Annotated in this window: 50 protein-coding genes (2 of these 50 cut by a window edge); 25 read left to right on the forward strand and 25 right to left on the reverse strand. The window is 62.6% G+C overall.

Annotation, left to right across the window (positions count from 1 at the left end; genetic code table 11):
• Window positions 1-2,707 carry the 3' portion of an ATP-dependent helicase gene (locus AUR04nite_RS09150; RefSeq protein ID WP_141364199.1) on the forward strand. The gene continues 1,961 nt to the left of window position 1, outside the view, so only the last 2,707 of its 4,668 coding nucleotides appear in the window; its start codon lies beyond the left edge, outside the window; it ends in the stop codon at window positions 2,705-2,707.
• Window positions 2,708-2,737: 30 nt separating this feature from the next.
• Window positions 2,738-3,556, forward strand: a complete 819-nt coding sequence (locus AUR04nite_RS09155) for a DNA-formamidopyrimidine glycosylase family protein (RefSeq protein WP_141364201.1) — start codon at window positions 2,738-2,740, stop codon at window positions 3,554-3,556.
• Here the strand turns inward: AUR04nite_RS09155 and AUR04nite_RS09160 are convergent.
• Window positions 3,553-4,041: a peroxiredoxin gene (locus AUR04nite_RS09160; RefSeq protein ID WP_141364203.1), complete on the reverse strand. Its 489-nt coding sequence runs from the start codon at window positions 4,039-4,041 to the stop codon at window positions 3,553-3,555. The genes AUR04nite_RS09155 and AUR04nite_RS09160 overlap by 4 nt on opposite strands.
• Before the next feature lie 131 nt (window positions 4,042-4,172).
• Here AUR04nite_RS09160 and AUR04nite_RS09165 point away from each other — a divergent pair, with 131 nt between their 5' ends.
• Both AUR04nite_RS09165 and AUR04nite_RS09170 read left to right on the forward strand, forming a co-directional pair.
• A complete protein-coding gene (locus tag AUR04nite_RS09165) occupies window positions 4,173-5,186 on the forward strand; it encodes a pseudouridine synthase (protein WP_141364205.1) in 1,014 nt (337 codons plus the stop codon).
• Window positions 5,187-5,263: 77 nt separating this feature from the next.
• Window positions 5,264-6,163: a hypothetical protein gene (locus AUR04nite_RS09170; protein WP_141364207.1), complete on the forward strand. Its 900-nt coding sequence runs from the start codon at window positions 5,264-5,266 to the stop codon at window positions 6,161-6,163.
• Between the two features lie 28 nt (window positions 6,164-6,191).
• Here AUR04nite_RS09170 and AUR04nite_RS09175 read toward each other — a convergent pair whose 3' ends face one another.
• Together AUR04nite_RS09175 and AUR04nite_RS09180 are read right to left on the reverse strand one after the other, a co-directional pair.
• Window positions 6,192-6,968: an SDR family NAD(P)-dependent oxidoreductase gene (locus tag AUR04nite_RS09175; protein ID WP_141364318.1), complete on the reverse strand. Its 777-nt coding sequence runs from the start codon at window positions 6,966-6,968 to the stop codon at window positions 6,192-6,194.
• Between the two features lie 160 nt (window positions 6,969-7,128).
• Window positions 7,129-8,580 (reverse strand): MDR family MFS transporter, encoded by a 1,452-nt coding sequence (locus AUR04nite_RS09180; protein ID WP_141364209.1) that lies wholly within the window; start codon window positions 8,578-8,580, stop codon window positions 7,129-7,131.
• Between the two features lie 198 nt (window positions 8,581-8,778).
• Between AUR04nite_RS09180 and AUR04nite_RS09185 the strand changes: the two genes are divergently transcribed.
• Complete coding sequence (locus AUR04nite_RS09185; protein ID WP_141364211.1) at window positions 8,779-9,318, forward strand: NUDIX hydrolase family protein; 540 nt, start codon at window positions 8,779-8,781, stop codon at window positions 9,316-9,318.
• Here the strand turns inward: AUR04nite_RS09185 and AUR04nite_RS09190 are convergent.
• Entirely contained in the window at window positions 9,315-10,415 is a 1,101-nt protein-coding gene (locus tag AUR04nite_RS09190; protein ID WP_246055464.1) for an FUSC family protein, read from the reverse strand. The genes AUR04nite_RS09185 and AUR04nite_RS09190 overlap by 4 nt on opposite strands.
• Window positions 10,416-10,549: 134 nt before the next feature.
• On the opposite strand from AUR04nite_RS09190, the gene tgt reads away from it, so the two are divergent.
• On the forward strand, window positions 10,550-11,845 hold the full coding sequence (gene tgt / locus AUR04nite_RS09195) for a tRNA guanosine(34) transglycosylase Tgt (RefSeq protein ID WP_141364214.1): 1,296 nt from the start codon (window positions 10,550-10,552) through the stop codon (window positions 11,843-11,845).
• 60 nt (window positions 11,846-11,905) lie between these two features.
• On the opposite strand, the gene AUR04nite_RS09200 is transcribed toward tgt, so the two are convergent.
• From AUR04nite_RS09200 to AUR04nite_RS09210, 3 genes are read right to left on the reverse strand one after another with little or no spacing between them, the layout of a single operon-like run.
• Window positions 11,906-13,453, reverse strand: a complete 1,548-nt coding sequence (locus tag AUR04nite_RS09200) for a hypothetical protein (RefSeq protein ID WP_141364216.1) — start codon at window positions 13,451-13,453, stop codon at window positions 11,906-11,908.
• Window positions 13,443-14,138, reverse strand: a complete 696-nt coding sequence (locus AUR04nite_RS09205; RefSeq protein WP_141364218.1) for an ABC transporter ATP-binding protein — start codon at window positions 14,136-14,138, stop codon at window positions 13,443-13,445. The genes AUR04nite_RS09200 and AUR04nite_RS09205 overlap by 11 nt, the downstream gene beginning before the upstream one ends.
• Window positions 14,139-14,197: 59 nt before the next feature.
• Entirely contained in the window at window positions 14,198-14,911 is a 714-nt protein-coding gene (locus AUR04nite_RS09210; RefSeq protein WP_141364220.1) for a queuosine precursor transporter, read from the reverse strand.
• 357 nt (window positions 14,912-15,268) lie between these two features.
• Between AUR04nite_RS09210 and AUR04nite_RS09215 the strand changes: the two genes are divergently transcribed.
• The 5 genes from AUR04nite_RS09215 to AUR04nite_RS09235 all read left to right on the forward strand — a co-directional run bounded on the left by AUR04nite_RS09215 (window position 15,269) and on the right by AUR04nite_RS09235 (window position 22,086).
• Window positions 15,269-15,973 carry a TetR/AcrR family transcriptional regulator gene (locus AUR04nite_RS09215; protein WP_141364221.1) on the forward strand — a complete coding sequence of 235 codons (705 nt, stop codon included), beginning with the start codon at window positions 15,269-15,271 and terminating at the stop codon, window positions 15,971-15,973.
• 144 nt (window positions 15,974-16,117) lie between these two features.
• The gene (locus AUR04nite_RS09220) at window positions 16,118-16,732 is read left to right on the forward strand and encodes a hypothetical protein (protein WP_141364223.1); all 615 of its coding nucleotides are present in this window, start codon (window positions 16,118-16,120) and stop codon (window positions 16,730-16,732) included.
• Window positions 16,733-16,765: 33 nt separating this feature from the next.
• Window positions 16,766-17,590, forward strand: a complete 825-nt coding sequence (locus AUR04nite_RS09225; protein ID WP_141364225.1) for a hydroxymethylpyrimidine/phosphomethylpyrimidine kinase — start codon at window positions 16,766-16,768, stop codon at window positions 17,588-17,590.
• 385 nt (window positions 17,591-17,975) lie between these two features.
• On the forward strand, window positions 17,976-18,464 hold the full coding sequence (locus tag AUR04nite_RS09230) for an FBP domain-containing protein (protein ID WP_141364227.1): 489 nt from the start codon (window positions 17,976-17,978) through the stop codon (window positions 18,462-18,464).
• Window positions 18,465-18,825: 361 nt separating this feature from the next.
• Window positions 18,826-22,086 (forward strand): S8 family peptidase, encoded by a 3,261-nt coding sequence (locus tag AUR04nite_RS09235; RefSeq protein ID WP_141364229.1) that lies wholly within the window; start codon window positions 18,826-18,828, stop codon window positions 22,084-22,086.
• Window positions 22,087-22,199: 113 nt separating this feature from the next.
• Here AUR04nite_RS09235 and AUR04nite_RS09240 read toward each other — a convergent pair whose 3' ends face one another.
• The 6 genes from AUR04nite_RS09240 to AUR04nite_RS18300 all read right to left on the reverse strand — a co-directional run bounded on the left by AUR04nite_RS09240 (window position 22,200) and on the right by AUR04nite_RS18300 (window position 26,944).
• A complete protein-coding gene (locus AUR04nite_RS09240) occupies window positions 22,200-23,495 on the reverse strand; it encodes a glycoside hydrolase family 3 N-terminal domain-containing protein (protein WP_141364231.1) in 1,296 nt (431 codons plus the stop codon).
• 99 nt (window positions 23,496-23,594) lie between these two features.
• Entirely contained in the window at window positions 23,595-24,887 is a 1,293-nt protein-coding gene (locus AUR04nite_RS09245; RefSeq protein WP_141364233.1) for a Y-family DNA polymerase, read from the reverse strand.
• Window positions 24,877-25,293: a LexA family protein gene (locus AUR04nite_RS09250; RefSeq protein WP_141364235.1), complete on the reverse strand. Its 417-nt coding sequence runs from the start codon at window positions 25,291-25,293 to the stop codon at window positions 24,877-24,879. Before AUR04nite_RS09250 ends, AUR04nite_RS09245 begins: the two co-directional genes overlap by 11 nt.
• A 108-nt stretch (window positions 25,294-25,401) precedes the next feature.
• Window positions 25,402-26,136 carry a tyrosine-protein phosphatase gene (locus tag AUR04nite_RS09255; RefSeq protein WP_141364237.1) on the reverse strand — a complete coding sequence of 245 codons (735 nt, stop codon included), beginning with the start codon at window positions 26,134-26,136 and terminating at the stop codon, window positions 25,402-25,404.
• A gap of 111 nt (window positions 26,137-26,247) precedes the next feature.
• Window positions 26,248-26,442: a nucleoside/nucleotide kinase family protein gene (locus tag AUR04nite_RS18295; protein ID WP_246055465.1), complete on the reverse strand. Its 195-nt coding sequence runs from the start codon at window positions 26,440-26,442 to the stop codon at window positions 26,248-26,250.
• A 64-nt stretch (window positions 26,443-26,506) separates the two neighbouring features.
• A complete protein-coding gene (locus AUR04nite_RS18300; protein WP_246055466.1) occupies window positions 26,507-26,944 on the reverse strand; it encodes a nucleoside/nucleotide kinase family protein in 438 nt (145 codons plus the stop codon).
• Window positions 26,945-27,079: 135 nt separating this feature from the next.
• Between AUR04nite_RS18300 and AUR04nite_RS09265 the strand changes: the two genes are divergently transcribed.
• Window positions 27,080-27,934, forward strand: coding sequence for an NAD-dependent epimerase/dehydratase family protein (locus AUR04nite_RS09265; RefSeq protein ID WP_141364239.1), 855 nt, complete (start codon window positions 27,080-27,082; stop codon window positions 27,932-27,934).
• An 84-nt stretch (window positions 27,935-28,018) separates the two neighbouring features.
• Here the strand turns inward: AUR04nite_RS09265 and AUR04nite_RS09270 are convergent, their stop codons facing one another.
• A complete protein-coding gene (locus AUR04nite_RS09270) occupies window positions 28,019-29,293 on the reverse strand; it encodes an NAD(P)/FAD-dependent oxidoreductase (RefSeq protein WP_141364241.1) in 1,275 nt (424 codons plus the stop codon).
• A gap of 443 nt (window positions 29,294-29,736) precedes the next feature.
• Between AUR04nite_RS09270 and AUR04nite_RS09275 the strand changes: the two genes are divergently transcribed.
• Together AUR04nite_RS09275 and AUR04nite_RS09280 are read left to right on the forward strand one after the other, a co-directional pair.
• Window positions 29,737-30,993 (forward strand): S1 family peptidase, encoded by a 1,257-nt coding sequence (locus AUR04nite_RS09275; protein WP_170184155.1) that lies wholly within the window; start codon window positions 29,737-29,739, stop codon window positions 30,991-30,993.
• Between the two features lie 80 nt (window positions 30,994-31,073).
• Window positions 31,074-32,288 (forward strand): hypothetical protein, encoded by a 1,215-nt coding sequence (locus AUR04nite_RS09280; protein WP_141364246.1) that lies wholly within the window; start codon window positions 31,074-31,076, stop codon window positions 32,286-32,288.
• An 84-nt stretch (window positions 32,289-32,372) separates the two neighbouring features.
• Here the strand turns inward: AUR04nite_RS09280 and AUR04nite_RS09285 are convergent, their stop codons facing one another.
• The 3 genes from AUR04nite_RS09285 to AUR04nite_RS09295 form a co-directional block, all read right to left on the reverse strand.
• A complete protein-coding gene (locus AUR04nite_RS09285; protein ID WP_141364248.1) occupies window positions 32,373-32,993 on the reverse strand; it encodes a malonic semialdehyde reductase in 621 nt (206 codons plus the stop codon).
• Between the two features lie 334 nt (window positions 32,994-33,327).
• The gene (locus tag AUR04nite_RS09290; protein WP_141364250.1) at window positions 33,328-34,512 is read right to left on the reverse strand and encodes a sensor histidine kinase; all 1,185 of its coding nucleotides are present in this window, start codon (window positions 34,510-34,512) and stop codon (window positions 33,328-33,330) included.
• A 46-nt stretch (window positions 34,513-34,558) separates the two neighbouring features.
• Window positions 34,559-34,744: a hypothetical protein gene (locus AUR04nite_RS09295; protein WP_141364252.1), complete on the reverse strand. Its 186-nt coding sequence runs from the start codon at window positions 34,742-34,744 to the stop codon at window positions 34,559-34,561.
• A 101-nt stretch (window positions 34,745-34,845) separates the two neighbouring features.
• On the opposite strand from AUR04nite_RS09295, the gene AUR04nite_RS09300 reads away from it, so the two are divergent.
• The 5 genes from AUR04nite_RS09300 to AUR04nite_RS09320 all read left to right on the forward strand — a co-directional run bounded on the left by AUR04nite_RS09300 (window position 34,846) and on the right by AUR04nite_RS09320 (window position 39,701).
• The gene (locus AUR04nite_RS09300) at window positions 34,846-35,523 is read left to right on the forward strand and encodes a response regulator (protein ID WP_141364254.1); all 678 of its coding nucleotides are present in this window, start codon (window positions 34,846-34,848) and stop codon (window positions 35,521-35,523) included.
• A 120-nt stretch (window positions 35,524-35,643) separates the two neighbouring features.
• A complete protein-coding gene (locus AUR04nite_RS09305; RefSeq protein WP_141364266.1) occupies window positions 35,644-38,202 on the forward strand; it encodes an ATP-dependent Clp protease ATP-binding subunit in 2,559 nt (852 codons plus the stop codon).
• Window positions 38,203-38,334: 132 nt separating this feature from the next.
• Window positions 38,335-38,676, forward strand: coding sequence for a VOC family protein (locus AUR04nite_RS09310; protein WP_218024669.1), 342 nt, complete (start codon window positions 38,335-38,337; stop codon window positions 38,674-38,676).
• A 4-nt stretch (window positions 38,677-38,680) separates the two neighbouring features.
• Window positions 38,681-39,262: a hypothetical protein gene (locus tag AUR04nite_RS09315; RefSeq protein ID WP_141364270.1), complete on the forward strand. Its 582-nt coding sequence runs from the start codon at window positions 38,681-38,683 to the stop codon at window positions 39,260-39,262.
• An 82-nt stretch (window positions 39,263-39,344) separates the two neighbouring features.
• Complete coding sequence (locus AUR04nite_RS09320) at window positions 39,345-39,701, forward strand: GNAT family N-acetyltransferase (protein WP_343883973.1); 357 nt, start codon at window positions 39,345-39,347, stop codon at window positions 39,699-39,701.
• A 71-nt stretch (window positions 39,702-39,772) separates the two neighbouring features.
• Here AUR04nite_RS09320 and AUR04nite_RS09325 read toward each other — a convergent pair whose 3' ends face one another.
• Genes AUR04nite_RS09325 through AUR04nite_RS09340 form a run of 4 tightly spaced genes read right to left on the reverse strand, consistent with a single transcriptional unit; the run spans window position 39,773 to window position 46,180 of the window.
• The gene (locus AUR04nite_RS09325) at window positions 39,773-42,346 is read right to left on the reverse strand and encodes an AMP-binding protein (protein WP_246055467.1); all 2,574 of its coding nucleotides are present in this window, start codon (window positions 42,344-42,346) and stop codon (window positions 39,773-39,775) included.
• Window positions 42,347-42,357: 11 nt separating this feature from the next.
• Window positions 42,358-43,497, reverse strand: coding sequence for an ABC transporter ATP-binding protein (locus AUR04nite_RS09330; protein ID WP_141364274.1), 1,140 nt, complete (start codon window positions 43,495-43,497; stop codon window positions 42,358-42,360).
• Window positions 43,494-45,182, reverse strand: coding sequence for an ABC transporter permease (locus tag AUR04nite_RS09335; RefSeq protein WP_141364276.1), 1,689 nt, complete (start codon window positions 45,180-45,182; stop codon window positions 43,494-43,496). The genes AUR04nite_RS09330 and AUR04nite_RS09335 overlap by 4 nt, the downstream gene beginning before the upstream one ends.
• The gene (locus AUR04nite_RS09340; RefSeq protein WP_246055468.1) at window positions 45,179-46,180 is read right to left on the reverse strand and encodes an extracellular solute-binding protein; all 1,002 of its coding nucleotides are present in this window, start codon (window positions 46,178-46,180) and stop codon (window positions 45,179-45,181) included. Before AUR04nite_RS09340 ends, AUR04nite_RS09335 begins: the two co-directional genes overlap by 4 nt.
• A 478-nt stretch (window positions 46,181-46,658) precedes the next feature.
• On the opposite strand from AUR04nite_RS09340, the gene AUR04nite_RS09345 reads away from it, so the two are divergent.
• On the forward strand, window positions 46,659-47,318 hold the full coding sequence (locus tag AUR04nite_RS09345) for an alpha/beta hydrolase family protein (RefSeq protein ID WP_141364278.1): 660 nt from the start codon (window positions 46,659-46,661) through the stop codon (window positions 47,316-47,318).
• On the opposite strand, the gene AUR04nite_RS09350 is transcribed toward AUR04nite_RS09345, so the two are convergent.
• Together AUR04nite_RS09350 and AUR04nite_RS09355 are read right to left on the reverse strand one after the other, a co-directional pair.
• A complete protein-coding gene (locus tag AUR04nite_RS09350) occupies window positions 47,315-48,031 on the reverse strand; it encodes an AAA family ATPase (protein ID WP_407646679.1) in 717 nt (238 codons plus the stop codon). The genes AUR04nite_RS09345 and AUR04nite_RS09350 overlap by 4 nt on opposite strands.
• Window positions 48,032-48,041: 10 nt before the next feature.
• Window positions 48,042-49,532, reverse strand: coding sequence for a helix-turn-helix transcriptional regulator (locus tag AUR04nite_RS09355; protein WP_141364282.1), 1,491 nt, complete (start codon window positions 49,530-49,532; stop codon window positions 48,042-48,044).
• A 184-nt stretch (window positions 49,533-49,716) separates the two neighbouring features.
• On the opposite strand from AUR04nite_RS09355, the gene AUR04nite_RS09360 reads away from it, so the two are divergent.
• Together AUR04nite_RS09360 and AUR04nite_RS09365 are read left to right on the forward strand one after the other, a co-directional pair.
• On the forward strand, window positions 49,717-50,397 hold the full coding sequence (locus tag AUR04nite_RS09360; RefSeq protein WP_170184156.1) for a nucleoside/nucleotide kinase family protein: 681 nt from the start codon (window positions 49,717-49,719) through the stop codon (window positions 50,395-50,397).
• Window positions 50,394-50,996 carry a HutD family protein gene (locus AUR04nite_RS09365; RefSeq protein ID WP_170184157.1) on the forward strand — a complete coding sequence of 201 codons (603 nt, stop codon included), beginning with the start codon at window positions 50,394-50,396 and terminating at the stop codon, window positions 50,994-50,996. Before AUR04nite_RS09360 ends, AUR04nite_RS09365 begins: the two co-directional genes overlap by 4 nt.
• A 5-nt stretch (window positions 50,997-51,001) precedes the next feature.
• On the opposite strand, the gene AUR04nite_RS09370 is transcribed toward AUR04nite_RS09365, so the two are convergent.
• A complete protein-coding gene (locus AUR04nite_RS09370; protein ID WP_141364288.1) occupies window positions 51,002-52,312 on the reverse strand; it encodes a hypothetical protein in 1,311 nt (436 codons plus the stop codon).
• Between the two features lie 153 nt (window positions 52,313-52,465).
• Window positions 52,466-52,627, reverse strand: coding sequence for a hypothetical protein (locus tag AUR04nite_RS17910; protein WP_170184158.1), 162 nt, complete (start codon window positions 52,625-52,627; stop codon window positions 52,466-52,468).
• A 153-nt stretch (window positions 52,628-52,780) separates the two neighbouring features.
• On the opposite strand from AUR04nite_RS17910, the gene aceA reads away from it, so the two are divergent.
• The 3 genes from aceA to AUR04nite_RS09385 form a co-directional block, all read left to right on the forward strand.
• Window positions 52,781-54,094 carry an isocitrate lyase gene (aceA, locus tag AUR04nite_RS09375; RefSeq protein WP_141364290.1) on the forward strand — a complete coding sequence of 438 codons (1,314 nt, stop codon included), beginning with the start codon at window positions 52,781-52,783 and terminating at the stop codon, window positions 54,092-54,094.
• An 81-nt stretch (window positions 54,095-54,175) separates the two neighbouring features.
• Window positions 54,176-55,813 carry a malate synthase A gene (aceB, locus tag AUR04nite_RS09380; protein WP_141364292.1) on the forward strand — a complete coding sequence of 546 codons (1,638 nt, stop codon included), beginning with the start codon at window positions 54,176-54,178 and terminating at the stop codon, window positions 55,811-55,813.
• A gap of 120 nt (window positions 55,814-55,933) precedes the next feature.
• A protein-coding gene (locus tag AUR04nite_RS09385) for an alpha/beta hydrolase (RefSeq protein ID WP_141364294.1) crosses the window boundary here: on the forward strand, window positions 55,934-56,919 show its 5' portion. The gene runs 64 nt beyond the window's last position; the window shows 986 of its 1,050 coding nt (coding positions 1-986); its start codon is at window positions 55,934-55,936; the stop codon falls past the right edge of the window.

The raw sequence follows: 56,919 nt of genomic DNA on the forward strand, positions 1-56,919 counted from the left end.
CGCCGCTGCGCTGCGCGAGCACGGGCTGGACCCCTTCGCCGCCGAGAACCTGCTGAACTATTTGGGCGAGCAGCGCCAGGCCACCGGCCAGGTGCCCAACCACCAGAATTTCGTGGTGGAGCGCTTCCACGACGAACTGGGCGACTGGCGGGTGATCCTGCATTCGCCCTTCGGCCTGGCGGTGCATGCCCCGTGGGCGCTGGCCATCGGCGCGCGGGTGCGCGAACGCTGGGGCCTGGATGCCTCCGCCATGGCAGCTGACGACGGCATTGTGCTGCGAATTCCCGCCATGGACGACGAGCCACCGGGGGCAGAGCTCTTCGCCTTCGAAGCCGACGAGATCGTGGATCTAGTCACCGGACAGGTGGCCAACTCGGCGCTGTTCGCCGCACGCTTCCGCGAATGCGCGGCCCGCGCCCTGCTGCTGCCGCGGATCAACCCGACCAAGCGCACCCCGCTGTGGCAGCAGCGCCAGCGCGCCAGCCAGCTGCTGGACGTGGCCCGCAACTACCCGGATTTCCCGATCATCCTGGAGACCGTGCGCGAGTGCCTGAACGACGTGTACGACCTGCCGGCGCTGACCGAAATCCTGGGCAAGGTTTCCTCCCGGGCCATCCGGCTGGTGGAGGTCACCACCGAGCTGCCCTCGCCCTTCGCGCAGTCGCTGCTCTTCGGCTACGTGGCCCAGTTCCTCTATGAGACCGATGCCCCTCTGGCAGAACGCCGGGCCGCCGCGCTGAGCCTTGACCCGGTGCTGCTGGGCGAACTGCTGGGCCGCAACGACGTACGCGAGATCCTGGACCCACAGGTCATTACCACGCTTGAACAGCAGCTGCAGCACCTGGCGCCGAATCGCCGGCTTGCCGGAATGGAGGGCGCCGCGGACCTGCTGCGCCTGCTCGGCCCGCTGAACGCAGAACAATTGGCGCAGCGCCTGCGCGATCCTTCAGATGAGCTGGCGGCGCTGGATCCCGAGACCGCCCGATCGCATGCAGAATCGCTGGTGGCCACCCGCCGCGCCTTCACCCTGCGGGTCGCAGGTCAGCTGTCCTATGCCGCCATTGAGGACGCCGGCAAGCTGCGCGATGCCCTGGGCACGCCGCTGCCTACCGGCATCCCCACCGCATTCCTTGAACCTGCAGCTCGGCCGATTGAAGATCTGGTCTCCCGCTTTGCCCGCACCCATGCGCCGTTCACGCTCTCCGAACTGGCCGCCGCACTGGGCCTGGGCGTCGCGGTGCTGCGGCCGGTGCTCGACCAGCTGGTGGCTGCCGGGCGCCTGTCGCTGGGCGCCTTCCGACCGGTGGAGCTGATTCCTGCCGGAGTCAGCGGGGACGAGTACTGCGAAGTCTCGGTGCTGCGCACCATTCGCACCCGCTCGTTGGCTGCCCTGCGCGCCGAGGTGGAACCGGTGGACCAGGCGACCTTCGGCCGCTTTCTGCCGGCCTGGCAGCAGGTGGGCTCCCGGCTGGAGGGCGGCGACGGGCTCTACGAGGTCATCACCCAGCTGGCAGGAGTAGAGGTCCCAGCCTCTGCCCTTGAATCTTTCATCCTGCCTGCCAGGCTGAATGGCTACCAGACCTCCTGGCTTGATGAGCTGACCAGCAGCGGGGACGTGCTGATCTGCGGCGCGGGCGCGGCCGGCGGCAAGGACGGGTGGCTCTCGCTGCACACCGCCGAGTTCGCCTCGCTGAGCCTTCCCGCACCTGACATGTCCCAGCTGGATTCGCTGGCACGCCGGGTACTGGACTCCTTCGACGCCACCGGCGCCTATTTTGTGCAGGAACTCGCGGCCCGGCTGCATCCTGAAGAGGGCCTGCCGCCGACCGAGCAGGACATCACCGACGCCTGCTGGCAGCTGTTCTGGGCCGGATTCATCTCCCCCGATACCCTTGCCCCGGTGCGCAGCTACCTGGCAGGCGGCACCACCGCGCACAAGATCGCCAAGCCCGCGCCGCGGGCCCGCGCCGCCCGGCTGAACCGGCTCTCCGGGCTCACCCGACTAGCCCGGGAACAGGCGGCCGGCCCGACCGCGCGCTGCACCCGCGGATCGGCCCGCTGGTCGCTGCTGCCCACTGGGACGCTCGATGCGACCATCGCCTCCCACGCCACCGCCGAGATCATGCTCGAACGCTATGGGGTGCTCACCCGCGGATCGGTGGCCGCCGAGTCGGTGCCCGGCGGCTTCGGCCAGCTCTACCGGGTGCTGTCCAAGCTGGAGGAGGCAGGACATGCCCGCCGCGGATACTTCATCGAGAAGCTCGGGGCCGCGCAATTCTCCACCGCGAACACCATCGACCGGCTGCGCACCTTTGCCCTGCCAGATGACCCGCAGCGCCAGCCGCAGGCAGTGGTGCTTGCCTCCACCGATCCGGCGAACCCCTATGGCGCCGCGCTGCCCTGGCCTGCAACGCTGACCGGCCACCGGCCAGGCCGCAAGGCCGGGGCGATCGTCGGCCTGCTCGACGGAGCGCTGTGCCTGTACCTTGAACGCGGCGGCCGTACCGTGCTGACCTTTGGAGAGCCCAGCGACCAGGCCTGGTGGCTGCTGGCTGAAAAGCTTGTGGCAGCCCTGCGCACCGCCACGGTGGACAAGCTGGCCATCGCCACGGTCAATGGCGAACCGGTACTTGAGCACCCGCTCGCCCAGGCGCTGCTGGCCGCAGGGTTCTATTCCACGCCGCAGGGCATCCGCTTCAGGCGGTAGCAGTGCGCCCACAGATCCAAGGAGGACACAGTGCCAGAAGGTGATTCCGTCTACCAAGCCACCGCCCGCCTGCACCAGGCGCTGGCCGGGCAGGTGCTGCTGCGCTCCGATTTCAGGGTTCCCGCGCTGTCCACCACCGATCTAAGCGGATACCTGGTGAAGGAGGTCCGCCCGCGCGGCAAGCACCTGCTGATGCGCTTTACTCCGCCAGAGGACCATGACCCCGCCTTCAAGAAGCCGCCGCTGACCCTGCATTCGCACCTGCTGATGGAGGGCCGCTGGGATATTTACGCCCCTGCAGAGCGCTGGAAGCGTCCGGCCCACACAGCCCGCGTGGTGCTCGGCGTCGAGTCCGCTACCGCTGTCGGGTTCGACATCGCCCAGGTCAAGCTCGTGCCCACCGAGAATGAGGATGAGCTGATCGGCCATTTGGGGCCGGATCTGCTGGGCGCCGACTGGGATCCCCAGCTGGCGGCCCGGAATTTGCGCTCCCAGCCCGAACGAAGCATCGGCGATGCCCTGCTTGACCAGCGGATCATGGCAGGGGTGGGAAATATCTACCGCAGCGAAGTCCTGTTCCTCGCCCGGCTGAATCCGCTGACTCTCATCGGGCAGGTGGTGAATCTGGAGAAGGTCGTACAGACATCCCAGCGCCTGCTGGAAATCAACAAGAACCGTCCGCGCCGGGTGACCACCGGGCTTGCACGCACCCGCGAACCCTATTGGGTCTATGGGCGCACCGGCAAACCCTGCCTGCGCTGCGGGACGCGGATCCAACAGTTCACATTGGAAAGCCAGTCTTCGGGCCAAGACCGGGACTGCTACTTCTGCCCGTCCTGCCAGTCCTAGGACTCACGGTATTTTTGAGCGATCACTTGCAGCACCTGATTTGGATGTGCCGCCGGGTCGCCGATCTCCGTAAAACGCTCTAGCACCATGCCGTCTTCAATCAGAAAAGTCGCACGCCGGTACAGCCTCTGGCCCTCGAAGTCGAATGTTTCCAGGCCCAGCTGCTCCTTGAGCTGCAGCCGGGCGTCGGACAGCAGCGGGTATGACAGGTGCAGCCGCTTCGCAGCTTCCTGCTGGTAGCCGGTGTCCTGGGTAGATACTCCGAAGACCCGAGTCTGCAGCTGCAGGAAATCTTCGTGGAGATCGCGGAAAGAGCATGACTCCGCTGTGCACCCCTTGGCTCCGGGAATCATTTCCCATCCTTCGGGCGCTCCTCCTAGCGGGCTGGTGCGCGGATACACGAAAACCACGCTTCGGCCTTCCACCGTCGACAGGTCGATTTTCCCGCCCTGAGTTGAGAACAGTTCCAGGTTGTCCAGCCGCATTTTTACCTCCGCTCCAACCCTAGCCAGGCACCTGGTCTGTCCGTCACAGTGTTACTGCGCATCGTCGTTTTCGCTGCTTCGCACCGTAGAATTGACGGTGGGCTAAAGATGGAACAATGGGAACTATGGCAATGGCTTCCCCGCTCCCGGTCCGCAATGGCGTCAACGCAACACGTTTGCACCTTCCAAAGAGCGGTTCGTGGACCACTGTTGCCGATTACCTGCTCGAACGCTTCGGGCATGTGGACCCTGAGGGAATTCTGCGCCGCTTCGACGACGGAGAAATTGTAGGGCTCGGCGGAGTGAAGCTGAACCGCCTGACCCCCATGGGCGAGCACGAATTCATCTGGTACTATCGCACGCTGCCGGTCGAAACCCCGATCCCCTTTGAAACGCAGATCCTGCACCAGGACGAGCACCTGCTGGTGGTGGACAAGCCGCATTTCCTGCCGACCACCCCCGGAGGCAAGTTCATCCAGGAATCTGCGCTGGTGCGCCTGCGCAACCAGACCGGCATCGACGACCTGGTGCCAATGCACCGGCTGGACCGCGCCACCGCCGGCGTCATCCTCTTTGCCGTCAATCCTGAAACCCGCGGCGCCTACCAGATGCTCTTTGAACGCAGGGAAATCGCCAAACGCTACAAGGCGGTAGTCGCCTTGTCGCCGGGCGGCGGCCTTGAAACCGGCGTTGTGCTACAGGCCAACGGCGGGCACAGCGATACGCGTTCCCCTCAGCAGCTGCGCGAGCTGCTGGAAAGCATGCCGCTGACCTATGAGAACCGCATGTCAAAGGTCAAGGGACAGCTTCGCTCCATCGTCGATGAGGGCGAGCCCAACGCGCAGACCCTGATCAAGGTGGAATCCACCGGCGTCAGCGCCGGCTTCCACGCAGGTGTCAAGGTGGCGCTGATGGATCTTGAACCGCATTCGGGCAAGACCCACCAGCTGCGCATCCATCTGGCATCCCTGGGGCTCGGCATCATCAATGACGCGTTCTACCCGAGGCTGTGGGACCTGGCGCCGGATGACTATGAGCGTCCTCTGCAGCTGCTGGCCCACACCATTTCCTTCACCGACCCGCTGACCGGGCAGGAACGCAGCTTCAGCTCCAAGCAGCGGCTGTGTGAAGCTCCCGCCGCCTAGCAGCTCTTCTCAACGCCGCGTATTTCTCCTAGGCTGTAGCTCACCATCGCTCTTTGGCCTGGAAGGACAGCGGCACCATGGCGAATTCGCAGCAATCACCGCAGCTTGGGTCTCTTGTGGCTTCCGCGCAGCGGGCCATCGCCGAAGCTTCCTATCGGCGGACCTTCGATCTTCCCTATGCAGCCCCGGACCGCAGGCCCAACCCGGAAGTGGAGCTGGGCGACAAGATCCGGGCTTCGCTGTTTGCTGCGGCCGCCGCGCTGCTGCTGGTGACCTCGCTTGCCTTCAGCACCAGCGGGACTGGGCGCATCGGCTCAAGCCTGCTGGATGTGGGCGTGGTGCATTGGATCATCTGGCCGCTGATTGCGTTTGCCCTGCTGCTCAGCGCCGGCTATAGCGCGCTGGGCCACCAGCTTTCTTCACGCAGGCAGCGGGCGGTCTCCGTCTACACGCTTTCCGCCACGGCACTGATGGCCTGCGCCTTGACGCTTGCCTCCGGATTCCTGGGCTGGGCGGCCGCGGCGGTGTCCACCGGTGCATTGCTGTTGGCGCTGCTTGGGGTGCGTACGCTGAACCGCTTTACCGCACGCAATCATATTGAGCGCGTCGCCACGGATATGCCGCTGAGCTTCTTCGCCGGATTCTGCCTGGTCTACACGCTGCAGCTGTGGTTTGCCGCCGCAGGGTGGATCGGTGCAGAGCACGCGCTGCCGGTCATCCTCCTGACGCTTGCAGTCTCGGTGATCGCCGCGGTGCTGGCCCACTCCGAGCGTGGCCGCCACGCATTTGCCAGCGGCTTCGGCGCGGCCATGATCACCGCCGCAGTGCAGGGCTGGCGCACCGAGTCCACCCCGCTGTGGATCTGCAGCATCTGGGGCTTCCTGGCGGTGGTGGTGTTCATCTGCGCTGAGAACCGGCGCTTCCAGATTTCCCACGCCGAACACCGTGCCCTGGCTGGCAGGGAGCTGGACTTCTAGCTCCCTGCCGGTCCTGGCAGTCGAATTTCTAGCGCGGGGCCATGCGGATCGCGCCGTCCAGGCGGATGGTCTCCCCATTGAGCATCGGGTTTGCGACGATGTGCTCCACCAGCGCCGCGTATTCGTCCGGCCGGCCCAACCGCGAAGGGTGCGGCACCTGGGCGCCCAGCGAGTCCTGCGCGGCCTGCGGCAGGCCTGCCATCATCGGGGTCTGGAAGATGCCCGGGGCGATGGTCATGACGCGGATCTGGTGCTGGGCCAGCTCGCGGGCCAGCGGCAGGGTCATGGCGGCCACCGCGCCCTTGGAGGCGGCATAGGCCGGCTGGCCGATCTGTCCATCGAAGGCTGCCACCGATGCGGTGTTCACGATGACTCCGCGTTCGGCGGTGCCATGCTCGTCCACCAGGGATTCACTGTGGGCCATGACCTTGGCGGCCAAGCGCACCACGTTGAAGGTGCCGTTCACATTGATCTCAAGGACCTTGGCGAACTTCTCCAGGGGCAGCACGCCCTCGCGCCCTAGTACCTTGCCGGGGGTTGCCACGCCGGCGCAGTTCACCACCACGCGCAGCTGCCCCAGTTCGCGCACCCGGTCCATGGCGGCCGCCACGTCGTCGGACTTGGTGACGTCTGCCGGGATGTAGCGGACGTTCGCCCCGATCTGCGCGGCGATCTGGTCGCCGTCCTCGCGCGGAAGATCCAGTACCAGTACATGTTTGGCCTGTGCCGCCAATTTTTCGGCGGTGGCACGGCCCAACCCCGACAGCCCTCCGGTCACGAGAGCCAGCGAATCCTGCAGATGCATCATTACCCCTTCGTAGTTTGCAATTCTCCGGTCAGCCTATCGCCCACTTGAGCAAACGTGAAGAACTTGCCAGGGGAAAACACCAACGCCGCGGCGGGGAACCAAGTACTGGTTCCCCGCCGCGGCGCTGGAAAGAGGCAGGTTTGCCGCTTGTGCGGAGCTAGTTCGCGGCCGCCGGAGCATCGACCGCGGTGCCCGGCGCCTGGATCTCCTTCTTCCCGCCAAGCAGCAAACCGATGACCAGGATACCGACGCTGCAGGCGGCACCCACCAGGAAGCCCGGCTTGAAGCCTTCGACGGTGGCTGTCACTACGTCGGTGCCGGCGGCGGTCTTCGCCGCGGTGGAGGCCGCCACCACGCCGACGATCAGCGCGGTGCCCATCGCTCCCGCCAGCTGCTGCAGGGTGGACAGCAGTGCCGAGCCGTGCGAGTGCAAGTGGTGCGGCAGCGGGTTCAGCGCGGTGGTGAACGCCGGGGTGAAGATGAACGCGAGGCCCAGGCTCATGACCAGGTGCATTACCACCAGCAGCCAGATCGGGGTCTGCGCATCCAGGATGACCGCGTAGCCCAGCAGCGCCGCCAGCAGCACGATGGCGCCGGGGACGATCAGCGGGCGCGGGCCCACCTTGTCGTAGAGCTTGCCGACCATCGGCGCCAGCAGGCCCATTAGCAGGCCGCCGGGAAGCATGATCAAGCCGGTGGTCAGGGTTTCGATGCCCAGCACATTGGTGAAGAACAGCGGCAGCAGGATGATCACGCCGAACAGCGAGATCATGGAGCACATCATCAGCACCAGGGACAGGGTGAAGTCCCTGAAGTTCAGCGAGCGTAGGTCCAGCAGGGCCTTGTCGTCATGCTGCAGGCGCAGCTGCAGCAGCACGAAGCCCACCAAGCAGAGCACTGCCACCGCAAGGATGCCAAGACCCATCGGGGTGACCCCTGCGGACAGTCCGCTCAGGCCGTAGACCAGGCCGCCGAAGCCTGGGATCGCCAGCAGCAGCGAGGGCACCGACAGCGGCGCCGCATCGTCCCCGACCTCGTTGGACAGGCGCGGGGTGCCGATAACTAGGGCCGCCAGCGCGATCGGGATGATCACGATGAACATGAACCGCCAGGAAAGGTACTGCAGGATCAGCCCGGACAGGGTCGGACCAATGGCAGGCGCCACCGAGATCACGATCGAGACATTGCCCATCAGCACGCCGCGGCGCTCGGCGGGCACCAGGTCAAGGATGGTAGTCATCAGCAGCGGCATCATGATCGCGGTGCCGCAGGCTTGGATGACGCGCGCCACCAGCAGGATGCCAAGCCCCGGGGACAGCGCCGCCAGCGTGGTGCCCAAGGTGAACAAGCCGATGGCCAGCACAAAGACCTTGCGGGTGCTGAAGCGCTGCAGCAGGAAGCCTGTCATCGGGATGACCACAGCCATGGTCAGCATGAAGATCGTCGACAGCCACTGGATGGCGTCGGGGGTGACGCGGAATTCTTCCATCAGGACCGGCAGCGCCACATTCATGATGGTTTCATTGAGGATCACAACAAAGCTGGACACGATCAAGACTGCGATGGTCGTGAAGCTTTGTTTGCTCAAGCGTTCGACGGTGTTGGACACAACAAGTTCCGCTTCTAGGAGGTGCGTTCGGTGATGACGCTGGGAGTAGCAATCAGAAAATATCCGATTGGGATAGCCCAATCAATTTTACCCGCGGGCGATTGCCTGAACCAGAGCTGCACCAACCCGAATTCGTGAGTTACGCAACACGGCATCCGTTTCATGGCATCACGGGGCATTGTGTACCAAGATGGAAACATGAACGTGCGTACGCCTGATCCGTATCCTGGCTGGCTCTCCGAGGAAGACCTCTATGAGGCCCGCCAGCGCTTGCCCATGCTGTATGTCGAGGCCATCCCGGTGCGCCTAGACCCCCTGGGCTATGTCAATGAAGTGGGGCTCCTGCTCACCGCCGACGCCGACGGCCGCATGCTGCGCACCTTCGTCTCCGGCCGCGTCATGTACCGCGAGACCATCCGGGCCGCGCTGATCCGGCACATCGAGAAGGACCTTGGAACCATGGTCCTTCCGCAGCTGCCCGCCTCTCCGGTGCCGTTCACCGTCGCCGAGTACTTCCCGGCGCCCAGCGAGACAGGGCTGACCGACGACCGCCAGCATGCGGTCTCTATGTGCTACATCGTGCCGGTGCGCGGCGAATCCACGCCGCGCCAGGACGCACTGGAGCTGACCTGGCTCACCCCGGCAGAAGCACTGAGCGCCGATATCCAGGGCGAGTTCGCCGGAGGCCGCGAAAATATTCTCCGACAGGCATTAGCCCATGTCGGAGTGAATATCTAGGTTCCGCTTGCAGGGTTTGGCGGCTCGCTGCGCACGCGCTTGCGCATGATGCCGCCAAACCAGCTTCCCAGTAGCACGCCGAAGATGCCGACCAGCGAACCGATCACGGTTTCGACCATGCGGTCGTACATCACCGCGGTGGACAGTCCCGAAGCCAGGGAAACGCCCACCAACGCCAGCGGGGTAATGAAGATCTGCGCCATGAAATAGTTGCGCATCACCAGCATCTCCGCCATGAACTGGAAGAAGCCGATCAGCGCCAGCAGCATCCACAGCGGAGGGTTGGCCAGGATCACCAGCACCATCAGGATCAGGCCCACCAACGTGCCGAGCACACGGTGGATGCCGCGGTGCAGGCGCAGCTTCGTGGTGTGGCCGACCAGCGGCACCACCGCCGCGACCATGGCCCAGTAGTTGTGGCCCGCCGACAAGCTGCTGCCCAGGCTGTTGGCCAGTGCGCCGGCCGCGCCGGCGGTCAGGATGTAGAACAGCCCCTCCCACCAGATCGCCGTACGCACATTGTCCGACAGCGGCGGCAGGCTGGTGCGCTGCCACAAATTCGTCCACTGCCCGATAGCCCCGGCCGCCCCGATGCCTATGGCCAACGCGATGGTCAGCACCGCCACCAGCAGCCCCTGCCAGGCAGGCGCAGGATTGGGAATCGAGGCCACGGCAGCAAAGGCGAAGATGTGGAAGAGGGAACCGGTAGGGCGCAGCCGCATGAACCCTGCCGCCACGGAGCAGATGCCAGCCACCAAAGTGGTCGCGCCGACGATCTGCCACTGCTTCACCGCGGGGTCAGCATGATCGATCCAGAAGTTGGAGGCGGCCAGCGCGGCGGCGATGACTGCGAAGAACAGCGCTCCGGAGCGCACCTGCATGCGCAGCCTGTTCCAATACCCGTCGACGCGGCCGTAGACTCCGGTGAAGGCGCCGAACACCGCGAAAATCACCAGATCCATGCGGTTGATGGCCAGCAGGATGATCATCGGGGCAAAAATGCCCACCGCGGTGCGCAGGCCGATCCAATGGTCCTTGCGGGCAGGGCCCAGCGTGATCAGTGACTTGGCGGAGTCTTTTACATGCTCGAAGGCCACAGCTTCCTTCCGTCGCGTTGCACACAATGCGTTGGCACCCATTATTCGCCCTGCCCCATGTGAAAGCCTAGGTTTGCCGGTGGATTCGCACTGTCGTTTTCCTCACCGGGTGTTTAATACGGCACACTTGGTACGTGCCCCAGAAGAACTTTGATCCCAGTAATCAGCATCCGCGCCAGGAAGAATTCGGCTTCGAGGTCGGAACCCGACTCACCGCTGAAGACGGTTCACCCATGTTGGGCCGCACCGGCGTGATCCGCACGCCCCATGGCGAAGTGAAGACCCCTGCATTCATTGCGGTGGGCACCAAGGCCACCGTCAAGGCGCTGACCCCGGCACAGGTGAAGGAGCTGGGCGCGCAAGCGACGCTGTCCAACGCCTACCACCTGTACCTGCAGCCCGGCGCAGACATTTTGGACGAGGCAGGTGGCCTGGGCAAGTTCATGGGCTGGGACGGCCCGACCTTCACCGACTCCGGCGGATTCCAGGTCATGAGCCTTGGCTCCGGGTTCAAGAAGGTCATCGACATGAAGTCGGTGGACCAGTCCGGCCCCGATGACGCGGTGGCCCCGGGCAAGGAGCGCCTGGCCAATGTGGACGAGGACGGCGTCTGGTTCAAGTCGCATCTGGACGGCACCAAGCACCGCTTCTCCCCCGAAATTTCCATGGGCGTGCAGCACCAGATCGGCGCTGACATCATGTTCGCCTTCGACGAGCTGACCACGCTGCAGAACTCGCGCGGCTACCAGGTCGAGTCCTTGGAGCGCACCCGCCGCTGGGCCGAGCGCTGCATCGCCGAGCACTTCTCGCTGACCGATTCGCGCGAGGGCAAGGACTACCAGGCGCTGTTCGGCGTGATCCAGGGCGCCCAGTACGAGGACCTGCGCCGCAAGGCCTGCCAGGATCTTGGAGCCATGGCATTTGACGGCTTCGGCATCGGCGGTGCGCTGGAGAAGGAAAACCTGGGCACGATTGTTGGCTGGTGCTCCGAGGAGCTGCCGGAGAACAAGCCGCGGCACCTGCTGGGCATCTCCGAGCCGGATGACATCTTCACCGCCATTGAGAACGGCGCCGATACCTTCGACTGCGTCTCCCCCACGCGCGTGGCCCGCAACTCCGCGTTCTACACCCCCTGGGGCCGGTTCAACCTCTCTGGCGCACGCTACAAGCGCGACTTCACCCCGCTGGTTGAGGGCTGCGAGTGCTATGCCTGCAAGAACTTCACTCGCGCCTACATCCACCACCTGTACAAGGCGAAGGAGCTGCTCAGCCACACGCTGATCTCCATCCACAATGAGCACTTCACAGTGAACCTGGTGGAGTCGGCCCGCCAGGCCATTGAGGATGGCACGTTCTTCCAGCTCAAGGAGCAGGTGCTCTCCAGCTACTACGCCGGCAAGCCGGACCCACAGGGCCAGCCAGCCGCCTAGCAGCACGCAACTACCATGCGGGTCCACTGAAGTGGGCCCGCATTGCTGCGTTCAGGGCGGCTATCTAAAGAACTTGCTGATCGCGGGGGCTGCGCACAACGCGGCAATCGCCCAGATGCCCCATGGCACCGGCAGCGCGGGGGCCAGCAGCACGTAGTACAGCACCGCCCCGGAGGCCAGCGCCCGGATCAGCGTCATGAATTCCTGCAGCAGGAACGCAGACATGTTCATTTCCGTACTTGCATTGCTGAACAGCTGCGCCCAGTCGCGTTCCCCGCGCTGAGCATGAGCCAGTGCAGAAGATGCCAGTGCGGCGGCGCACAGCAGTGCGCCAAGCAGCCAGTTGAACCAGGCGGCGGCCTCCAGGAAGCCAAGCATTCCCAGCCCCGCGCACCACAGCAGCAGGGCTGCCCCGGCCACCACTGCGCTGAATGCCAAGGCCGTGCGGTGGATCTGAAACGACGTGCGCCCCAGCAGCTCTCCCAGTTCCTTCTGGGTCGCCACCGGCCTGACTGCCTCAGCCAGGCTGGAATTCAGCACTCCCAGCAGCACCGCCAGCAGCAGGCAGGCGGCCAGCGGGTTGGCCACATCGCGGACCAGCAGTACGGCGGCCAGTGCGGCAGCCGATATCGACGCGGCAGGTTTCCATAGGCCCGAACGGAGCCAGCGCAGCGCCAGCACACGCTGCGCGGCGGGAAGCCTGCCGGTCAACCGGGCGCTGAAGGCACGCCAGGCCGGTGCCGCAGGCTTCATCGTGGCAACTGCCCGGACATCGCCCTGCATCAGTAGGCCGGCTAATTGCTGCTGATGTATTCCGCCTTCGCGCAGCGCGGCTCCCGGGGTGCCCGCAATGCCCCTGAGCACCCACACGGTCCCGGCACAGCAGAAGACTGCGGACAGCACCGCCAGCACCTGCCACAACCCTGCACTCCCCAACAGGCTGGCCGCGCTGTCCGAGGAGCCGAAGGCGGCCAGCGCGGCGGCCGTCGCCGCCAAACCCGCCGCTACAGCACTGCTGATCCTGCGCGCCACGACCTGGCGCCCGCGGATCTGCACCCCGGCCGCGGTCGCCGCCAGCCCGAGTCCCATCAGGATAAAGAACACCATGCCCAGGCCGAAGACCGCGGGCATGAATTCGCGACCCACGCCGAAGAAGGCAAGGAACCATAGGAGGCCAAGAAAAACCGAGCTGCTGGCCCCGAGTCCCAGCGCCTTGAGCCATGCGGGGCGCAGCAGAACCTGCCGGTCGATTGGCAGCGGCAGCCACCAGTCGGCTTTTTCCTGCGCCAGGCCCAGCGGGCCGGTGAAAAGCATGCATCGGAAGACTGCCGCCAGCATCACCGGCAGGAGGAACACCGACAGCGCATCCACATCCCAGATCGCGGTGGGCAGCAGCAGATGCGGCACCCCCTGGCCGATCATGACAAAAATCGCCCCATAGAGGGCGCTTGTCAGGTAGGTCAGGGCAACTACCGCGGCCAAAGCCCACACGTACATGTCCGAGAAGGCGTCAAAGCGTTCGGCGAACGTCCTTCCGGTGCGGACCCTGCGCAGCACCTGCGAGGGGTCGTAGGCGATGCTCTCCCGTGGTGTTGTTTCAGCGCTCAAGCCACTGCGCTCCATGGGCCGCAGCCATCAGCTGACCCTGGTCTGAGTCCATGAGGAATGCCTCGTCGAGGCAGCTGCGAAGCATCATCGGGTCATGGGTGACTGCCAGTATCGCCACCGAGTCCCTGCGGTATTCGCCCAGCCTGTCATAGAGGCGCTGCCTGATTTTCACATCGAGGCGCTGCTCCGGCTCGTCCAGGATCAAGATCTGCGCAGGGCGGATCAGGGTTGCCGCGAGCAGCAGCTTGCGGCGCTGGCCGGAAGATAGTTCCGAGGGCAGGTTCTGCGCCTGGTCCTGCAGGTCGAAGAATTCCAGCTCCCGGCCCACCTTGGATTTCCATGATGCGAGGCCGTGTCCGCGAGCTGTCATTTCCAGGTGCTCAGCCACGGTGAGCTCTTCGAAAAATGCGCCGTCGCTGGCCTGGACCGCCACGTTCTGCCGAAATTCTAAAGAATTCTCATTCAGCTCGCGTCCCTTGTAGGCGACGGTTCCGCCAAGGCTTGGCAGTGCGCCGAGGATGGTCTGAACCAGCGTGGATTTCCCGCTGCCGTTGACCCCGATGACTCCCAGGCCTGCTCCGGCGCCTATTTCCAGGCTGATCGGACCGCAGATGACCCGGCCCGGATAGCCGATGGTCAGGTCGCTGGCTTGGATCAAGATGTGCTGGTTTTGACCTGTATCCATGGTTTCAGCCTAGCGAGCCACCCTCCGGCGCCGGATCGGCCCAAGTGATGATTCTTCAGCTAGTTCGCAGGGACTAGATTCTGCGCATAGTCCGGTTCATGTTTTTTGAACCAGCGGATCACCAGCGACGTCACCGGGACGAAGAGAATCTCCACCGCCGTCTTGTAGACAAAGCCGACCAGGACGTAGTTGATGAAGTTTCCGCTGTCGGTAATTCCGATCACCGGGGCAGCAATAGCGCAGAAGATCAGGGTGTCGAGAAACTCTCCCACGCCGCTGGACCCGATCAAACGGGCAATGAGCCCGCGCTCTCCGGTGCGTTCCTTGAGCTTGACCAAGACCCAGGAATTCGCGAGCTGGCCTACTAGGAAGCCAGCCGCCGAGGCAATGACGATCTGCCAGATCGGCCCCAAGGTACGTTCCAGCGCCTCTTGTCCGTCATAGAAATCTGCGGCTGGCAGCTGGATCATGACCCAGAAACTGGCAACAGCAAAGAAGGCGAGTGCGAAGGTGGTGATGATCGAGCGGCGGGCAGCCTTCAATCCGTAGACCTCAGAGATGACGTCTCCGAGGATGTAGGCCAGCGGGAAGAGGAAGAACCCGCCGTCGGTAATCAACGGGCCGAGGGTTACGCCCTTGGAAGCGCCGATATTCGAGAGGATGACTACCGCGCTCATCAATGCGAGAACTGTCGAAAAGTATGGTGAGCCTGCTGAAGCAAAGACTGCTTTGTTAACGCGGGATGCCGCGGTTTTGGCGTTGAGATCGCCCATGAGATTGTTCCTTGTCAAAGTGGTTCGCCAAGGCCGGTCTGCCGAATCCCGATAAGCGTCGATTTCTTTTCCGCCGGGTATTGATCTGCAGCTGGCCTCGCTGTATTAGCACTTGCTGATTCAAGTATCCCATGAGGCAAATTTTCACAACCCGTGACCTACTTCATACCAACGAGTAATTAAGAAGCTGTTTTTTCGAAATTCAACACTTCACTAGTAGTTCTTTGGAAAAGAAAATCGAGGTATCAAGAACCAACGTGACCCGGCTCCCGAACTTCCGCAGAGATTTTTCAAGTTTTTGAACGCGTTCAAATAATGGGTACACTGGGGTGAATCAACACAGGATCAAGGGAGTCGATGAAAAGCCAGCCACGGACTCACAAGGGGCAGGCCACCCAGGCCAAGCTCCTGCATACCGCGCTGGAATGCTTCGCGGCTCAGGGGTACCGAGCTTCGAGCATGCGCGTGATCGCTGCCCGCGCCGGGGTGTCGCTCTCGCACGCCTACTATTACTTCCAGTCCAAGGAAGACATCGTCGCCCAGCTGCTGTTGAATCTGCGCACAGAGCAGCTCCAAAAATGCGTTGCCCATCTGGACGAGGGAAACACCCTCGAAAGCAATATCCGAGTTGTCTACGATGCAGCGTTGGAAGTCATGGAGCCCTATCACGATTTCGGCCCGACATTCCTCAAAGTTCTGCTTTCCCGCGAAGCGGCCAACGAGGAAATCGCGCACATTGAACTGTCACTCTGGGAAAAGGCAGTCGCCGGTTCCCGCCCGCTGCCGCCACTGGGCATTCGACGCGATCTGCCGCGGTTTCTCTGGCTGCTCTCCAACCAGGTATTCACCGCGTGGGCCTATGACAATTCCAAGGACCACCGCCGGTCAAAGCTTCTGATGAAGAACACCGCCCCGGTAGTTGCCAAATTTGCAGTCCTCTGCCGGCTTCCCGTGGTCCGTTCGCTGTTCGAAGACGTCCTGTCCCTGCTGGACTCCGGGAAAGACATCCACGACGAGCCTGCTTCCGGCGACCACAAGTCCGCAGCCGCCCGCGCCTCCTGAACCGTGCGCAAGCCCAGCTTCGCTGCAGCCGCATGCTCCGCCTCGCAGTTCGTTGTCAGCGGACATACAGAAGCAAGCGGGTTTTAGGCGTAAAGTCGAAGTTATCACTGGGCTTTGTCTAGCTTCGAAGGAGTACGAATAACAATGAGCGGTACGACACGTGCACTGCCTGCCTGGACCGAGGCCTACGCCCTGCTCCGCGACCGCATAGCGTCATTTCCGAAGCCGGGGGAAATCCGCTCCGTCAACCACGACGGCGAAGACGTTGAAATCCTCAGCTACTGGCCGGACGCCTCATGGAGTGCACCGGCAGACGCCCAGCGCCTGATCTTCCTCGGTGCTCCCAACGAGCAGACCGCAGCCGCCCTGCGCAGCGCAGGCTGGAACGAATCTGCAAAGATGGCGCTCCTGGCAGGAAAACCCGACGACGTTGAACAGGTAGTCAAGCTCCCCGACACCTCCGCACTATTTGAAGCCCCAATGGATGACTACGACGTCGTCGAGATCACCGACTTCGACCGCCCGGTTGCCCGCGGCCGCATGCACTATGGATCGACCTTCGGGCTGCTCTCCGATCCAGACCTCTACGCGCCAAGCGACCCCGATGTTGCCCGCCGTGCGGTCCTCGCCAATTTTGCAGGCGCCGCCTTCGGCCACGGTTTACCATGGCTATTGTTGGTCGCAACCAGCCAGAACGCAGCGAACCTCGCCGAAGGCTGGTCAAAGGCAACCGACTTGAGCTTCTGGCAACAGGGCTAATCCTCTTCAACCCGCACTACCGCATTTGGGACTATGACTAATACAAACACCGCAAGCAGCCCCGCCTTCACCCTGACCATCGCAGGTTCTGAAGCTACCGGCGGCGCTGGCGCACAGGCCGACCTGAAGACCTTCCAGGAGCTGGGCACCTACGGCATCGTTGCCTTGACCTGCATCGTCTCCTTCGACCCGAAGGATTCCTGGAACCACCGCTTCGTGCCAGTTGACCAGCAAGTCATCGCCGACCAGCTGGAAGCCATCCAGACCTGCTACGAAGGCCAGCTGAGCACCGTCAAGCTGGGCATGATGGGTTCGCCGGCAACCATCAACACCGTTGCCACCGCATTGAAGTCCCAGCAGTGGGACAACGTGCTGCTTGACCCGGTCCTGATCTGCAAGGGCCAGGAGCCAGGCCACGCACTGGACACCGATGAGGCGCTGAAGGCAAACCTTCTGCCATTGGCAACCTTCGTCACTCCGAACCACTTCGAGGCCGAGCAGCTCTCCGGAATGACCATTTCCTCCGAAGAGGACCTGATTGCCGCGGCCAAGAAGATCCACGAGATCTCCGGTGCTGCGGTGCTGGCCAAGGGCGGCGTGCGCATCGCCGGCGAGGACGCTGTTGACGTGTTCTACGACGGCACCACCCTTGAGGTGCTGCGCGAGAAGAAGGTCGGAGAGGTCGCCGTTTCCGGCGCAGGCTGCTCGCTGGCGGCAGCGGTCACCGCTGAACTGGCCAAGGGCGCTTCCCCTCTCGAAGCGGCACGCGCCGCCAAGGCCTTCGTCACCGAAGGCATCCGCAACCGCGTTTCGGGCAAGACCCCGTTTGACGCGCTGTGGCAGGGCGGCCGCCGCTAAATCCTAGCTGCAGCTTGTTGAACGCCGGTGGACCACAGCGGTCTGCCGGCGTTCTTTTCGTCTCATCTAAGCGCTCTGGGCTTGGAAGCCAGCGAATTAAGTTGTTAGGCTAGTTGAGGATTTTCAATTAGTTGCGTGTCTGGACACGGGAAAGGGCGGTCGGCTATGCAAGCCACTTTGATGCTCTACCCGTTCGTCCCCGCGGCGGACGGGGCCATCGCAGAATAACTCCGGCGCCGATCCATATCGGTTGACCGCCCTTCGGTGATGCCCTGGACTTCCTCCAGCATGGGGACCTTTCTTTGCTATTTCATTCAGCGCACCTTCATGCGCTGACCCGCCAGGCACAGGCCTTGCGGCAAAAGAACTTTTCCAAGGACACACCATGCAGCCATTGACCGAAAAAATGATCCGTTCCAGCTTCATCAACGCCAGCCGCCAGGAAGCGAAGAAACTCACCCTCCCGGAGAACTTCTCCACCCTTGACTGGGACCAGCTGGACTACTTGGGCTGGCGCGATCCCAAGATGCCGCAGCGCGGCTACATGATCTACACCGACTCCGAGGGACAGACCCGCGGCCTGCTGCTGCGCGTCACCGAAGGCGGGCGCAAGCCCGGCAGCTCAGCCATGTGCGAGATGTGCCGCGACGTAACAATTCCTTGTTCGGTTGGCATGTTCACGACACGGCGCTCGGGGCAGTCGGGCCGCGACGGCAACACCTTAGGCACCCTCATCTGCCTGCACTTCGAATGCTCTTCGAACGTGCGCATCCCGCCTCCCAAGGATCCGATCAACCCCGATCCGATGGTCGTCGTTGCCCAGAGGATCGACATGCTTGATGAACGCGTCAACGCCTTCATCAACAGGGTGTAGGCCAAGTGCTGCCAGCTTTTGCTGGCAGCACTTTTTCTTTTGCAGGTTGTTGACCGACCGGTAACAATGCGTCGAATAACTCTAAAAATATCGACGCTGGCCAGGGGCCGGATTCTCGGCTTTCACTTGGAATTCCTAGGATCCAACTATGAAATCCTACTTTTACAGTTCCTTGGCGATTTCGGACATTATTCAACAACCCCTTGATATATGAGCTGGGTCACCTATGATTCCAAACTAGGGACTTTGGCGCTTCAGCGGACGCCGGGCCCTGGATCGATCATCATCGCCCGCATCGCTTTGTCGTATCGGCCGCCCGTTAACGGGTGTTATTCCGCTGTCCAGCTCGGCTAGGAGAATCATGGTCACACGACGCACTGAGAAACTTCCGCGTCTTCTGCTGGGATCTGCCACTGCTTTGGCTTTGGCGGTGACCATCAGCGGTCCGGTAAGTGCAGCAAGCATTCCACAACCCGCAAATGGTGATGAGGCGGCTTCGCTGCCGATCACCAGCAGCGACACCCTGGCAAACCGAAAGGTTGCAGGCCCACTGGCCAAGGCCTCGGGCGAAGTCTCGGTCTTTGTCCAGCTTGAGGGCGAAGGCGCCTTCCAGGAAGTGAAGAAGACCGGCAAGTCCAAGGACACCGCCAAGGTCAAGAAGATCCGTTCCGAAGTCAAGAAGAAGAGTAAGGAACTTGCCTCCCAGGCAAAGTCCGAGGTCATCTACACGACCGCCAACTCCATGCGCGGCGTGGCGCTGACCGGCGACGCCGACGACCTGCGCGCGCTGGCTGAGCGCGGCGACGTCGCCAAGATCAGCGCCATTGTGCCAAAGACCCCGTCGAACCGCGGTTCGGTCGTGGACACCGGCGCACTGGAGTCGTGGACCGCACAGAAGAAGACCGGCGAAGGCGTGAAGATCGCGGTGCTCGACACCGGCATCGACTACACCCACGCAAGCTTCGGCGGACCGGGAACCCTGGAAGCCTACAAGAAGGCCCAGGCTTCCGAGCAGCTCCCTTCGGCAGACTCCGGCCTGATCGACCCCGACAAGTTCATCGGCGGCTGGGACCTGGTCGGTGACGACTACAACGCGGACAACAAGTCCGACACCTACCAGCCGATCCCGAAGCCGGATCCCAACCCGCTTGACTGCGAGTTCGCAGGCCACGGCTCCCACGTTGCCGGCACCGCAGCCGGCTACGGCGTCAACGCGGACGGCTCGACCTTCGGCGGCGACTACTCCGGGCTGTCGGCTGACGACGTGCGCTCCATGAAGGTCGGCCCCGGCTCGGCACCGAACGCACAGCTGATCGGCATCCGCGTCTTCGGCTGCGGCGGCTCCTCCGCCGTGGTGGGCCAGGCGCTTGACTACGTGCTGGATCCAAACAACGACGGCGACTTCTCCGACCGCGCCGACGTGGTCAACATGTCCCTGGGTTCGGACCACTCCCCTGTGGAAGACCCTGAAAACGACATCGTCGACGCACTGAGCGAAGCAGGCATCCTCTCGGTGGTTGCTTCGGGCAACGCGGCAGACGTCACCGACGTGGGCGGCTCGCCGGGCAACTCGAAGAGCTCGCTGACCGTCGCCAACTCCGTGGGCTCCATGGTCACCGTGGACAAGATCCAGGTCGATGCGCCGGAGGACGTGGCAGGCAGCGCAGCAGGCCAGTACTCCGCAAACTTCAACTACACCAACGCCGATCCTGCCAAGCTCAAGGGCGAGGCTGTCATGGCGCCGGCCGACAACAAGTTCGGCTGCGAGCCATTCGAGCCGGGTTCCCTGGACGGCAAGTGGGTCTGGCTGACCTGGAGCGAGAACGGCGAGTTCCCTTGCGGCTCGGCGGCCCGCTTCAACAATGCTGAAGCCGCAGGCGCCACCGGCGTGCTGCTGGATTCGGAAGCCAACATCTTCGATGCAGGCATCGCCGGCAACACCACCATCCCGGGTGCCCAGTTCACCCTGGACAACTCGAACAAGCTGCGCCCTGCAGCCGAGGCCGGCACCCTGAAGGTGACCCTGTCCGCTGACTTCGTCGGCGCGGCATCCACCCCATCGGATTCGCTGGACACCCTGAACGCCTCGTCCTCGCGCGGCGTGCACGGCTCGAACGGCATCGTCAAGCCTGACGTTGCAGCTCCTGGCACCCAGATCGGCTCGGTCGGCGTGGGCACCGGCAACGGCGTTGCAGTCATGTCCGGCACCTCCATGGCCACCCCACTGGTGGCAGGCATCTCCGCGCTGGTTCTTGAAGGCAATGAGGACATGACTCCGGCCCAGGCCAAGAGCATCGTCATGAACACCGCAGCCACCGACATCAAGGACGCAGACGGCGACGCCTACGGCCCGACCCGCGTCGGCGCCGGCCGCGTCATGGCCGACAAGGCCATCTCCACCCCTGCCTACGCCTTCGATTCGCAGGAGCCTACCCTGACCAGCGTGGTCTTCGGCGTGGTTGAGCTCGACGGCAAGGCCCAGTACAAGGCCACCCGTTCGATCACCGTAAAGAACACCAGCAGCAAGGCGCAGACCTACAAGGTCAACTACGTTCCTGCCACCGAAATCCCGGGCGCCGTCTACACCCTGGACCGCAGCTCGGTCACCGTGCCTGCAGGCAAGAGCGCACAGATCAAGGTCACCTTGAAGGTCGACCCGAAGAAGTGGGCCAAGAGCATGGATCCAACCATGGAAGCCACCCAGTCGGGCCTGGCCCGCACCTGGCTGGCTGATGCCACCGGCCGCGTCGAGCTGAGCAGCAGCACCGCGCCTACCCTGCGCGTTCCCGTCCAGGCGGCTCCAAAGCTGACCAGCGACATGAGCGCCAAGGCCGACAAGCTGAAGAAGGGTGACAACACCACCAAGCTGCAGCTCAAGGGCAAGGACATCGTTGCAGGCCAGGATGCTTCGCAGGTAGTTTCCCTGCTGGGCGCATTTGAACTGGGCGCCAGCAGCGACCGCGGCGACGCGTCGATCGATGCAATCCCGGGCGCACGCGCCATGGATCTGCAGCACGTGGGCGCTTCGAGCACCGCTCCGAAGACCGGCGTGGCTGACGGCGTGCTGAACGTCGGCATCTCCACCTGGGCCAACTGGGCGCACCTTGCCGGCGGCACCGAGCTGGACGTTGAATACGACGTCGACCAGGACGGCAAGGCCGACTTCGTCAGCTTCACCACCATCTTGGATGACATCGATCTGGATCTGGTTGCCACCTTCGACCTGAAGACCGGCGAACAGGTTGACCTTCAGCCGCTGAACGGCGTGATGGGCGATATCGACACCAACAGCTACGACACCAACACCGCGATCCTCCCGGTTTCGCTGGCTTCGCTGGGTCTTGGCGAGGATGCGTCGAACATCTCCTACCGCGTGCTGGGCTACTCCTGGTACAACACCGATGAAGCAGGTTCGATGGTTCCTGTCGACCAGACCGACTGGATCGACTTCAACGTCACCGCACCTCAGGTTGACTTCGGTGCAGAAGGTTCGGTCTTCACCGATCTGAAGGGCACCAGCCTTCCGGTATCGGTGGCTGACACCTCCAAGGACGCCAAGGCGCTGCTGCTGCACCTGCACAACGGCTCCGGCGACCGCGCACAGGTGGTCACCATCCGCTAAGGATCCGGGGCCAGGCCCCCTGATCCGGCAATAGACTAGGCCCGGGCTGCTTTCTAGCGAGTAAGAAAGCATCCCGGGCCTTCACCTGTCTTGGGGCAGGCCTATCGGCGGCGCTACTTCTGCTGGCGGAGTTTTTCTTGCAGCACCAGCGCTGCGGCGTCCTGGACCTTGCCGGCAAAAGCCGCATCGCCCTCCGCCTTGTCGGCCAATGCCTTGGCCATCACCAGGGAATTTTCTGTATTCACGCACAGCGGCATGGTGCCGCCGGCGGCGACGAACTTCACCGCGCGCTGTCCCACCGGGACGCTTTCAACCTGCTGCGCTTCGCAGAGGTCATCGGAGATGACTAGGCGCTCATAGCCCAGCTTTTCGCGCAACAGCCCGGTGATCACCTTTGAGGAAAACGGCGCATCATTCTTGGCATCGATCTTGGTGTAGCGGGCGTTGGAAATCATCACCCAAGACAAGTCCTGCGCAATCGACTTCTTGAACGGCGCCAGGTCCGGGCTGTCGGCACCGGTGGTGCTGTCGGTAACCGAACTGGACACGTCGGTATTCGCGGTGACCTTGCCCAAGCCCGGGAAGTGCTTGACCACCGGCTGTACTCCCGCTTCGGCAAAGCTCTGGTTGGCTGTCAGCACGGAGCTGGCCACATCTTGGGCATTGTCCCCGTACTGGCGGCCGAAGTAGCCGATGGGAGCGTTGGCGGTGCCGATGCTCTTCGGCACCACGTCTGCCACCGGGGCCAAATTCACGTTGATGCCGGCTTTCACCAGCTCCGCCCCTACTCCTGCCAGACGGGATTTCAGCGTCGCCTGGGACCACTGCCCCTGCTTCTGGGCGGTGGGCAGTTCGGAGAATCCAGGACCCTGCAGCACCCTGACAAACCCGCCCTCTTGATCGGTGGCAACCCAGACCGGAAGATCCTGCGGCAGGTTCTGCTCCAAGGCACCGGCGGCCTTTTTCACCTGCTCGGCAGTTTGGGAGACTGAAAGCTGCGACCGCCCGCGCAGGAAGATATTCGAGATGCCCTGTTTTTGCAGCTGGCTGATCTCGCCATCAGTAGCACCGGCGGCCGGGATGCCTGCCATGACCAAGCTCGCCGCCTGCTGACTCGGACTCATTTTCCGGGCCAGCGCCTGTGCCTGTTCTGCGATGGTTTTCGGCGCTTCGGTCCCGTGCGTGCTGCTGGGGACGGCAGGCGAGGTGCTGGCCTCGCTGCTTGAACTGGGCCCTGAGCTTGGCTCCGAGGTTGGTTCAGGCGTAGACCCCTCGGCAGTTGAAGTGCTGGTGCCCAGCGATGAAGAAGCAAGGGTGTTCTCAGTTTGCGGCTGCGCAGCACTGCAGCCGGCGAGCAGCAGCCCGGAGAGAATTCCCAAGCAGGCAACCTGGCGGATACGAGTTGTCATGCGGACATTCTTTCACTGCTTTCTGCGAACACTCTTGGATTCCTGCCGATATATTCAGCTTCTATCCAGACAGCGGGCGCATGAACCGCAGCCGCCGGTTCACGCCTTGACCACCGGCAGCTCATCCCAGTGCGTGGTGAAGCGCTGCGAAATGTGCTCGCGTTTCATCGACCAGTCCGGCACCTGGGCGATGCCAGCGCGCCCCAGCCCAATGGCCTGTGCACCGAATTTTGCCGAGATGTTCTGCACTACCTGCGAGACGTTTGCGCTTTCCTGTTCCTTGGGATCTGCCGCTTCCCCGAAGAGATCCAGCTGCTGGTCGCCGGGGGTGTCGCTGAGGCCGGAAAGGATGACTCCGCCGCGCACGTAGTCAACGCCCGGCCGCATCAGCTCGTTCATCGCGGCAATGGCAAGACGGGTGAGCACAATGGGGTCCCGGGTAGGACGACGCAGCCGGACCTGGGTCGTGGGAAAGGACGCCTCGCCCTTGGCGAAGCGGCTGGTGCCGGCAGTGACCGTCAACAGGCTCGCATAGCGGTTCTCTCGGGCAAGCCGGCTGGCGGCCTTCTGCGCATAGATGGACATGACTTCTTCCATCGCTTCGCGGGTGCGCACCGGGGTGGAGAAGGAACGGGTGAACATGACCTGTCCCTTGTCCGAGCGTTCCTCGACCGGGCCGATGCAGCGCTGCCCATTGAGCTCGAATACCGTTCTCTGCAGCACCACGGAAAATTTCTTGCGGATCGCCAAGGGGTCTGAAGCCTTGAGGTCGGCGATGGACTGGATCCCCATTCCGGCCAGCTTGGCTCCGGTTTTCCGCCCGACTCCCCAGACCTCGGTGGCTGGCACCAGCGACATGATCTTGTCCAAGACGTCCTGGTCCATCAGTTCGCTCACGCAGACTCCGCCAAGGTTCGCATTGCGCTTGGCAATATGGTTGGCGAATTTCGCGAGCGTCTTGGTGCTCGAAACTCCGACGCAGACTGGAACGCCGATGCTCTTGTCGATCGATGCCCGGATCTGGGCGGCGGTGGTGCGCACCTGTTCCAGGTTGCCTTCCAGCCCTACGAACGATTCGTCAATGGAGTACACCTCGTGCCAGGTCCCGAACCTGCCCAGCAGTTCCATCACGCGGGCCGACATGTCTCCGTAGAGTTCGTAGTTGCTGGAGCGCACGGCCAGGTTGTGGCTTTGTATATAGCGCTGCACCTTGAAGAACGGTTCACCGGTGCCGATGCCCAGGTCTTTGGCTTCCTGGGACCGCGCGACGACGCAGCCGTCGTTGTTGGACAGGACTACCACCGGCCTGTTGACCAGGCGCTGGTCGAATACCCGCTCGCAGGAAACGTAGAAGTTGTTGACGTCCACCAGCGCTACATGGTCACCGGACATGGTGCAGGCACCTTGTCACGACGCCGAAGATGCTGACTTCATCGCCCTCGGCCAGGGTTACGGGAATGGGCGATTCATCGCACAGCAGCCCGGTTTTTGAGCCGTTCACCTGCCAACGGCGGATGAGCATCTGCCCGTTCAGGCTCAGCACCACCACGCTGTTGTGCCGTACAGGCAGGGACCGGTCGACAATCACCTCATCGCCGTCGTAGATGCCGGCGGACTGCATCGAGTGCCCTCCAACCCTCATGATGAACGTTGAGACGCGGTCCTTGACCAGCAGCTGGTTGAGGTCCAGCCCGCCGTCGAAGTAATCGCGGGCAGGCGATGGGAAGCCCATGGCCGCTACCGCCTGCACCGGCCCAGCGCTGGAAGGCTCGGGCACAAATGGCTCTGCGCTGCTCATAGATTTCACCTCTGCCACAATCTCAATTATTCGCACAAACTTTCGAACTATTGAGATTGTACTCGGTTCTCCTCCGCAGGTGCATCCCAAAAGCGGGTACAGGCATTCTCACTGGTCGAGAAGCTTCGCCCGCAATGCTTCCTGGACCGCCGCCGAAACTTTGAGGGAAGTCAGTATTTCGCTGGCATTCCGGGCGGCTTGGCGCACTATTGGCAGCTTGTCCACCAGCCAAGCATCGATCCGCTGCGGCTTCCATGCCGACTGAGAATCTGCGGTAGGCGAATGGCTGTCAACGCCAGCCATGGCCCTGACCGACGCCGCGTAGTCATCAGCAACGCTCTCCGGCGGGACACCTGCGTGGCCCAGAAGCAGAGCAGAGATCATTCCCGTCCGGTCTCGCCCGGCGCTGCAATGGACAAGCACTCCGGGAGCAGCCCCAGCGATCGCAGAAAACGCATTCCGCAATAGCTCTGGCTGGAGCCTCCAGTGGTGAACCCAGTATTCCGGGGAATCGAGGATCGGGAAGCACAGCCTGCGAAATTCCTCATCGGCATGATCCTCGACGGGGCTGCCAATGATGCGATACTTTGCCAGCCGCTCGGAAGCTGTGACAGGATCTCCGTCCTGCTTTCCAACTTCGTAGTGGCACCGCAGATCCACGATTGAGCGAAGGCCCCACGCATCAGCTTCGTCCCAGCCGGATGCGGTCATTCGTTCGCGCCGCGGTCCTCGGGCAATGCGGCCCAGCACCGTCTCGCCTGACGAGCTCAATTTTGTCGGCAGGGAGCCGAAATCCCTTGCATTCGGATAGCCATCCCACTGCAGAATTCGCTGCTCGGTCATCAAGTCTCCTCTTCCTTACGGGCCTCCGCCCTCAACCTCAATTCGACGATGGCCCTCCTGGGATCCGTCAGTTGCGCCCGGCTCGACGTCTGCGCAATGTGCGAAATAGGATCACCGCTGACCGTTTCGAACCGCGCTCGTTTGCTCTGGCCGAATAATTCGCGGCTTTTCAGGCGCGGCATTGTCCACGACGCGGGTTGCGTGGCTCCACGGCTGCGAATCGGCGAAGTAGAGGCGCTGGCCGCCGACATAGCGGTTCATGGAGGGGTGTTCCGGATCCGGATTGCTCCCATCGCGCAGCGCCATGCGCCGCGCAGTTTCTTGAAAAGGAACATCTAGGAACACCGAATAGTCCCACAGCTTCCTCAGTTCAGCCCTGTGATAGGAACATTCCTTCAACAAGCACCACGCAGTTTGCGGGGGCGCTTTGGGCCGGCTCGTCGATGCGGCGGTCCTGTTCATGGTCAGTAGCCCGCCGCCGATAGTTTCCGTCCCCTTCTTTCCCCAGCGGCCGAAGAACGAATCGATCCAACGCGTCATAGTCGTAGGTATCAGCCCAGAACCCTTGGGGAGAATTTCTGCCCTTGCGGTGGCGCACTGCTTTCAGGTGGAGAAAGTCGTCTGCGTGGATGACGATGACAGGCATTCCTACAATGTGCTTCGACAAGGCCTCGGTAAACGACGATTTGCCGCTGCCGTCGACACCGTCGATGGCGACAAGTGTACGAGCGACGTTGAGTCCAAGAATCTCGTCTGCCACGCGGCGAAGCAGGACAGACTGCCCACCAGTGCATATACGTGAATTCATTAGCTTATTCTTGCATGGCCACTCCAGCCCCGCTTCTGGCCATAAGGTTGACTCATGTGAAGGAGTGATCGGGCGTGCAATCGATCTTGAATCTAATCTAGAAGCAACACCCTTCGTTTTCATTCAAGGAGCCACGTGCACGTTCTACTAGTCAGCGCCGGAGATGTCGCCATCGAAGCAGGGCTGCGCTTTGCCAGCACCGGCGCGGAAGTCACCGGCTGGCGCCGCAACAGCTCCAAGCTTCCCTCCGAATTCACCGGGCAGGACGTCGATCTATTGCAGCCGGCTTCCTGGCCGCAGATCAATCCTGACACTGAAGTCGTGGTCTTCACCCCGGTCCCCGCGGCTCGCACTTATGAGGCTTATACCCGCAGCTACCTGGAGGTAGCCAAGGAGCTGGCCGCCCGGCTCCAGGACCAGGCTCCGAAGCTCAAGCGCTTCATCTATGTTTCCTCATCCGCAGTTTCAGGCGGCGGCGACGGAGAATGGATCGACGAATCCACCGAAGTAGCCCCCAACCGCGCCACGTCCGAGGTGCTGGCTGACACCGAACGGGTGTTCCTGGATTCCGGCCTGCCGGTGACCGTCCTGCGCGCTTCCGGAATCTACGGTCCCGGGCGCAACCACCTGATCAACCAGGTGCGCGATGCCAGCGCCCGCATGCCGCTCGAATCCCATTGGACCAACCGCATCCACCGCGACGACCTGGCCCAGGCCATCGTGCACGTCGCGCAGTTGGGCGCGGCGGCCGAACCGATCTACATGGTCACCGACAACGAGCCAGCCCAGGTCGGCGAGATCTACGCCTTCCTGGCCCAGCAGCTGAACCTGCCGGTTCCGCCGCAGGCCACCGAGCCGGCGGTGCGGCGGGCCGCCAACCGCCGCATCCGCAACGACAAGCTGCTGGCCACCGGCTTCACCCTCCAGTTCCCCGGCTTCCGCGAAGGCTACGCTTCGGTGCTGGCCGGGGAATCCACCCGCCACGCTTAAAAAGAACGAACCGGCGCGATCCCAACATTGTGTGGGTTCGCGCCGGTTCGCTTTATTCACGTTCCGGGTGTGGACCAGAACGGGCTAGAAACCCTTGCGCAGCGGGTTGAAGTGGCGTGCAATCTTCGGCGCCGACTGGCCGGTGATCTGGGCAGCCAGGATCTTGCCGGTCAATGGGCCCAGGGCTACGCCCCACATGCCGTGGCCGCCGCCCACCGAGACGCGCGGGGAGGCGGTCTGTCCGACCAGCGGCAGGCCGTCGGCGGTGCATGGGCGTCCGCCAACCCATTCTTCCTTGCGGTTTTCCCAGTTGATGCCCTTGTACACAGGGGTTGCCGCGGCGACGATGGCCTCGATGCGCTTTGGCTCCAGCTTGTGGTTGACGTCGCGGAACTCCATGGTGCCGGCGATGCGGAAGCGGTCGCCCAGCGGAGTGCAGGCTACGCGCTGGGTTGGGAAGTAGATCGGGTGGCTTGGCATATCTTCAGGCTCGACGGTGAAGGAGTAGCCGCGACCTGCCTGGACGACGACCTTGACGCCGAACTTGCTGGCGATGTCGGTCATCCATGCGCCGGTGGCGAGCACCACGTGGTCGGCGGTGATGGCACGGCCCTCGGATCCGATGACTGTCACGGAGGAGCCGTTGTCACGCACATCGGTGACGTTGAAGGTGCCGATGATGTCGCCTCCGCGGGCAATCACGGACTCGGCCAGCGAGTCCATGAACTTCGGCGGGTTGATGTAGCGCTGGCCCTTGATGGCAACGCCAGCAACGACGTTGTCGGACAGGGTCGGCTCGATGCCGCGCAGCTGGTCGCCGCTGAGCAGGTCGAAGTCGACATGGCCGCCGGTCTTGTGGATCATCTCGAACTCGTGCAGCAGCGCGTCGCGGTCCTTCATGGAGATGAAGCCGGTCAGGAATGGGTCGGCGGGCTTGGTCTTTTCCTTGGCGCCCGGGCCGGCTGCGGTGTCTTCGGCGATCTCATCGAAGGCATCCAGGCCGGTGTGTCCCACCTCGGAGAAGATGCGCATGGATTCTTCCCACTTCTTCGGGGTGGAGTGCCAGGTGAAGCCGAGCAGGAAGCGCAGCAGCTTGGCGTCGGCCTTCAGCGGGATGTACAGCGGGGAGGCTGGATCCAGCATCATCTTCAGACCCTGCGAGAAAATCGAAGGCTCGGCAATTGGCAAGGTCAGCGCCGGGGTCAGCCAGCCTGCGTTGCCCCAAGAGGAACCGGACGCCACGCCACCGCGGTCTACGACGGTGACCTTCACGCCTGCTTCCTGCAGGTACCAAGCGGTCGACAGACCTACGAATCCAGCGCCAACGATGACAACATGATCAGGGACAGCTGCGGCCATGACCTACACTCCTAAAAATCGCGGCCCTTCCACACAGGGCCTTCACTGATCACTTTCGCCCTTGGCTACAAGAAAATCAACGGGCGCTGGGGAATCAACGGTGAGCGACAGCACACAGTTATGTGATCTGTATTTTTTGCGGAGATCATTAATTTTCACCGTAAATATTTCGGCAGATATCGAATATCTGCGCGCCATCGACGAAACAAGCGAATTTTCGAGGCTTTTGCTTTGAATCGGAAACTACTGCCTCGCCGCTTGGACTTGTACGCCAAAATGGGTGCTTCCAGCTCCCGGGTCTCTAGCGATAATCCGAGTCCGCGCCTATGCTGTGGGTACTGTGGTTTGGCGTGGCGATTCGTGGGGGCGAAGTGATGGCGGCAATCGGGGCAGGCACTAAAACGCTTAGGGCACTGGCACTTGGGGCTGCCACGGCGCTTACCGTGAGCGGCTGCATCCAGCTGGGCGGCGGATCAGGGCAGCCAGCCGCCGAAACACCGACGGCCAGCACCACGTCCAGCTCCCCCGACACCGACGAGACGCCGACCCCGATCACAACTCCGAGGTCAACGCCTTCACCAAGCCCAGCTCCAAAAGAATGGAAAACGCTGGTTAAGGAAACTCGTTCAGGCGTAGCCCACCTGCAGGTCGGCACCTGCGACGGCACCTATTTCGGCACTGGATTCCTCGTCGACGACGACCTGATCGCCACCGCTTCGCACGTCATTGACGATGCAAACTCCATCACCGTCCGTGTTGACGACGAGTTGATCAGCGCCCAGGTTCTCGGCAAGAATCCGAAGGCAGACATTGCTCTGCTCAAGCTTGCACGCAGCAGCGGCGGATACCAGTTCTCCGTGCTTGAAACCCCACCCGAGTTGGGCACCGAGATTGTGGTCATGGGATTCCCCGACAGCACCGAAGTGAAGGACGCAGAAATATCCGACAATGCGTTCACTACCAACAGAGGCTCGATCGCTGCCGAGAACCAAATTGTCGAATACAACACCGGCGTCACCGTCAGCAATCTAGTCCGCTACGACGCATCGACCTACCCGGGAATTTCCGGAGGCCCGCTGATTTCCCAAGATGCACAAGTCGTCGCCCTGGTCAGCGGCGGGCGCTTCTCGGCAGACGGCAACCAATTCAGCGGCTGGTCCTTTGCAGCGCCTGGGCCGAGCATTGCCCAAGCGGTCGAAGACTGGAGCCTCAGGGGAACATATTCGGAAATGAAGGAATGCAACAACGGGCCGGCGGACGAATGGCCTGCGCTTGAGCCGACAATCGATTCCACCCACCCTCAGGCCGTCAATATCGCACAAAGCCTCATCGCCCACGGCCAAGATATCAATGCCGGAAACTACGCTGCCGCCTACGAAATCTTCACCCCGCGAATGCAGAAGCGGGTCCGTTCGGAAGACGAATGGGCCGAGGGGCTTAAAACCAGCCAGTGGCTTGCTTGGAATCTCGTCGACGTCACGGGCAGCGGCGATTCGCTGACCGCAAGGGTCAACTTCGCAACCGCCCAGGCGCCCGAATACGGCCATGAAGGGCAGACCTGCTCGTTCTGGGACATCAAGTACACCATGCTGTGGGATGGGACGCGATGGCTGATGGACGACCTCAAGAAAATGTCCGAACCCATCGACTGCAGCGCAGACCTGGAGGATATGACGCACACCGACGAATTTGGGGACTGAGCAAAAGCCGCTGGGCCCAGCACTGCGTAAACTGGAGGGAAGTGAATTTTTCTCCCACCTAAGGAATCCGCGAAAACTCCATGGCATCCCGCAAACCAGCCAAGAAGAAGCAGTCTCAGGGCCATCCGGCACGCCGCGACGGCGCCAGCTCAGTACCGTTCGAGACCGAGGTGCGCCAGGCATTGCAGCCATTCAAGTCCTCGCTCTTCCGCCACTTCCAGGAAGAGGGACATCCGGCCAGCGAGACCCGCGCAGCCATCGAGGGCTTGACCACACTGCTGACCGTGCACGCCCAGCGCCGCAACATGGTCGACGTAACCACGCTGGACCCCAAGGCTCTGGGCGAGCAGCTGGGCCACCTGTCCTCGCTGGGCAATGACGTCGCCGTGGCCAGCGCCTCGATCCTCAAGCACTACCTGACGTTCCTGGGCACCACCGCCAACTTCGGCGGCAGCGTGGATGATTTCAAGCAGACCTTCGAGTTCCTTTCCCGCATGGCAGGCGACTCGCCGATCGTTGCACCGTTCATGGAGGACGAGGAAGCCAACGCGGCCCTGGAATCGATGCCGTTTGTCTTTGCCGCCCGTGAACTGCTTGCCTGGGTCGGCGAGGGGCAGCCAAGCTCCGCCAGCGGTGTGCTCAGCGGCCAGACGCTGCAGGACGCCGCCGGAGCCCTCGGCCTCATGGTCACCGTCGACGAAAGCGCGGAGCCCAACGCCGCCGTCAGCTGGGAGCCGGCCGATGGCACAGTAGTTTCCAGCCTCGCTGAAATCCCGCGCCTTTCGGCCTATTGGGACGCGCTGATCGGCACCGCAATGCTGACCTACCAGGCTCCCAATGCCACCCCGACCGCCGCCCTGGCCGAGGCCCTTCAAGGGTCGACCGGCGCCGGTTCACGCTTGGTGAAGGAGCTGATCGCCGAGGTGCTCTTCTCGCACGTGCTGATCAATACCCTTGAAACCGAAGGCAAGGCGACGATCGCGGAAATGACTGCCGGCGTCTTGAGCAGCGCGGCTTCTGCGACGGCTCCGCGCACCGAGTTCGCACTGCAGGTTCCAACCGTTGACGACCTGCCGCAGGAGCAGCACCACCTGATTGCGAGCCTTGAGATCGTGGTTCCCCAGGTTGAAGCCCTGCTGCGCAGCTTTGAGCGCGAGGGCCTGGTAGTGATTGACGAGCACATCACCGTCCCTGAGGTGCTGCGCACCGCACTGGAGCGTGCGCTGGCCAAGGTGTCGGACCACGTGCTGAAGGCAGAAGCCGACGGAGAGCAGGCTGGCTCCGCACAGGCCTAGGACTCCAAACCCGCAGAACGCGAGCGCGGCCCCGGTTCTTGAGAACCGGGGCCGCACCTATATTTTGTTCAAGCTCGAAGCTGATTAGATGCTTCGTGTTGCCAGCTGTGCGGAGTGGCGCGGCAGGCGGTCGAACCATGGGTTTTCGCCTGGCTTGCCCACGTTGACTACAAGGAAGGACTTGTGGGTGTTCTCGGCATTGATGGCTGCATCGACTGCCTTGGCATCGAAGCCGCCCATTGGGCCGGCCGCCAGGCCTACTGCGCGCACTGCCATGATGAAGTAGCCTGCCTGCAACCAGGCGTTGTTGTTGCCGATGGCGGTGCGAACGCCTTCGTTCTCGAACATTGCCTTGCGTTCTGGGGCGTGCGGGAAGAAGTTCTCGAACTCTTCATGCCACTCGGTATCGAAAGAAAGAACTGCCAGAGCTGGAGCGCTCAGTGCCTTCTGCGCGTTAGTGCCGGACATGGTTCCTGCGATTGCCTGGCGGGCTTCTTCAGACTTGATCCAGGTGATGCGCAGCGGCTGATTATTCATCAGCGTCGGGCCCATCTTCATTGCCTGGTAAATCGCGTCGAGGGTTTCGTTCGAGACCGGCTCGTCGCTGAATGAGTTGGCGCTGCGGGCTTCAAAGAACAGCTGATCGGCAGCTTCCGGGGCAATGGTCAATGCGTCGTAGACGTTGGTTTCGGTCTGAACAGTCATGCTCTCTCTTTCCAGGATTATGGTCTTATCGTCTAAACAAACCGTAGGCCGAGCATCATCCCGAAAAAACATGAGGTCCATCACATCCGGATGGTTAAAGTTCAAAAGGTACGTCGCGTTACTTTCGGACAACGGCGTGCGATGGGGGCACTACGCCGATGAAAGATCGTCCGTCCGGTAACGCAACGTACCTTTTAATCACCCTCGGATCCTTAGTGATGCCACTCGCAAAACACCACCAAGTACCTAATCGGTGATCGGTCTTCACCGATACATGTTTAACTTATCGCGTCTGCAAGAAATGCGAAATCATACTTTAGTAGGAGGGTAGGCCTCAGAAGGGGATGCTTGCACGCAGAATCCAGCGTCCTGACAGCTCCTTCGTATCGAACTCTCCACCGAATGCACGCATTCTGTCAGCCATCCCAATCAACCCGCTGCCACCGTAGGGCAAGTCCCTCGCCTTATGATGAGAATTCTGCGTCTGATTAGTAATTTCAAGAATTGCCTCATTGCCGATGGCCACAAGGGAAATCGAGCATTCCCCGCCAGGCCGACCGTGCTTAATGACGTTGGTAGTCGCTTCCTGCATCACTCGATACAGTGCCGTCTGGGCGGAGCGGGGAAGATCTGAAATTTTTTCTTCGGTGTGTGAATTCACCACAAAATTTGCTTCACGCAGGCGCTCTGAGAACAATTCAACGCCCTGAACCGCATAAACAGTGGTTGCCGCAGGCTTGTCGCCACCGGCAAGGCTCGGATCGGTCATGGTCCCATCGGTACGCAGAACGTTGAGCATCAAACGCAGATCGTGCAGGGTTTCGGTACTGAGCTTGGCGATAACGTCGATCGCATCGAGCGCTTTTTGACCGTCGTTGGCGAACTTGGCGGCCTTGGACTGCATCGCCACCACGGTGATGTCATGGGCAACGATGTCATGCAGGTCCCGGGCAATGTTTTTACGTTCTGCTTCTAGAGCCTGCCGAGATCTCTCGTTGGCCGCTTCCATTTCTTTGAGAGCAGAAGCATTACGCTCACGAAGCACGAAGATGCTGCGCGTCAATGCGAATGCAAGAACAGCCAAAGGCGCAAGAAAGAGAATCAGAATAGAATCCTCTTCGGCTCGAACCGCGAACTGGATCATCCACCCTGCAAATAGAGTCAGGTACCAAATGCGCAGATGCCTAGACTCTGCAGTAGCCGCCAACGCCGAGAAAATTGCAACTGAGAACATCATCCAAAGCACTAAAGTGCCATTCGAAAAGAAGAAGAAAGAGGTTGCGATAAATATCGCGAGTCCCACCCCCACCCATCGACGACTCAATATCAATGCCACGCAAAGCACTAGGCCGGAAAGTGCACCGCGGATAGAAGTGTCCGACGTTTCATAGAATCCGTCTTTAAGTAACGTGATGATCTCAGTTCCCGAGACGGCAAGAAGTATCGCAGTTCCAGCCCAAATAATGACACCCCGACCAGCAAACTGCTTGGTCAGGGTGTCTTTAAGCCTAAAGTTCATAGGCCGAATACTTCACTGGACTAATTATGAAGTCAAGCGAATACGCTTAGCCGCAGGCAATTCCGTAGTTCTTGCAGAACCAATTAGCCATATCAACGCCCCAACCGGCAGGGGAAACAACGTTAACGCCCTGCTCGCTCAACGAGCTGCCAGCAGCGGCTGGAGTAGCCGCCGAAGCCGGCGCGGCCACTGCCGTTACCGGCGCAATAACCAATGCTGCAACTGCAAGCATCTTAAGAGCCTTCATAAACACACCCCATGACTAGTGATGACTTATATACTTTCGAGGGAGCAGTCCGGTAAAAGGTCTGCAACATCGTTCTAAGGAAACTGATGGAACAGGTCAAGGTTCTCATCGTTGATGATGAGCCCCTCATCCGCAATGCTTTGGGCACAATCCTAGCAACGGACGCGCAAATTGTAACGCTAGATTCCGTTGAAAACGGGTTAAAAGCAGTTGAATTCTGCCAAAATCACGAAGTCGACGTGATCCTCATGGATCTGCAGATGCCAATCATGGACGGTGTCACTGCCACGCGCGAGATCAAGAGCATCAAGAACAGTCCTGCAATTCTTGCGATCACCGCGTTCTCTTCCGACGACTACCTTGTTCCCGTCTTGGCCGCTGGCGCCAGCGGCTACCTGGTCAAAGACACCGACCCGGCAGAAATCATCAGCGCAGTTCATGCCGTGCATCGCGGCACCGCCGCAATTTCCGCTTCGGTGTCCTCGGAGCTGGTCTCCGCCATCCAGGTGGCCTACCGCGACACCACCCAAGAAGTTGAGGACCTCATCTCGGATTTGGGCCTTACCGCACGCGAAGTGGAGATCCTGAACTTGCTGGCCAAGGGCCTGAACAATCCGGAGATCAGCAAGCTGCTGAAAATTTCCGAGACGACGGTCAAAACGCACATGGCGAAGATCTTCTCCAAGCTCGAGGTGCGCGACCGCGTGCAGGCTCTGGTGGCGGCGACTCGCATGGGCCTGATCGAGATCCCGAGGGACTCCTAACCTCGAATCTTTGTGAGATGGGCCTCCAAGCGCCTGAAACGTGAACCGTTCGGGAATAGATTCGCGCGCAGAACGTTGAACATGAGCATAGACCGCTCAAGTTTCTACTAGGAGGCTCACTTGCCAGCATTCTTCGGTTCACCGGACAACGGCTCGTTCGAGGAATTTCTCTCCCGGTTCCTTTCCTCGCGCGCCCAGGCCGCCCGACCAATCGACATCACGCGTCTACTTTCTGCCCGCACCCATGAAGCAGTTCAAACCGCAGCTTCCATTTCACACGAGCATGGCCATGACGAGATCGACTCTCTGCACCTGCTCGTAGCACTGCTGCGCACATCCCCCATCGACTCGCATCTTCAGGCCATGGGCATTGACCTCGACGCCCTGGCCAAGGACGCCATCGCGCACCTGCCGCACCGCCAGGAAAACCAGGAAAAGCCGACCCGGCTTTCCTCTGCGGCCCAGCGCAGCCTCTTCGACGCCTACCAGGTGGCGCGCAACTACGGCTCGACCTACATCGACCCGGACCACCTGTTCCTGGCCTTCGTCTTCAACCCGGAATCCCCTGTCAGCAACCTGCTGGCGCAGCACGGCATCACCGGCCAGTCGCTGCAGCAGGCAGCTATGGAGCAGGCCCAGCGCGCCCAGTCCGGCGGCGGGCAGGCCGAGGACGAGGCCGAAGACGTCTCCATGTTGGAGCGCTACGGCACCGACCTGACAGCCCTTGCCGCCGACGGGCAGATCGACCCGGTCATCGGCCGCGACGAAGAGCTGGAACAGGTGGTTGAGATCCTCGCCCGGCGCACCAAGAACAACCCGGTGCTGATCGGTGAGGCAGGCGTTGGCAAGACCGCCATCGCCGAGGGGCTGGCCCGCGCCATCGTGGCCGACGAGGTCCCGGAGCAGATCCGCGGCGCCCAGCTGATCTCCATCGACCTGCCGGGCATGCTCGCCGGCACCCGCTACCGCGGCGACTTCGAACAGCGCCTGACCGGTCTGCTGGAAGAGGTGGCCAACGCCGAGGGCCAGGCCATCGTGTTCATCGACGAGATGCACCTGCTGGTCGGCGCCGGCTCGGGCGAATCAGGCAATATGGATGCCGCGAACATCCTCAAGCCGCGGCTGGCCCGCGGCGAGCTGCACCTGATCGGCGCCACCACGCTGGACGAGTTCCGCAAGGTGGAGAAGGACTCCGCGCTGGCCCGCCGCTTCGGCAAGGTCATGGTGGAGGAGCCCTCGCAGGAGATCGCCCTGGCCATTCTTGAGGGGCTGCGCGAATCCTACGAGGACCACCACCAGGTGCAGTACACCCCCGAGGCGCTGAAGGCGGCGGTGAGCCTTTCGGCCCGCTACCTGACCGACCGGCGCCTGCCGGACAAGGCGATCGACCTGATTGACATCGCCGGAGCCCGCCGCTCCATCGCGGCCGGAGACACCGAGGATGTGCAGGGGCTGCGCGCCGAATTGGTCGAGGCCGAACGCGACAAGTCCCGCGCCATCGGCGAGGAGCGCTATGAGGACGCCAGCGCCTGGCGCGACCACATTGCGGAGCTGACCGCGCGCATCACCGCTGCTGAAGAATCCGGCGCCGCTGGGGTTACCCGCGTGGTGGACGAGGCCCAGATCTCCGAGGTCATTTCCCGCTCCACCGGCATCCCCACCTCGCGGATCAGCGGGGACGACAAGGCCCGCCTTGCCACGCTGGAAGAGTCGCTGCATGCCTCGGTGATCGGCCAGACCGACGCCGTGGCCGCGGTGGCCAAGGCGGTGCGGCGCAGCCGCGCCGGGCTTTCGGCCGCGCACCGGCCCATCGGCTCCTTCCTGTTCCTGGGCCCCACCGGCGTGGGCAAGACCGAGCTGGCCAAGGCGCTGGCAACCAACCTGTTCGGCTCGGCCGACGCGCTGATCCGCGTTGACATGAGCGAATACGGCGAGAAGCACACCGTGGCGCGGCTGATCGGCGCCCCTCCGGGGTACATCGGCCACGACCAGCCGGGCCAGCTGACCGAGAAGGTCCGCCGCAACCCGTACTCGGTGATCCTGCTCGACGAGATCGAGAAGGCGCACCCGGATGTGTTCAACGTGTTGCTGCAGGTGCTGGACGACGGGCGGCTGACCGATTCGGCCGGGCGCACCGTGGACTTCTCCAACACGCTGATCCTGATGACCAGCAACCTCGGCGGCGAGTACCTGGCCAACAAGGCGGGAAGCTTCGGCTTCACCTCCTCCGCCGCGCAGGCGGGCTCGGAGGAAATCCGCGCCAAGGTGATGAGCAAGGTGCGCGAGTTCATGCGCCCCGAGTTCCTGAACCGGCTGGATGAGGTGCTGCTCTTCTCCAAGCTCTCGCAGTCCGAGATCGGGCAGATCGTCAAGCTGGTGCTGGCGGAGACCGGCGAGCGCCTGGCCGAGCAGGAGCTGAAGCTGGATGTCAGCGAGGCGGCCATCGCCTGGCTTGCCGAGCAGGGCTACGACCCGGAGTTCGGCGCCCGGCCGCTGCGCCGCCTGGTGCAGCGCAAGGTGCAGGACGCCATCGCCGACCTGCTGATCAGCGATGAGCTGGCGGCCGGTGACACGGTGGAGGTCGACTACTCCGCCGGCGCGCTGAAGGTGGCCAAGCAGGTCCAGGCGCCTGCCGTTCCTCCTGCCGCCGAGCATGTAATGGACTACTTCGGCAGCTAGTCCCTGCCAGCGCGGCGGCTGTGCCGGAACACTTCGGTGTTCCGGCACAGCCGTTTAAGCGCAATTCACGCCGGGCTGCCCTACCTTTTCGGCTGCCGCACAGGTAGGTTTGTACCCATGGCGAACCTTGGCATGATCACACTTGATACGACCGATGAACAGTCTGCCGCGGCTTGGTGGAGACTGGTGCTCAAAGGCGAATACATCGGGCAGTACCCCGGCTTCACCATGATCTCCATCCCCGGGTGCAGCGCCCGCCTGGGATTCCAGCAGGTCGAGAAGCCGACCGAGGGCAAGAACCGCGTTCACCTGGACCTTGAGGCCACCGGCAACCGCACCGAGGAGGTCGAGCACCTCATTGCCGCCGGCGCCACGCTCATTGAGGAACACAATGAGGACCCGGATTTCGGGTGGACGGTGCTGCGTGATCCCTTCGGCATCGTTTTCTGCCTCTCCGATCCGCACGACGAGTAGTCCCATGTCATTATTTTCGAAAAAGCAGCCTGCTGCACCGCACCAGATCCACATCCACTTCGCGCAGCCGATGACAGTGCGCCTGCGCCAGCAGCACGAGCAGGAAATCATCGAACAGCTGCTCCCGCAGTTCAAAGCTTCCGGCAGGCTCACCGCATCGGGTACTGCAATCGACGACCAGGAAGAGCCGGTCTCCAGCGACATCTGCTGCGAGGTCGACTGCCCCAACCTGGACAAGCTCGTCGAGGGGCTGCGCGCTTCCCTGGTCGCCAACGGCATCGCCCGCGGCTCATGGATCGAGGTGGACGGGCAGCGCAGCGGGCTGGGCACCAGCGAGTATGTTCTGCTGCGCACCCGGCTGGCCGAGGAATCCGACTCCGATCTGGAAGCCACCGTGCTTGCACTGCACCGCGCCCTGGGCGATGGCGCCATCGGCTGGCATGAAGACGTGTACTTCCGCTTTGACGGACCGGTCTTCGTCTTCAACGGCGACAGCGCCGCGGCAATCACCGAGGCCCTCGGCGCGGAACTGCCCAAGCACCCGCTGATGCGGCGAGCCGAACTGCTCACCGTCACCACTTCCTAACGCACAAGGACAGCGCACCATCTTCACCATTCAGCACTCAGTCATCCCTGCCCGCGAGCAGATCCTCGACCTGTACACCTCCGTGGGCTGGAGCGCCTACACGGATCAGCCAGAGGTGTTGCTGTCAGGGATCGAGAATTCGGCATTCGTCGTGACAGCAGTTGACGGCCAGGGCAGGCTCCTCGGCCTGGCCCGCGCCATCTCCGATGACGCAACCATCTGCTACGTGCAGGACATCCTGGTGCGCCCGCAGGAGCAGGGCCGAGGCATCGGACGGAAGCTGCTCGACGAGATCCTGCAGCGCTATTCGCATCTTCGCCAGACCGTGCTCATCACCGATGACGAACCCCAGCAGCGCGCCTTCTACCAGGCGCTCGGCTTCACCGAAGGCTCGGAGGTCGAATTCGGGCCTACCCGGGTCTTCGTCCAGTTTCGCTAGATCCCGCCGCCTGAACAACGCAGGCCCGAACCATAATCTCCTATTCAGACTCCGCTGCTCTGTCCCAAGCTTCAGCCCTGTCTCAACAGGGCAGAGGAATTCCCCCTATCCTGGCCATGGACCCGACGGCGCAGCCTGCCCATGATGAACATGACCAGAGCCCAGTAGAGCACGCCGGCAGCCAGGGAACCGACCAGTGCCGCCACTGGGTGCAGCTGGAGCAATGGAGGATAGACCAGCCAGTGGGTGAGGTAGATGAACAGCGAAGCGCTGGCAAGCCAGGCCACCGCTTTCTGCAGCCCTAATGGCACAGGAATGCTGCGAACCCAGATCAAGACCAGCACCCCTACCAGCACCGTTGATTCGCGCGACGGGTCGTTGAAGCACCCGGGGATGCTGAGTACCGCCAGCAAACTCAGTGCAAGCCGCTGCCATCGTCCTCGCGCCGCAGCAATAGCCCAGCCCATGGCAAAGAGCCACAGTGCAGGCCCGGAATTGGGCACTTCCAGGTCGATGAGTTGGAAGCGGCTGGCCAGCCCGAAAGCTGTCAAGGCCAACGGGTAGACCATCGGGATGCGCCGCTGCAGCCGTCCGATAGCAGGGATTGCAAGCAGCAAGGACATGCACACCAAGAGGTAGGTGATCACCTCCACAAACCAGAAATGCCACTGTGTGGTGACCTCCTGCGGTCCAATCAGCGCATTGAGCAGGAACAGGTTGGCCACGCTGTAGTGGTCGGTAAACAGGTAGCCCACAGCGATAAAGGCAACGCTCGGCAGCACAATTCGGCTGATGCTCTCTATCTGGCGGCGCAGCCGCTTCAGACCTTGGCCGCCCAGCTGGAAGCGGGCGAAGTTATAGCCGGCTACGGCCAGCAGCAAGTGTGCGCTTCCCTCCCAGTGAAACAGGCCGATGTGGGTTCCTACGATCAGCACAATTCCCACGGCGCGCAGCACAATGCTGCTCTCCATCGGTGCGAACAGTTTTCTCCATCGCGGTGCGGCGCGTCCGGAGCGTTCAAGCTGTTCCAGTTCGGCCACAGTACGCAGGTGCCAGTCCTGAGGCAGGGCGCCCAGGGCGTCTTCCAAGCTGACTGAGACCGCTACATAAGACAGCGAATCCCCGCCCAAGGAGACGAAGCTGTCGCCATCGCCCACTACTGGCACTTCCAGGTGCACGGCAAAAATTTCCCGCACTCCGCGTCTGGCCTGGTCGGCCTGCGTCGGGGCGGCGGAAAGCGGCGCAGAGGATTGCGCCAAATCAAGCACCGCACGGTAGTCCGGTTTACCGTTCTCCAGCCGCGGCAGTTCTGGCACCGCGGCGATCTGCAGTGCGCCACGCGGGATGCCGAGGTCTGAGGCCAGCATCTTCTTCAGCAGCCCGGCATCGTGCTCTTGAGGCACGGCAATCACCAGCTTGTCGTCGGTGCCGGCAGCAAGCGCAGTCACGCCCAGCTCGTCAAGCAGCTGTTCAATGCGGCCAAGATCCAGTCGCAGACCGGCAATTTTGATGAAGCGGCTGCGCCGGCCCACTACTTCGAATAACCCGTCGGCATGTTGGCGAGCCAAGTCGCCAGTGCGCAGTTCGGTGATGGTGCGACCCTGCGCCAGGTCGGCAGGCGCCAGCGCGTAGCCCAGCATCACGTTCGGTCCGGCATAGACCAATTCGCCGTGCTCCAAGCCCTCCACCGCTTCGATGCGGAACCTGCCTCCTGGTATCGGCACTCCGATGCGTCCCGGATGCTGCTGTGCAAGTTTCGGAGGCAGATAGGCCATCCGCGCGGTGGCCTCGGTCTGCCCGTACATGACAAACAGCTCCCAGCCTTGCCGCTCCCCAAGCTGAGCGTACCGGCGTACCAGCGGCGGTGCCAGCCGGCCGCCGGCTTGAGTTACATACCGCAGGCTGGGCAGTTCCATTCCCTCGAAATTGACGCGCTCCAGCAGGTCGAAAGTGTAGGGAACAGCTGCGAAGGAAGTGGCTTCATGCCTCTTGAACAGCTCCCAGAAGCAGGGATCCACCACTGAGGTATCTGTCAGCACCAGCGCGGCCCCGCGCAGCAGGTGGCTGTTGATGACCGACAGTCCGTAGCAGTAGGACATTGGCAACGCTGTGATCGCCCGGTCTTCCTGGGACAGGTTCAGATACTCTGCAATGGATTCCGCGTTGGCCTGTACGTTCTCATGGGATAGGCGCACAAGTTTCGGCGACCCGGTGGACCCTGAGGTGCTCAGCAGCAAGGCTAGGTCGGGGTGCAGATCGTGCACGGTGCCACTGCGCAGTTCCTGAATCCGCGGCTCACCGGCACCGGAACCGGTGGACAAGACTACGTCAGGCTCGAAGATTCGGCGCAGGGATTCGCTGGCCGCCGGCTTGTCTGCAGGCACCAGCATCAGCGGGTGGCCGCCGGCCAGTGCTGCCAGATAGGCGATGACAGCATCTATGGTGTTCTCCGCTTCGAGCAGCAGCAGCCGGCGCACAGTGCCTAGGCGTTCGCCGACCTCGGCGACCTTGGCCGCCAGCTGCTCATAGCTCAACGTTCCCTGGTCGGTGATCAGCGCGGGACGCCGCCCGTGGCGGTGCAGCTGGGCCGCAAAGTCAACAGCTAGGGTATTCAGGCGCCCGTCAGCGGGCAGGGTGATGGACACGAGTGGACTTTCTAGGGTGCAGTGATGGACTTGCGCGCGTCCGACGGTGCATCAAGCACCGGCGCGGACGGACTGATGGTGCCGGCAGAGCGTTCCCCGCCGCGCAGCACTGTGGGGGTAGTTCCCTGGCTGATCCGTGCGGCGACGCGCTGGCCAGGAGCAAACCTCGCCGGGTGCATCTGCAGCGAGTGCACGCTCTGCCCTGAGGCGAGCCGCACATGGTGCAGGGTAAATGCTCCGCGGTATTCGCTGGATATCACTGTGGCGTTTCCGTGCTCGTCGGCGGACAGCGATACCTCGTGCGGGCGGAGCACCACTTCCAGCTGTTGGGCGGCGTCCGGCCAGCTGCCGGGGAGCCGGCCAAGTTCGCAGTGCAGCTGTCCATCGCTGAATTCAGCGGACAGGAAATCAGCATCGCCCATGAACGTGGCGACGAATCGGCTTGCAGGGTTTTCGAAAACTTCCTCGGGCGCGCCGGCCTGCTCAATTCGCCCGTTGCGCATCACCACCACGCGGTCGCCGAAGGACAGGGCCTCGGTCTGGTCGTGGGTGACAAGTATTGCGGTGGTTCCTGTGGACCTCAATACAGCTTCCACATCGCCGCGCACCCGGGCGCGCAGGGTCTCGTCAAGGCTTGAGAACGGTTCATCCAGCAGCACGACAGCGGGGTTGGGGGCCAGCGCGCGAGCCAGAGCCACACGCTGCTGCTCGCCTCCAGAGAGCTCGTGCGGATAGCGCTCGGCCAGGTGGGACAGGCGCACCAGCTCCAGCACCTCGGCCACCCGCGCCCGGCGGCTGGAGGCTGGTACTTTCTGCAGGCCGAAAGCAATGTTCCCGGCCACAGAGAGGTTCGGGAACAGTGCGTGGTCCTGGAAGACCAGGCCCACCTGGCGATGCTCAGGCTGCTTGAAGTTCCGGCGGTCGGCGGCCACCTTGCCGGCGATGGTGATCGCTCCGGCGTCGGGGCGCTCCAGCCCAGCGATCAGCCGCAGCAGGGTGGACTTGCCGCAGCCGGAAGGACCGATGATGGTGACCAGTTCGCCGGACCGCACGCTCAGCTCCAGTCCAGTGGCGGCTGCCACCTTGCCGTAGCTGCGGTGCACTTCGCGCAGCTCAAGTGCCGGGGCGGCAGAATCAGGTGCCAGGATCACGCCGGGACCTCCTTGTCGGTTTTGCCGGCGGCCCGCCGGAAGATCAGATAGACCGGGATAGTCGCCAACGCAACGACTCCAAGGGCCGGCAGCGCGGCCTTGTCCCAAAAGTTCTCGCGAGCCAGTTCATAGACCCAGACCGAGACCGTGGTGAAGCCGAAGGGGCGCAGCAGCAATACCAGGGGCAGCTCTTTGACTGCATCTATGGCCACCAGCACCACCGCGATCATCACCCCGCGCCGGGCCAGCGGCAGGTGCACGCGGCCCAGCAGCCGGATCGGTCCGGCACCCAGACTGAGCGCTGAAGCAGTGAGCGAGGGTGGAATCTTGGCGAAGCTGGCATCTACTGACTGGTAGGCAGGAGCCAAAAAGCGCACAACGTAGGCGAACAGGATCCCTAGCACCGATCCGGTGACCAGCAGCCCGGTGCCGCCGGGAATTCCCGCAGCTTTCAGAAGGTCGTCAAGAGCAGAGAAGCTGAGCAGCACTCCGATCCCGATGACCGCCCCGGGCACCGCATAGCCGAAGGTCGTGGCCTGAGCTGCCGCGGCTACCAGCGGCCCGCCGCCCAGGCGCAGGCTGTGGACGATGACCAGCGCCAGCACCACCGTGGCCAGCGCAGCTACGCAGGCAACTGCAACGCTGTTGGCCAGGTACTGGGTAAGCCGCGGATCCATCAGCTGGCTTCCGTGGCGCAGCTGTTCGCGCAGCGCCCAGGCGGCCAGCTGGAGGACGGGACCGGCGAAAGCTACGGCAAACACCAGCAGTCCGGTGGCCGTGGCAAGCCAAGCCAGAGGACCGTTCAGCCGCTGAGGCTCCAAGCCCTGCCCGCGCCCGCCCTTCTGATGGAACTGCGAGCGTCCGCGCAGCAGCCGCTCGCCGCCAAGCACTGCCACCGCAAAAAGCAGCACCAGCACCGACAGTTGGGTGGCGGCGTTGAAGTCGAAGCTGCCTTTCCAGACCAGGTAGACGCCCACCGCCACGGTCTGCACATTGAAATACTGCACGGTGGCAAAATCGGTGAGCGTCTCCATCATCACTAGCGCCAGGCCCGCAGCGAGCGAAGGGCGGGCCAACGGCAGGATCACCCGCCGCAGTCCGCGCCAGCGTCCGGCGCCCAGAGTGCGGGCGGCGTCATAGGTTGTCCGACCCTGTTCCGCGAAGGCCGAGCGGGCCAGCAGGTAAACGTAGGGGTAGAGCGTCAGCGACATCACCATGATGGCCGCCGGCAGCGAACGCATCTGCGGCAGCCACGTACCGGGGCCGAGAAGAGAACGCAGCATGTCCTGTACCGGGCCGCCCACATCGAAGGTCGCAAGGAAAACGAAGCTGAGAATATAGGCCGGCATTGCCAGGGGAAGCACAAGCGCCCAGCTGAGCAGCTCGCGCAAGGGGAATCGATAGGCGGTCACCAGCCAGGCCAGGCCTCCGCCCAACAGCAGGGTGCCGGTGCCGACGCCCACCAGCAGCAGCGCGGTGGTGCCGATCATAGCCCAGACATCGCGTGGCAGCGACTCGCTGGTCAGGCTGCCCAGCCCTTGGACCAGTACCGCCGCCACAGGTGCGACAACGAAGCAGGCGATCAGCACGACCGCCAGCGACCATGCAGTCCGCCCTCGTCCCCTGAGGATTCCTCTCCGCGAGATCCGTGTAGCGGGTGCTTCACTCGTGGAGGGCAGGCTCACTTGTAATCAGCCGCCGCGAGCAGTTCGATGGCCTTGGCGTTCAGATCGCCGTAAGCCTCCGCGTTCAGCGGCATGCGCTTGAAGTCGCCGAATTCTGCGATCACTGGCTCAGGCTTGGCCTCAGGGTTGACAGGATACTCATGGTTGCCGTCGACGAACGGGTTCTGCCCGGTAGTGGCCAGCCATTCAATCAGCTGCTGCGCCTGCTCCGGGTTGTCGGAGGAGGCAACCACTCCCGCCCCGGAGATGTTCACATGTGTTCCGGCCCCCTGCTGGCTGGCCCAGTACAGCTTCACGTTCAGGTCTGGGTTGTCGGCCAGCGTCCGAGCCAAGTAGTAGTGGTTGTTGATGCCCACGTCGCAGGATCCGGCATCGATTGCCTCCAGCAGCAGGACATCGTTGCCCATGATCTGCACATCGTTAGCCACCCAGCCCTCGACAATCTTCAGCGTTTTGTCGTAGCCATGCAGATCGATCAGGCTGGCGACCAGCGACTGGGTATATGCGGAAGTTGCGTCGCGCATACACAGCCGCCCCTTCCACTTCTTGTCTGCAAGCCCTGCATAGCTGTCGACCTGGTCAAAGTCCTTCGGGCTGACCTTGTCTGGGTTGTAGGTCAGCGTGCGTGCACGCATCGCTAGTCCGAACCAGCGGCCTTGTGCATCGCGTAGATCCTCGGGCACCGCTTCTTCGAGGGCAGCAGAGTTCACTGGGGCAAGCACATCTTGACGGGCGGCGTTCCAAAGGTTGCCGGCATCCACTGTCATGAACACGTCTGCTGGCGAATTTTCGCCTTCAGCCTTAATGCGCTCCAGCAGCTCAGCATCGTCTCCAGAAATAAATTCCACGGAGATGCCCGTCTGATCCTGAAACTCGCCAAACGCGCCTTCTAGGTCATAGTGGCGGGCCGAGTAGATCTGGAGGTCGGCCTTCGGCTGGCCGATTCCCATGACCCCGCAGCCGGTCAATGCCATGGTGGGGACGGCTAATGCGGCCAAAGCGGCTAGCAGTTTAGGACGGGTCAAAGGGCTCTCCTCGTACGGCGATGCAAGTGATGTGAAACTAGGTTAGCCTAACCGAAAAGAATAGGGGGATCCCATCTTTGCGCATTCCCCGGATCGCAATGCTTCCGCAGACTCACCGAATCTCGAACGGGAAGTCCGCGCGCCGCCGACATCTGCCGTGACCACACCTGTTCCAAATCCCCGTATTTCTCGCCGAGCGATGATGGCTTGCAAAAAGATGTTCCACCTTTACCCATAAAGTCCTTCCCAACACCTGCCGCAAGCACTGTTGAAGCACTCCCTGCGGTCCGCGGCTTTTGGCCAGAGGCACCCGGCAACATCTTTTAATGTGACGCACATCATGAAGGTTGTGATCCTTGGACGGATGAATGCGTCGTATGTCAGTTGGCGATTTTTGAGAACCGATCAAGCTGAATCTCGAACATGAGGCCCAGTCGCCTAGGCTGGAACCATGAGCCTTGAACTATCGATCCCGTTCAACGACAACCAGCTGAGCGCACTGTTGGACACCGCCGAGAACAGCGTTGCCCTGTTGATTCTGGCTCATGGTTCAGGGGCCGGCAAGGACCACGAGTTCATGGCCGGCTACGCCCAGGCGGTGGCGGAACTGGGCATCAGCGTGCTGCGCTTCAACTTCCCTTATATGGACGCGGGGAAGAAGTTCCCGGACAAGGCTCCGACCACCATCACCGCATGGCAGCAGGTGCGCAATTGGGCCGGGCAGGAAGCCGCGGCAGGCCTGCCGGTCTTTACCGCCGGAAAATCCTTCGGCGGTCGCATGGCATCGCTCGCCGCCGCCGAAGGGATGGAGACCCGGGGACTGGTCTTCTTGGGCTATCCGCTGCATGCGCCGAAGAAGGAAGAGAAGCTGCGCGATGAGCATCTCTACCCGCTGGAGGTTCCCATGCTGTTCCTTGAGGGAACCAAGGATCCCTTCGCGAACCCCGAGATCATGAAAGCCGTGGCCGCCAAGCTGCCCACCGCTTCGCTGGCGTGGTTTGAGGGCGGAAACCATTCCTTCAAGGTCGCCCGGTCCGGGCGCACCGCGGCCCAGGACGGCGCCTGGCTGGCGCCGCGGACCAATGAGTTCATCCGCTCCCTGCTTGGCTAGCCTGCATACCGGGAGATGAAGCCCCGCGGATCATCCAGGCAGTCCCGCCAGTTGTTGACCAGTTCCAGCTGGTCGTAGGGGCGCTGGCGCATCCCCCAGCCGCCGACCTCGTAGATCTGCGCGTCCCTCATGGCGGCCAGCACCGGAGAGTGGGTGGAGAGGATGATCTGCGAGCCCTGTTCCCGCAGGCGCTCGATCAGTCCCAGCAGCTTGACGCAGCCGGACAGCGACAGCGCGGATTCCGGCTCGTCGAAGATCCACAGGCCCTTGATATAGCGGATCCGCTCTTCGACCAGGTCGAGGAAGGATTCGCCGTGGCTGCGCTCATGCAGCTTTGTTTCGAATCTCGACTCGTCGAGATACGTGTAGAAGCTGTGCATGGTTTCCGCACGCAGGAAAAATCCCTTGCGCGGGGCCGCCGCTCCCTTCAACAGCTTGAAGTGTTCGTGCAGGCTTGATTCGGACTCTTGGGTTCGGTGCATGGCGCCGGTGGACCCGCCCTCGGGGTTCATCCCATAGGCCATGGCGATGGCCTCAACCAGCGTCGACTTGCCACTGCCGTTCTCCCCGACGATGACCGTTGCCTCGCCCAGGTCCAGTCCTTCATACAGCAGCTGGCGCACCGGCGGCAGGTAATACGGCCATCTGCCGGCATCCAGCTCGGCGGCTCCCATCGGTTCGATCCTGCGCAGCGGCAGGAAAAGCTCGGCCACAGCCATAGGCTCAGCCGTCCTGCTGCTGCAGGAAGCGGTAGACCTCGGTCTCATCCACGCCGGGGAATGCGCCGGTGGGCATGGCAGCCAGCAGGTGCGTGTTTGCGCGGGTTGCAGGCCACGCGTTGCCGAACCACTGGGTGGACAGGTCCGCCGGCGGGCGGCGGCAGCAGTTCTCATCGGGGCAGGTGGATTGGCAGCGTTCCTTGGTGTCCCTGCCGCGGAACCATTTGACGTGTTCAAAGGGCACGCCGATGGACAGCGAGTACAGGCCCGAGGAGTGGTGCTCGGTGCGGGCAGTGCACCAGTAGGTGCCGTTCACCGTGTCGGTGTACTGCTCGAAGGAGCGGAACTGGTCGGGCTGCTCGAAGACCATGCGCGAGGTCCAATAGCGGCAGATCGTCTGGCCCTCGATGGCGCCGGTGTGGTCTGCCGGGAAATTCACCCGGTCGTTCTCATAGGCCTTGTGCAGGATTCCGGACTCATGGACCTTTTGGAAGTGGCAGGTGATCCCCAGGTGCTCGGTGGCGAGGTTCGTGAACCGGTGCGCCGCCGATTCGTAGGACACCGCGAAGGCATCGCGCAGGTCTTCGACCGCGAGCTGGCGTTCGGCCTTGGCCCGCTGCAGGAAGTCGACGGTGGTCTTCTCCGGCATCATCAGCGCGGCAGCGAAATAGTTGGTGGCAACGCGCTGGGACAGGAAGTCAAAGTAGTCAGTGGGCGTCTTGTGCCCCAGCACCTGGTGGCCCAGCGCCTGCAGCAGCACCGAGCGCGGGTCGTGTTGGCTCTTGTTGACCTGCGTCAGGTAGATGCGCATGTTCTTCAGGTCGGTGACCGAACGGGTCGAATGTGGCAGATTGCCCACGAAGCGCAGGCTGAAGCCCAGGTATTCGGCGATATCGGCGGCGCGGTGGCTGGAGAGCGGGCCCTCGTCGTGGCCCACAGCCTGCAGCACCCGGGCGGCTTCCTGCTCGATCTCCTTGTAGTAGTTGTTGCGCTGGCGCATCTCCTGGCGCAGGGCGGTGTTGGCGCGGCGGGCTTCCTCGGGGGTGGCTGCCTGCTCGTTCAAGCGGCGTTCCAGCTCATGCTGCAGCCCCACCAAGGATTCCAGGACGTCCATCGGCAGCCGTGCGCCCACGCGCACCTTGGGCAGGCCCAATGCTTCGTACAGCGGCCCGCGCTGCGCCCGTTCAAGCTCGATCTCCAGCGCCGCCCGGCGCGAGGGCGGCTCCGAACCGAGCAGGTCGTCCACGCCGACGTTCAGCGCTTTGGCCAGGGATTTGAGCAGCGAAAGCTTCGGTTCCCGCTTGCCATTTTCAATCAACGAAAGCTGGCTCGGCGCGGTGTCCACCACGGCGGAGATGTCGTCAAGGGTCAGCCCCAGGCCCTTGCGCAGGTGGCGCAGGCGGCGGCCCAGGGCGATCAGGTCCAGTTCGGCGCTGTTTGAGGCATCGCCTGCCTGCGCGGCGCCCAGTGTACGATTCCATGTGGTTGCAGTCACAGCACCACGGTACGTGAAGAAGTGAAGAGTTTTCTACCCTCCAATGAAATTTAGCGGGCAGAATCCGCGATTCCACGGCTACTATCGTGAATTTATCTACTTCTTAAGCCGCAGCGCCCTTCGCGGGCGAAGACTCAGCCACTGCACAGGCGCTGGCGGGAAACTTCACGCGCACAGGATCGTTATGCCAGTAACAACAAAGAACTTCGGGAGTCTGATGGCAACGATCAAGGTTGAGCGCCCCGCCGCCCGGCGGTGCCCAGGGCGTGTGCCAGCCAAGCTCATTGTGCTGGGAACCGACGGAGCTGGAAAGAGCACGGTGATTGCGGCGCTGGTCAAGGACCTGGAGCGCTCCGGGCTGGCCGCCCAGCAGCTTGCCAACACCGCCGGCAGGCGCTGGCTCAACCGGCGCAGCCGTGAGCTGGGCCTTTCCCTCTCGCCCCTGCTCCAGGATTTCATCGAGTCACTGATCCGCGGGGCCAATGTCCTGCTCAATTCCCTGAAAGCCGACAGGTTCTGCGGAATCAGCGTGATGGACCGGCACATCTACTGCCAGCTGGTGCTGCGCCAGCTGCGCGGGCAGTTCAGCGGCTTCATCCTGCCCTGGCTTGCCCGCCGGTCGACGAAGAATGCGTTGATCGTCGTGCTCGATGTTCCGCCGGAACTCGCGCACTACCGGGTCCACACCCGGGAGGATGACTTTGAAACCTTGGATTACCTGCGGGCAAGCCGCGGCGAATACCTGAATCTCGCCAAAGCTAATGGATGGCCGGTCATCGATTCATCCCGGCCGATCGCCCAGGTGGTGGCGCAGCTGCGCGCGCTGCTGGCACAGTCAGTGGTGGAAGTAGACTCGTGTCCATGAGCAATTCCACCGCGCAGTTCTCAGCCGGCGCCGTCATCCCCTTGGCCCAGAGCACCAAGCAGAATTGGGAGCTTGGACAGGTCCGCCTGATCGCCCATGGATCTTTGGCGGAATCAGGAGCCCTCATCGCCTCCGAACTGCCGGATAGCTCCTGGCAGCTTTCGGTCCGTTCGATCGAAAAGGCCGCGGCTTTCTCCTCGCCGTTCCAAACCCAGGTCTTCACCCTCATTGCCGGCGACTTTGTCCAGCTCGAGTTCGACGGTCAGGCCCAAGGACTAGAGCCGCTGCGCCCACTGAAGATCTCCACCGATGCCCCAATAGTCAGCAGCCAGCCAACCGAAGAGCTGCTGGTGCTTCACGTAGCCGCCGACCCCGCCAAGGCGCGTGCCACGGTGCGCATTATCGAGCTGTCCAAGAAGCGCGACCAGTACCTGTTCGACGGCCAGCTCGGCTTCCTCGTCCAGGGGTCGGCCAAACTGGTCGTTGACGAGGCAGAAACAGCACTGGCCTTGCGGGATACCGTCATCGGCTCAGATGCCGGCGAGCCCAGGATCAACGGCCGCGGGTTCATGGCCGTGGTGTCCTTCGACCGGCCCTAGCAGACTCAGGAGGCCGACGGCTTCCATTTCATCACCTCGGTGTAGGCGGCGGCGTTGCTGTCGCCTTCCTCAAGCACCGACCAGGCAAAGTAGCCCCCAGCGCAGAAAGTCTGTCCCAAGAGATTCTCGTTTGCCACCCGGTACAGTTCCTTGGTCTTCAGGTCCAAGAAATACTGGGCCTTGTCGCCCGCATATCCATCATCCTCATATGTCCAGGTGGCGTAGCCGCTGCAGACCGCCATGCCCACAGGTCCCCGCTCATCCGGATTCTCGATGGCCGCGATCAGCGTGTTGTCGATGTCCATGACCAGGAGGTTGCGTGCATAGGTTGTCATCAGCGTGCTGCCGGCTCCCGCGAATCTGCTGAAGGGCGCTTCCCCTTCGGTACCTGCGCCTTCATCAACGACGAGCACTCGGCCTCTTCCCGGCCCGTCTTTGACTTCGTCGTGGAGGTTGATCTGGCGCTGCTGCACCGTGGGGTCTTCTTCCGGGTATACGCCGACGCTCGCCACCCAGGAGTCCAGCGCCACCGGGGCAATCGAGTTCTCCATGAACTCGCGGGCTTCCTGGCCGTCATCGAGGTCGGCGGACAGAATTGCGGCCGCCGATTCAACGTCGTCGGGCACCACCATCGACTCCCAATAGGCCACGGAATCCCTTAATGCCATCCGCCCCTCCATGGGGAACAGCCCAACGCCATCCTCAGCGAAGAAGTCCTCGGCTTGGCCCAGCAGGCGGGGTTTCTGGTCCTTGCCCCCGGTAAAGACTCTCCAAGCAGTTTCGCCGCCCGAGGTTGCTGCGGTTTCCGACCAGACGTATTTCCCTTCCTCACTGACGCCCGCAGTAATCTGACGAGGGCCGTCTTTGCTCAAGACGTTTTGCGTGCTGGGGAACGCTGTAAGTTTGCCGGCCTCCACAGTGGCCGCCACGGAGTGGATCGACACCTTGGAGCCGTCAAATGTTTTGTCCTTGGTGAGCTTTTGAGGCGAAGGGTTCACCGAGCCAAACAGGACACCCTTCGAAGAAATATCAAAGGCGCCGAAGCTCCGGTCCTTCGTGTTCAAGGCTTTGGTGGTGTATTCGGCGGTCATGAGATCGCCGATTTCCGCGTCCACCGCGTCGTCCAGGTTCAGCCTCGCACCGGTGAGGCTCTCGCCCTCGGCGCTGGCAGTCCAGTGCAGTTCGGCAAATTGGACCTGGACTGGACCCTGCTGCCCGTCTTCATCCTGTCCGGCCGCCGGGACAGTGCCAGCGGAGCAGGAAACCAAGGCGAAAGCAGCCGCCAGGCATAGGGCAAGGGGACCGATCGCGCGCACAGGCATTTGTCTCCGATCTACTGAAAGGGAAAACGGACTCGTTCATCAACAAGCCTAGATAAATATTGGCCAACAGCACAGTGACTGGCCCGGAATTGTCCCAACCGTTACATTTTCCCTCTGGATCTCGGTCTCCCACGTTCGCCCAGTGACCTACTTCTTGGTAGCTGCCCCAATTTCACCCTTCGGAGAGCGGATTTCAATGAACTCAACGAGAATCTGAAAATTTTCTACTTCTTCACGCTGTTTTTGCTTCTTTATGGCAAATTTTCGTGATCCAGCCAACAAGGGAGCAAAGAACCAAATATTTTTCATTTTCCATAAGAAAGGGTGATCTTAATTCAAAAAACCTCTCCCAGAAGGCTTGCGCCTGCGGAAAAGTAGTTCTCACGAAGAAGTTCACCGGATCGAAACCACCTGGTTCACCGGTCCGGACGAACCCAACAGCTTGCGAAGGAGCTAAGCGAGATGACTACCCAGAACTCAAACGAAAACTCGATCGACAACCGCATCGCAGCCATTGAAACCGATTGGGAAACCAATCCCCGTTGGAACGGCGTCACCCGAGACTACTCCGCAGCAGATGTCGTCAAGCTCCAGGGCCGCGTCCAGGAAGAGCACACCTTGGCAAAGCGCGGATCCGAGAAGCTGTGGAAGCAGCTGACCGAAGAAGCACCCACCGGCGGCTACACCAACGCACTGGGCGCACTGACCGGCAACCAGGCAGTCCAGCAGGTCAAGGCGGGCCTGCGGGCCATCTACCTCTCCGGCTGGCAGGTTGCAGCCGATGCAAATCTCTCCGGCCACACCTACCCTGACCAGTCGCTGTACCCGGCGAACTCGGTGCCTCAGGTTGTCCGCCGCATCAACAACGCACTGCTGCGCGCAGACCAGATTGAGTTCTCCGAAGGCATCCAGACCGTCGAAGACTGGATGGTTCCGATCGTTGCCGACGCAGAAGCAGGATTCGGCGGCCCGCTGAACGCCTACGAGCTGATGAAGTCCATGATCAACTCCGGCGCCTCGGGCGTGCACTGGGAAGACCAGCTGGCCAGCGAGAAGAAGTGCGGCCACCTGGGCGGCAAGGTGCTGATCCCTACTCAGCAGCACATCCGCACCCTGAACGCAGCCCGCCTGGCAGCCGACGTAGCGAACACCCCGTCGGTGGTCATTGCCCGCACCGACGCCGAAGCGGCAACCCTGATCACCTCGGATGTCGATGAGCGCGACCGCGAGTTCATCACCGGCGAGCGCACCGCAGAAGGCTTCTACAAGGTCCGCAACGGCATCGAGCCGTGCATCGCCCGAGCCAAGGCCTATGCTCCATATTCGGATTTGATCTGGATGGAGACCGGCACCCCGGACCTGGAGCTGGCGCGCAAGTTCGCCGAGGCAGTCAAGAAGGACTTCCCGGACCAGATGCTCTCCTACAACTGCTCGCCATCGTTCAACTGGAAGAAGCACCTGGATGATGCAACCATCGCCAAGTTCCAGCGCGAACTGGGCGCCATGGGCTTCACGTTCCAGTTCATCACCCTGGCAGGCTTCCACGCACTGAACCACTCGATGTTCGATCTGGCTCAGGGCTACGCGAAGGACGGCATGAGCGCCTACGTCGAACTGCAGGAGCGCGAGTTCGCTTCCGAGGCAGCCGGCTACACCGCCACCAAGCACCAGCGCGAGGTCGGCACCGGCTACTTCGATGCCATCTCCACCACGCTGAATCCAAATGCATCAACCCTGGCCCTGGTGGGTTCCACCGAAGAAGGCCAATTCCATTAGACCCTGACGGGTCGATGGTGCCGGCTGACAACGACGTCAGCCGGCACCGCCACCATTTTTTAAGCTTTTAAGGACGCTGCCATGAACTCCCCGATCACCTTGAACAACATCACCATCACCGCTACCGCAGTTCGCTACCAAGAACAGATCCTGACCAGTGACGCTCTGGAATTTCTTGCCACCCTGCACAGCGCATTCGAGCACCGCCGCAATGATTTGATGCAGCGCCGCCAGCTGAACCGTGCTCGCATCGCCAACGGCCGTGACCCGCAGTTCTTGGAGGAGACCCGTTCGATCCGCGAGGACTCGACCTGGCAGGTGGCTCCGATTGCTCCAGGCCTGGAGGACCGCCGGGTGGAGATCACCGGACCGATCGAGCGCAAGGCAGCGATCAACGCACTGAACTCCGGCGCCAATGTGTGGCTGGCAGACATGGAGGACGCCTGCTCCCCTACCTGGCAGAACGTCATCAAGAACCAGGTGAACCTGATCCGCGTGCTGGACAATGAGCTGGACTTCACCGCACCGGACGGCCGCGAATACAAGCTGAACACCTCGGATCTGCAGCAGCTGCCGACCATCGTCGTCCGCCCCCGCGCCCTGCACCAGCCGGAGAAGCACCTGCAGGTTGCAGGCACCCTGATCAGCGCAGCCCTGGTGGACTTTGCACTGCACTTCTTCCACAACGCACAGCGCCTGGTGGCCGCCGGCCGCGGCCCGTACTACTACCTGCCGAAGCTGGAAAACCACATGGAAGCACGCCTGTGGAACGACATCTTCAACATGGCCCAGGACCTGCTGGGCATCGAGCGCGGCACCATCCGCGCCACGGTGCACATCGAGACCATCACCGCTGCCTTTGAAATGGAAGAGATCCTCTACGAGCTGCGCGAGCACTCCTCGGGCCTGAACGCAGGACGCTGGGACTACATCTTCTCCATCATCAAGAACTTCCGCTCCCGCGGACCGCGCTTCATCTTCCCGGACCGCGATTCGGTGACGATGACCGCGCCGTTCATGCGGGCCTACACCGAGCAGCTGGTGCGCGCCTGCCACCGCCGCGGCGCTACCGCCATCGGCGGGATGAGCACCTTCGTCCCGAGCCGCAAGGACGCTTCGATCAACGCCGGCGGCCTGGCCAAGGTGCGCGAGGACAAGTTCCGCGAGGTGCGCGACGGATTCGACGGCTCCTGGGTAGCCCACCCGGACCTGGTGTCCACCGCCCGCGAGGTGTACGACGTGGTGCTGGGCGAGAACCCGCACCAGATCTCCCGCACCCGCGAGGACGTGGAAGTTTCAGCCTCCGCGCTGCTGGCCATCGCCGGGCTGGACGGGCAGATCACCGAGCAGGGCATCCGCGACAACATCGAGATCGGCATCCGCTACATCGAGTCCTGGCTGCGCGGCAACGGCGCAGTGGTGCTGCGCAACCTGATGGAGGATTCGGCCACCGCCGAGATCTCCCGCTCGCAGCTGTGGCAGTGGATCCACCAGTCGGCCATCACCGACCAGGGCGAGATCATCACCCGCGGCTGGGTGCAGGAGCTGGCGGAGGAGACCCTGGAGGGAATCGAGCGCTTCGAGGGCGACCGCTTCGAAGACGCCATGGAGATCTTCGAGTCCTGCGCACTGCGCGAGGACTTCCCGACCTTCATGACCCGCAACGCCTACCTGCGCTACCTGGACCTGCCGGCCCCGGTGCTGGAAATGGCAGGCTAGGCCCCACAAGACCGGGCCGGTTGTCCACAGTCGTCCGTCAAGATCGGCCACAATCAACGGCATTCATCCCGCGGTACCCAATCCGCGGGGTGGATGCCGTTTTTTGGGTACGCTGATGCCATGGCTAAGACAAGTTCGACGTGGGAACCAGACATCCTGGGCGAGGGCTTCACCCAGCGGGTGCTGCCGATGGACGACGGGGCCACCGCCACGCTGATCCGCCACCAGCCCCAGCGCAGCCTGCGCACGCTGCTCAGCGCCCCGCTGCGCGGCGTCACCGTGCTCTACGTGCACGGCTGGTCGGACTACTTCTTCCAGCACGAGCTGGCCCAGGTGGTTTCCGGGACGGGCGCGAACTTCTATGCCCTGGACCTGCGGCACTATGGGCGCAACCTGCCGCTGGATGCGGCATCGGGCAAAAGCATTCCTCCGGGGTTCACCACGAACCTGGAAGACTATGCCCAGGAGTTCGATGCGGCCTGCTCGATCATCAAGCTGGAACATCCCGGCACCCAGATCGCACTGCTGGGCCATTCCACCGGAGGGCTTTCGGCCGCGCTCTATGCTGCCAGGCATCCGGGGAAGATCGCGGCCCTGGCCCTGAACAGCCCGTGGCTTGAGTTCCAGGCCAGCGAGCTGGGCCGCACCGCGCTGTCCAAGCTGATCGCCGCGGGCAGCATGCTCAACCCTCAGCGCTTCCTGCCCTCGGTGGATCCCGGCTTCTACACCCGCACGGTCTCCAGCCAGTTCGAGGGCGAATGGGACTACGAATTGAAATGGCGGCCGGCCAACGGATTCAAAATCACCACCGGGTTCATCTCAGCGGTCTTCAGCGCCCAGGCCGCGGTGGCCAAGGGGCTGGACCTGCAGATCCCGGTGATGGTCATGCTCTCGGCCAAGGACTACCTGCTGCCGCGCTGGGATGAGAGTGCCGCGAGCTCCGATGTGGCGCTGAACGTGCAGGCGGTGGCCGCGCGCAGCCTGGATCTGGGCCGCGAGCTGCACCTAGTGCGGCTCAAGGACGCCCTGCACGATGTATTCCTCTCCGCTCCGGCCGTGCGTTCGACTGCTTATCTGGAATTGACCAGCTGGCTGCTGGCGCTGAA

Source organism: Glutamicibacter uratoxydans, from assembly GCF_006539925.1.
GTDB lineage: Bacteria > Actinomycetota > Actinomycetes > Actinomycetales > Micrococcaceae > Glutamicibacter > Glutamicibacter uratoxydans.

What these genes read in the sequence shown, in the direction of transcription:
- AUR04nite_RS09280 (WP_141364246.1), top strand. Translation starts at nt 31,074, where the DNA reads ATGGCATCCCGCAAACCAGCCAAGAAGAAGCAGTCTCAGGGCCATCCG.
- aceB (WP_141364292.1), top strand. Translation starts at nt 54,176, where the DNA reads ATGAACTCCCCGATCACCTTGAACAACATCACCATCACCGCTACCGCA.
- AUR04nite_RS09255 (WP_141364237.1), bottom strand. Translation starts at nt 26,136, where the DNA reads ATGACCGAGCAGCGAATTCTGCAGTGGGATGGCTATCCGAATGCAAGG.
- AUR04nite_RS09345 (WP_141364278.1), top strand. Translation starts at nt 46,659, where the DNA reads ATGAGCCTTGAACTATCGATCCCGTTCAACGACAACCAGCTGAGCGCA.
- aceA (WP_141364290.1), top strand. Translation starts at nt 52,781, where the DNA reads ATGACTACCCAGAACTCAAACGAAAACTCGATCGACAACCGCATCGCA.
- AUR04nite_RS09225 (WP_141364225.1), top strand. Translation starts at nt 16,766, where the DNA reads ATGACTAATACAAACACCGCAAGCAGCCCCGCCTTCACCCTGACCATC.
- AUR04nite_RS09245 (WP_141364233.1), bottom strand. Translation starts at nt 24,887, where the DNA reads ATGTCCGGTGACCATGTAGCGCTGGTGGACGTCAACAACTTCTACGTT.
- AUR04nite_RS09315 (WP_141364270.1), top strand. Translation starts at nt 38,681, where the DNA reads ATGTCATTATTTTCGAAAAAGCAGCCTGCTGCACCGCACCAGATCCAC.
- AUR04nite_RS09235 (WP_141364229.1), top strand. Translation starts at nt 18,826, where the DNA reads ATGGTCACACGACGCACTGAGAAACTTCCGCGTCTTCTGCTGGGATCT.
- AUR04nite_RS09165 (WP_141364205.1), top strand. Translation starts at nt 4,173, where the DNA reads ATGGCTTCCCCGCTCCCGGTCCGCAATGGCGTCAACGCAACACGTTTG.
- AUR04nite_RS09205 (WP_141364218.1), bottom strand. Translation starts at nt 14,138, where the DNA reads ATGGATACAGGTCAAAACCAGCACATCTTGATCCAAGCCAGCGACCTG.
- AUR04nite_RS18295 (WP_246055465.1), bottom strand. Translation starts at nt 26,442, where the DNA reads ATGGCGCTGCGCGATGGGAGCAATCCGGATCCGGAACACCCCTCCATG.
- AUR04nite_RS09185 (WP_141364211.1), top strand. Translation starts at nt 8,779, where the DNA reads ATGAACGTGCGTACGCCTGATCCGTATCCTGGCTGGCTCTCCGAGGAA.
- AUR04nite_RS09175 (WP_141364318.1), bottom strand. Translation starts at nt 6,968, where the DNA reads ATGCATCTGCAGGATTCGCTGGCTCTCGTGACCGGAGGGCTGTCGGGG.
- AUR04nite_RS09170 (WP_141364207.1), top strand. Translation starts at nt 5,264, where the DNA reads ATGGCGAATTCGCAGCAATCACCGCAGCTTGGGTCTCTTGTGGCTTCC.
- AUR04nite_RS09295 (WP_141364252.1), bottom strand. Translation starts at nt 34,744, where the DNA reads ATGCTTGCAGTTGCAGCATTGGTTATTGCGCCGGTAACGGCAGTGGCC.
- AUR04nite_RS09160 (WP_141364203.1), bottom strand. Translation starts at nt 4,041, where the DNA reads ATGCGGCTGGACAACCTGGAACTGTTCTCAACTCAGGGCGGGAAAATC.
- AUR04nite_RS09360 (WP_170184156.1), top strand. Translation starts at nt 49,717, where the DNA reads ATGCCAGTAACAACAAAGAACTTCGGGAGTCTGATGGCAACGATCAAG.
- AUR04nite_RS18300 (WP_246055466.1), bottom strand. Translation starts at nt 26,944, where the DNA reads ATGAATTCACGTATATGCACTGGTGGGCAGTCTGTCCTGCTTCGCCGC.
- AUR04nite_RS17910 (WP_170184158.1), bottom strand. Translation starts at nt 52,627, where the DNA reads ATGAAAAATATTTGGTTCTTTGCTCCCTTGTTGGCTGGATCACGAAAA.
- AUR04nite_RS09310 (WP_218024669.1), top strand. Translation starts at nt 38,335, where the DNA reads ATGATCACACTTGATACGACCGATGAACAGTCTGCCGCGGCTTGGTGG.
- AUR04nite_RS09230 (WP_141364227.1), top strand. Translation starts at nt 17,976, where the DNA reads ATGCAGCCATTGACCGAAAAAATGATCCGTTCCAGCTTCATCAACGCC.
- AUR04nite_RS09210 (WP_141364220.1), bottom strand. Translation starts at nt 14,911, where the DNA reads ATGGGCGATCTCAACGCCAAAACCGCGGCATCCCGCGTTAACAAAGCA.
- AUR04nite_RS09365 (WP_170184157.1), top strand. Translation starts at nt 50,394, where the DNA reads ATGAGCAATTCCACCGCGCAGTTCTCAGCCGGCGCCGTCATCCCCTTG.
- AUR04nite_RS09215 (WP_141364221.1), top strand. Translation starts at nt 15,269, where the DNA reads ATGAAAAGCCAGCCACGGACTCACAAGGGGCAGGCCACCCAGGCCAAG.
- AUR04nite_RS09250 (WP_141364235.1), bottom strand. Translation starts at nt 25,293, where the DNA reads ATGAGCAGCGCAGAGCCATTTGTGCCCGAGCCTTCCAGCGCTGGGCCG.
- AUR04nite_RS09220 (WP_141364223.1), top strand. Translation starts at nt 16,118, where the DNA reads ATGAGCGGTACGACACGTGCACTGCCTGCCTGGACCGAGGCCTACGCC.
- AUR04nite_RS09270 (WP_141364241.1), bottom strand. Translation starts at nt 29,293, where the DNA reads ATGGCCGCAGCTGTCCCTGATCATGTTGTCATCGTTGGCGCTGGATTC.
- AUR04nite_RS09290 (WP_141364250.1), bottom strand. Translation starts at nt 34,512, where the DNA reads ATGAACTTTAGGCTTAAAGACACCCTGACCAAGCAGTTTGCTGGTCGG.
- AUR04nite_RS09300 (WP_141364254.1), top strand. Translation starts at nt 34,846, where the DNA reads ATGGAACAGGTCAAGGTTCTCATCGTTGATGATGAGCCCCTCATCCGC.
- AUR04nite_RS09240 (WP_141364231.1), bottom strand. Translation starts at nt 23,495, where the DNA reads ATGACAACTCGTATCCGCCAGGTTGCCTGCTTGGGAATTCTCTCCGGG.
- AUR04nite_RS09285 (WP_141364248.1), bottom strand. Translation starts at nt 32,993, where the DNA reads ATGACTGTTCAGACCGAAACCAACGTCTACGACGCATTGACCATTGCC.